The sequence below is a fragment of the Micrococcus sp. UYEF5 genome (genome assembly GCF_040546065.1).
Lineage (GTDB): Bacteria > Actinomycetota > Actinomycetes > Actinomycetales > Micrococcaceae > Micrococcus > Micrococcus luteus.
On sequence record NZ_JBEPNB010000002.1, the window covers coordinates 228,776 to 286,446 of the forward strand.

Sequence of the window (57,671 nt, forward strand, 5' to 3'; positions counted from 1 at the left end):
CCTGCGCGCCAGCGGCGTCATGGACGCGATGACCGCCGGCGCGGTGACGGCGGAGGACATGCCGCAGACCTCGCTCGACGAGGCCCTGGCCACGCCGCAGGAGATTGAGCCCGACCCGTCGGCCGGCCGCACCCCCGGCACCCGCCCGGCCGGCGAGGCCGACGGGAATGCTGTGGGACACTGAATGGTTCCATCAGTGAGGACGACCCGCCGCGCCTCGATCGGCCCGCGCCCCCGCGCGGGCCTCGGCGCGGCCTGACGAGGAGGAAACGTGAGCGATCGCAGCCTGCGGGGCATGCGCCTGGGCGCGCAGTCCCTGGAGTCCGAGGCCGGCGTCGAGCCCGCCGCCCGGCAGCGGGTGGAGTACCGCACGGAGGACGGCGAGCAGGTGTTCGTGACCTTCTCCGTGGAGGCAGACGTGCCGGCCACCTGGACCTCGAAGACCGGCAAGGAGGCGTTCCTCGTCAGCGGCGAGAAGCCGGCTGAGACCGAGGGCAAGCCCGTGCGCACCCACTGGGACATGCTGCGCGAGCGCCGCAGCCTCGACGAGCTGGAGGAGACCTACAAGATCCAGCTCAACAAGCTGCGCGCCAGCCGCGGCGAGGACGTCGACGCCTGACCCGCCGCTCCCCCATGCACGACGGGGCCGGATCCGCCATGGATCCGGCCCCGTCGTCGTTCGGGGGCTGTGCGCCTCAGAGGCCGAGGCGGGCGCGCAGGCCCTCCCAGCGCGCAGCCAGGCCCCAGCGGGTCACGTTGACCACGGCCTCGCCGATGATGCCGCCGCTCATCTTGGACTCGCCGAGCTCACGCTCCACGAACGTGATCGGGACCTCGACGATCCGCTTGCCGAGCCGGGCCGTGCGGAAGGTCATGTCCACCTGGAACCCGTAGCCCTTGGACTCGATCGCGTCCAGGTCGATCGCACGGAGCGTGTCGGCCCGGTAGGCGCGGTAGCCCGCCGTGATGTCCGTCAGGTTGAGGCCGAGCATGATCCGCGGGTACAGGGAGCCGGCCCACGAGATCATCTTGCGGGAGGTCGGCCAGTTCACCATCTTGCCGCCCGGCACGCGGCGCGAGCCGATCACCAGGTCCGCGGTGCGGACGGCCTCCAGCAGGCGCGGCAGCTGCTCGGGCTGGTGCGAGCCGTCCGCGTCCATCTCGACCAGGACGTCGTAGCCGCGCTCCAGGCCCCAGCGGAACCCGGCGATGTAGGCGCCGCCCAGGCCGTCCTTGGTGGTGCGGTGCAGCACGTGCACGGAGGGGTCCTCGGCGGCGCGGGCGTCGGCCCAGTCGCCGGTGCCGTCCGGGGAGGCGTCGTCCACCACGAGAACGTCGGACTCCGGGACGGCGTCACGGAGTCGGCCGAGGGTCAGCGGCAGCGACTCGATCTCGTTGTACGTGGGGATGATGGTCAGCACGCGCATGTGCGGTTCTCGCCTTCCGGCCGGGGTCGTGGGGGCGGCCCGCCGGTCGGACGGGCCATCGCATCCGTTCGAGTATAGGAAGCGGAGGTCTCAGGCCGGCGTCGCGGCGTCGTGAGCGTCGCGGGCCACGTCCTCCGCGGCGATCCGGCCGTCCACCCAGGTGGCCCGCCAGCGGGGCAGGGCGGTCTCGGCGTCGAGGGCCGGCAGCAGCGGCGTGCCGGCCCGGGTGTCCGTGCTCCACGCCGCCACCCGGCCGTCCGGCGACTGCACAGCGACCGCGTCGGCGTCCCAGACGCCGAACACGGCCGGGGCCGACACGCTCAGGCGCGGGGCGACGGACAGGCGTGCCGCCGGAGCGTCGGGCAGCGCGCGCAGCGGGGTGCGGGTCGCGGCGGCGAAGGCGGAGCGGGCGGAGATGCGCTCGTCCGGGTCGGGGTGGGACAGCGCCGACCGGACGGCGGCCCACGGGTCCCCGGCCGGGCCGGCGCCCAGGCACACGGTGACGGCGTCGGCCAGCAGGCTCGCCACGGGGGCGTGCAGCACGCCGTCCGCGTCGGGGACGACGGTGGCGCTGACCCCGGCGGCGGCCAGGAAGGCGCGGTCCTCGGCGGTGACCGGGTGGGTGACCACGAGCCGATGGCGCACGCGGCCCAGGGCGGCGGTGCCGAGTTCCTCCGCGACCGAGCGCAGGGCGGTCAGGGCCACGTCCTGGGCGGCGGGCCCGGCGTCCGCACCGCCGTCGGGGACGAGGTAGGCCTGCTCCCCCGCCTGGGTCGAGGCCGTCAGGAGGCCGGTGAGCGTGGCGGGGTCGGTGTCGGTCCCGACGGGCAGCCACACCCCGGCCGCCTCGGCGTCCACGCGGTCGGCGTGCCGGTAGACGACGGTCTGGACGTCCTCGTCGGCGGGCGCGGCGCCCGTGTCCTCGGGCCCGGCCAGGACCGTCACGACGGCGGTGCCGCGGCTCAGCGCGTCCCGCGCGTCCGCGGGCCGGGCCAGCGGCTCGACGAACACGGGCACGACGACGGCGCCGTCGAGGTCCCGCCGTTCGTCACCCGGGTCGGCCACGCGGTCCGCGGAGTCGTCCGCGCCGAGCCAGGCGATCATCCCGTCCCGGACCAGCAGCGCCTGTGCGTACGGGTCCGTCGTCGAGTGGATGATGCCGCGGGTCAACAGGTGTGCGCTCACCCGCCCACCCTAGCCCGTGTCAGTCCTCGTCCGCGCGCGGCGCCGAGGCCGCCGGCAGCGAGGTGGCCACGACGCCGCGGGAGACGAGGTCCGCGGCCCGGCGGCAGGCACGGCTGCGACGGGTGTCCCCGGGGACGTTGGCCAGCTGGCCCAGCACGTCGATGACCTGCCGCGCCCAGCGGACGAAGTCGCCCGCGGCGAGGTCCGCGCCGTCAAGGGTGCGGCGCAGGGTGGCGCCCCGCACCCAGCGGTGCATGGGTGCCACCAGCCCGGGGTCCGTCCGGGGCGTCGGCTCGAGCCGGGCCTGGGCCTCGTCCGTGCGCAGGCGCTCCTCGATGCGCTCGGCGGCCTCCGCGACGCGCGCGAGCCGGGGGGTCGGCATCGGGACCAGTCCGGGCTCGGTCTCCCCCTTGCCCTGGTACACGAGCAGCGCGGCGACGGCGGCCCACTCCTCCGGCGTCAGGCCGTCCATGGCCGGATCCTGCAGCACCAGCGAGGTGAACAGGTCCCGCTCGCCGTAGATCCGGCGCAGGGCCCCGCCGCGCTCCGTGAGCGCCGCACGGGGTGAGGGCGCGTCCTCCTGCACGTAGCCGTAGGCGCGCAGCAGACCGACCACGCGGTCGAACGTGCGGGCGATGGTGTTGGTGCGGCCCGCGATGCGCTCCCTCAGGACGGAGACCTCCCGCCGCATGGCCCACCAGCGGTCGCCCCAGCGGGCGTGCTCCTCGCGGTCCTGGCAGCCGTGGCACGGGTGGCGGCGCAGCGCCCGGCGCAGCTCCTCGACCCGGGGCGCGGCCGGGTCCTCCCGGAGGCGGAAGCCCGCCGTGCTGCGGCCTCCGGCGGGCGGGCGGCCCGTGCGCACGGCCTCGCGCATGAGCGCGGCGACGTCCTTGCGCTGCGCGGGCGTCTTCACCTGCACCACCTGGGGCAGGGCGGCGCCTGCCACCGGCTCGACCGGCCCGGCGACGTCGTCCACCGTGATGCGGCGCAGCTGCGCCTTGTCCGTGACGACGCCGACGCGCGGATTCTGGGGGTTGCCGGCGGGGAACACGACGACGGCCCGGCCGAGTGAGCGGCCGGCATCGAGCTCGACGACGTCCCCGACCGCGAGGTTCGCGAGCGAGTCCTTCACGGCGGCCAGGTGGGCTCGACGGCGTCCCTGCGAGCCGGACTTCTCCGCGGCCGCGAGCTCCTTGCGCAGGGTGAGGTACTCGGCGAAGTCGCCGAGGTGACACTGCATGGCCTCCTCGTACTTCTCGAGGCTGGCCTGCTTCGAACGGAGCTCGCGGGCCAGGCCCACCACGGAGCGGTCCGCCTGGAACTGGGCGAACGAGGACTCGAGGATGCCCCGCGCCTGCTCCGCGCCGACCTGCGCCAGCAGATTAGCGGACATGTTGTAGGTGGGCCGGAACGAGGAGCGCAGCGGGTACGTGCGGCGCGAGGCCAGGCGCGCGACGGCGGCCGGGTCCAGCCCGGGACGCCACATCACCACGGCGTGGCCCTCGACGTCGATGCCGCGGCGGCCCGCCCGGCCCGTCAGCTGGGTGTACTCCCCCGGCGTGATGTCGACGTGGTTCTCGCCGTTGAACTTGACCAGCTTCTCGATCACCACGGAGCGGGCCGGCATGTTGATGCCGAGGGCGAGGGTCTCCGTGGCGAACACGGCCTTGAGCGCGCCGGCGGTGAACAGGTCCTCGACGGCCTCCTTGAACGGGGGCAGCATGCCGGCGTGGTGGGCCGCGAAGCCCCGGGACAGGCCGTCCCGCCACGCCCAGAACCCGAGGATCTCCAGGTCCTCGACGGGCAGCAGGCGCGCCGCCTCCTCGACCCGCTCGGCCACGAGCGCCTTCTCCCGCGCCGTGGTGAGGTCGAGCCCGGCCCGCAGGCACTGCTCCACGGCGGCGTCGCAGCCGGTCCGGGAGAAGATGAAGGTGATGCATGGCAGCAGCCCGTCGCGGTCGAGGACCCGGATCATCTCCGGACGCGACGTGGACAGCCGCGGTCCGCGCCGCGGGCCGCCGTCGTGACCGCCCGGCCGACCGGAGACCGGCCGCTCCCGGTCCAGTGCGGACGAGCCGGTCCGGCCCCGGCCGCCGTCGCGACCCGTGTGCCGGCCGCCCCTGGCCCGCCCCTTCGTGCCGCCCCCGCGCCCGTCGCGGTGCTGCTGCCGCCCGGGGCGCCCCCAGTCGGCGCGCTGGAACCGGCGCTCGGCCTCCTCCCCCAGGCGCTTGAGCTCGGGGTTGAGCAGGGCCTCCCCGTCCCGGTCCGCGGCGTCCTCGAAGGCGATGTCCTCGGCGAACAGGTCGTAGAGCCGGCCCCCGGCCATGATGTGCTGCCACAGCGGCACCGGCCGGTGTTCCGAGACGATCACGGTGGTGGCGCCCCGGACCGTGTCGAGCCAGGCGCCGAACTCCTCGGCGTTGGACACCGTGGCGGACAGGGAGATCAGCTGCACGTGCTCGGGCAGGTGGATGATGACCTCCTCCCACACCGGTCCCCGGAACCGGTCGGCGAGGTAGTGGACCTCGTCCATGACGACGAAGCCGAGGTCGATGAGGGTGTCCGACTGCGCGTACAGCATGTTGCGCAGCACCTCGGTGGTCATCACGACGACGGGCGCGTCCGGATTGACGGAGGTGTCCCCCGTGAGCAGGCCGACGTTCTCCGCGCCGTGCACGCGGGCGAGGTCCGCGTGCTTCTGGTTGCTGAGGGCCTTGATGGGGGTGGTGTAGAACGCCTTCGTGCCGCGGGCCAGGGCCAGGTGGACGGCGAACTCGCCGACCACCGTCTTGCCGGCACCGGTGGGCGCCGCGACGAGGACGCCGTGGCCGTCCTCGACCTCGGCGCACGCGCGGCGCTGGAAGTCGTCGAGGGGGAAGCCCACGCGTGCGGCGAACCGGCCGAGCTCGGAGCCGGCATGGTGCCGGGCCGCCCGGGCACGGGCGTAGCGCCCCGCCGGGCTCAGCTCGGGTTCGTCGTGCGGGGTCGCGGACGCGGGATGGTGGGCCATGGCCCCACCCTACTGGCGGGTCCGGACGCCGTCGTGGTCGTGCGTCCGGGCGGGAGGGCCGCCGCGTACGACGCTCAGATCTGATCGAGCGGCTTCGGGCCTTCGGCGAGCTCCGCCTCGACGTCCACCTCGCGCTGCCCCGAGCGGCGGTCACGACGACGGTCCCCCCACAGGCACAGGACGATGGCCACGCCGAAGAGGACGACGAGCGGGATCGCCATGTAGAACATGGAGATGGCGTCCGCACCGGGGGCGGCGATCGCGGCGATCAGCATGATCACGAAGACGGTGATGCGCCAGTGGTGGACGATCGTGCGGCCCGGCAGGATGCCGAGCATGTTCAGTCCCACCAGCAGCACCGGCAGGACCATGGCCACGCCGAACGCGAGGTAGAGACGCGTGACGAAGCTGATGTACACCGACGCCGTCGGGAGGTTCGCGCCGCCCTCGGGAGTGAAGCCCACGAAGAACTGGACGGCCTGCGGCATCACGAGCCACCCCAGCGCGATGCCGAAGATGAACAGGGGCACGGCCGCGGCGATGAAGCCCAGGGCGTACTTCTTCTCGGCCTTCTTCAGACCCGGCACGATGAATGCCCAGATCTGGTAGAGCCAGACCGGGCTGGACAGGATGAGCCCGATGAACATGCTGACCTTGAGCATGAGGTCGAACGGCGAGGCCACCGTGTCATAGGCGACGGCCGCCGTGTGTCCCTGGCTGGCGATCTCCTTGACCGGGCGGAACAGCTCCGCCATGACCGGCTGGTAGACGAGGAAGCCGATCACCATGCCGACCGCGACGGCGAGCGCCGACTTCAGCAGTCGGTTGCGCAGCTCCGTGAGGTGCTCGCGCAGCGGCATCTCGCCGGTGGGGTTGTCCCGCCGCTTCCGGCGGCGCCGGGTGCGGCGGGCGACCTCGTCGACCTCGGTCATCGGGTGGGGGTCCTTCCGGCTCAGCGCGGGTCGCGCGGGTCGGTCTCGTCACGCTCGACGACGCGGCCCTCGACCGGCTCGTCCGCGGCGGTGGAACCGGCGCCGGAGCGCTCGTCCGTGGTGCCCTTGCCCTCGGTGCGCATCTGCTTCACCTCGGAGGAGAAGATGCGCATCGACTGGCCGAGGTTGCGGGCCATCGCGGGCAGCTTCGGCGCCGCGAAGAGCAGGATCGCGAGCAGGATGATGATGACGAGCTGCCAGCCCTGGAGTCCAGCCATGATGAAGGGTCCTTTCGATGGGGTTCCGGGGTCCAGGCTACCGCGCCGGCAGGGCCGCGAGGGCATCGCCCAGCGCGTCCGCCACGGACGTCCGGAGGTCGGCGGGGGCCAGCACCTCGACGGCGCCGCCGTGGCGTCCGACCAGCGCGGCCGCCACGGCGGCGTCGGTCAGATGCACCCGGGTGAGCCGGTCGCCGTCGGGCAGGTCGGCCTGGGCGTCCGGGCGGTAGCCGGCGGCCGCGTCGCGGACGGGATGGGCCCAGCGCAGCAGCACCGGCACCCCCGCGGCGTCGTCGGGATGGACCCGCCAGCGCGCGGGCCGAGCCCGGGGCGCGAACGTCTCCCCCGTGGGTGCGGGCGCGCTGATCCGGTCCACCCGGAACACCCGGTGGTCCTCGGCGCGACGGCACCACGCCTGCAGGTAGAGGCGCGCCCCGTCCTGCACCAGGGCCAGCGGCTCCACGTCCCGCTCGGTGAGGGCATCGGCATGCACGGAGCGGTAGGTCAGGTGCACGACGGCCCGCTCCGCCACGGCGGCCAGCAGGGTGCGCACCGTCGCGGGGTCCACGGCCACGTCCCAGTGGGCGGCGACGGCGACCGGGGGCTCGCCGGCGGTGTGCGCCTCGGCCTCCCGGAGGGCGGCGTCGTCCGCGTCGTCCGCATCCGGGGCCCCCGCGTCCAGGACCGCGGCGCGGATCCGGCGCTGGGCGGAGCGAGCGGCCTCGCGGTCGGCCTCGTCCAGCACCGGCAGGTCCGCGACCGTCTGCAGGGCGGCCACGAGGCTGTGCGCCTCGGGGCGCGTCAGCCGCACGGGACCGGCCAGGTCGGCGGCGCGCTCCACGTGGACGCGGCCGGCCACCTCCGCCACCTCGAACTGGAAGCCGGGGAAGTCGCGCTCGGGCATGCCGCAGTAGCGCAGCGTCTCGAGGTCGGCGTCGAGGCGCTCGTCGGTGACCCCGAGACGCGCGCGCAGCTCCGCCCGGTCCACCCCACCGGCCCGGTTGGCCAGCCCCACGATGTCCAGCAGGCGGCCCACGAGGTCCTCGCTCGAGTCGCGGGCGCGGCGCCGGACGGGCGCGGCGAGCGCCACCTCGAGCAGGGCCGGGTCGGCGGGACCGGCGTGGGTCTCCGCCGCGGCGGCCAGGCCCGCGCGGACGCGGTCGGTCAGGTCCGGGTGCGCGGCCGAGGGCACGGCCCGGCCCAGCAGGCCGCCGATCTCCGCGGCGAGGCCGTCCTCGCGCGGTCCGGCGGGGGCCTCCCAGAGCTCCCAGTCGGGCCCCGGTGCGGCGCCGTCCTCGACCCGGGGCTCGGCCGGCTCACCGACCGCGCGGACGCCCTGACCCCGGCCGGGCGCGAGCCACACCCGGACCCGCTCGGCGTCGGCCTGCCCGGCCAGGCGCGCCACGAGGCCGGCGTGGTCGTGGTCCTCGGGACGGCCGGGGGCGTCCGTCGCCCGCTCGACGCGGCGCGGCTCCCCCTCCATCCGGGTGAGCCGGAAGCTGCGCTCGGCGCCGCGGTCGAGGTCCCAGCCGGTGAGGTACCAGCGGCCGCGCACGAGGGTGAGGAACCAGGCCCGCACGGTGCGCCGGGTGGCCCGCCCCCGCGCGTCGCGGTAGGGGAAGCGCAGCACGGCCTCGTCGGCCACGGCCTGGGTGAGGGCCTCGAGCCGGGGGTCGGCCCGGGGCATGAGGGTGTGGTACCCGGCCAGCTCGTCGTCGCCCGTGAGGTCGGTGGCCGGCTGGAACAGCAGGCCCACGGCGCGGACGACGTCGGCGCGCAGCGGCGAGTCGCCCCACAGGCGCCGCGCCCGCACGAGGGCGCGGCGCTCGTCCACGGTCAGGTCGAGGTCGCGCAGCAGCAGCGCATCGCGGACGACGCGGTGCCGCACCCCCGCCTCGCCCTCGTCGAAGCCCGCGGGTTCGAGCGTCTCCAGCGGGACCCCCACGGCGCGCAGCACGCGGCGGTCCCGCTGGAAGAGCTTCTCGAAGGCGGCGTCCGTGAGCCCCTCATAGCCGACGACCTGCCGTCGGATCCGGTCACGCTCGAGACCGTGCGGTGCCGAGAGCAGCAGCCACAGCAGCGAGATGATGCGCTCGGCGGCCTCGTCGCCGGCGCGCCGCGGGGCGGGTGGGGTCACGGGGCCCGGGGTCAGTCGACCGAGACGAGGTCGCAGACGAAGATGAGCGTCTCGTTCGGCCCGATCGCGGAGCCGGCGCCGCGGGCGCCGTAGCCCAGGTGCGGCGGGATCTCGAGGCGGCGGCGGCCGCCGACCTTCATGCCGAGCAGGCCCTGGTCCCAGCCGGCGATGACCTGGCCGACGCCGACGGTCAGGGGCAGCGGGGTGCCGCGGTTCCACGAGGCGTCGAACTCCTCGCCGGTGGACCAGGCCACGCCCACGTAGTGGACCTGCACGCGGGAGCCGGCCTCGACGGCCGGGCCGGAGCCCTCGATCAGGTCCTCCACCACGAGCTCGGTGGGCGGGGTCTCGCCCGGGAAGTCGATCTCGGGCTTGGTGCGGTCGTAGTCGCGCTGTCCGAAGGACACGGTGCTCTCCTCTTGGGTTCTCGTGGACGGGGTCAGTTCGCCGACGGGGTGGCGGACGCCTGGGCGTCCAGGATGTCCACCACGAACAGCAGGGGCTCGTTCTCGCCGATGTCCGGCGGGCTGCCCTGCTCACCGTAGGCCTTCTCGGCCGGGATCGACAGGAGGACGCGCGAGCCCACCTTCTGGCCGGCCAGACCCTCCTTCCAGCCCTCGATGACCTGGTTGAGGGAGAACGTGATGGCCTGACCCGTCTCCCAGGACGAGTCGAAGACCTCACCGTCGGACCACGTCACGCCCTCATACTGCACGGTCACGGTGTCGTCCGCGCCGACCTCGCGGCCCTCGCCCTCGATCAGGGGCTGGACCACCAGCTCCTGGGGCGCCTCGCCGTCGGGCTTCGCGATGCTCGGCCGGCCGCTCTCCTCGTCCACGGTGACGTCGGGCAGGCGCTCGTCCCGCTCGGTCACCTCTTCGCCCTCGGCCTGCTTCGGCAGGATGGCGTCGATCTTGTAGACGAACAGCTGGGCGGGCTGCGTCTGGGTGGAGGGGGAGGCGCTCGGCGACGCGCTCTCGGTCTGCGGGACGGAGACGTCGTACTCGGGGCTGTACGCGGCGACGATCGTGCCGGCGCCGTTGCCCACCAGCATCTCGTGGATCTCCGGGTTCATGGACTTGAGCTGGTCGTCCACGGGCACGGCTTCCGGTTCGCCGCTGAAGTTCTCGGCGACCACCTCGCCGCTGGCCGGATCGACGACGGCGATCGACATCTTCAGGACGTCGCCCTCCTGCACCTGCTCCCCCTCGCCGGCGGTCAGCACGCGCGTGGTGGGCTGGTCGGTGTCGATCTCCCCGTCGATCTCGACCGTCGGCGCCCCGCCGTCGCCCTCCGTGAAGGTGACACCCGTCAGGGCGTCCGGCTCCCCCTGGCCCTCGCCGACGGCCGCCCGCTCGGGGGCGGCCGACGTGGAGGCCGACGCGGTGTCACTGTGGGGCTGGTCCGCGCCGTCGTCGCCGGTGGCGCAGGCGGTGGCCAGCATCAGGCCTGCGGCGCCGAGGGACAGCAGCGGCAGCAGGCGGCGACGGCGGCGGGCCGTCGGGGGCTGGGGGGTCTCGAACGAACTCATGCGGGTCACCCTAACGGCGCGTCCTGGACGCGCGCTGTCAGGCGATCCGCTCGAACAGCCGGTCGACGGCGGCCGACGACGTGTCGAACGGGTCCTTCGTCACGATCGCGTGCAGCGGATGGTCGGTGAGCTTCAGGGTCGTCCAGTCGACGGCGTAGTCCAGGCCGCGCTCCCGGGCGCGGGCCACGAAGTCCGCGCGCACGCGGGCCCGGGTGGTGGGCGGGGCGGTCTCCACGGCGGACCGGGCGGCGTCCTCGGGCAGCAGGCGCGCGACGGCGCCGCGCCGCAGCAGCAGGCGGAACAGCCCCCGGTCGGGGTCGATGTCGTGGAAGGCCAGGTCCAGCTGGGCGAGGCGGGGCGCGTCCCAACCCAGGTCGTGGCGGGCCCGGTAGTCCTCCAGCAGGCGCAGCTTGATCGCCCAGTCGATGCGGTCCTCGATGCGGGACCGGTCACCGGTGCGGACGGCGTCGAGCACCTCGCCCCACAGGGTGAGGACCTCCCCCACCCGGTCGTGGTGGGCACCCTCCGCGGCGACGAAGGCGCGGGCCCGCTCGAGGTAGTGCTCCTGCAGCTCGAGGGCGGAGGCCTCCCCCTCCCGGAGCGCGATGCGGGCCGTGCCGGTGAGGTCGTGGGAGATCTGCCGCACCGCGCGGGTGGGGTGGGCGACGACGCGGTCCCCGAGCGGGAAGCCCGCCTCGATCATCCGCAGCAGCAGGTCGGTGGCGCCGAAGCGCAGCAGGTGGGTGTGCTCGGAGAGGTTCGTGTCCCCCACGATCACGTGGAGGCGCCGGTACTCGGAGGCGTCCGCGTGCGGCTCGTCCCGCGTGTTGATGATCGGCCGGGACCGCGTGGTGGAGGAGGACACGCCGTCCTGCACGAAGTCGGCGCGCTGGGAGAACGCGAAGTGGGCCGGGCCCTCGCCCTCGGGCCACGTGCCGGCGGGCACGACGCGGCCCGCGCCCACGAGGATCTGCCGGGAGACGAGGAACGGGACGAGCGCCTCGGTGAGCCGCCGGTACTCGGTGCGCCGGCGCAGCAGGTAGTTCTCGTGGGAGCCGTAGGAGCTGCCCGAGGAGTCGGCGTTGTTGCGGTAGAGGTGGATCCGGCCGCCGACCCCGTCCGCGGCCATGCGCTCCTCGGCCTGGACCACGAGGTCGTGCAGCAGCAGGTCCCCCGCCCCGTCCGAGGCGATGAGCTCGTCGAGCGTCGAGCACTCGGCGGTCGCGTACTCGGGGTGGGAGCCGACGTCGAGATAGAGCCGGGAGCCGTTGGCCACGAACACGTTCGAGGACCTCCCCCACTCGACGACGGGCCGGAAGAGGTAGCGGACGACCTCTTCGGGACTGAGCGGGCGCCCCTGCGGGTTCCAATGCTGGACGCCGTACTCCGTCTCCAGCCCGAGGATCCGGCGGGCGCGGTCCGCGTCGGTCACTGGCCGCCCTTCTGGACGAAGCCCTTGACGAACTCCTCGGCGTTGGACACCAGCACCGAGTCGATCTCGTCCAGCAGGCTGTCCAGGCCCTGGTCCTGGGCCGCGGGCTTCACGTGCGCCTGGCCCGCCGCGGCGCCGGTCTCGTCGTCGCCGCCGGACGGGCGTGGGCGGATCTGCTCCTGGGACATGGTGGCCTCCTCGTGCGTCGACGCGGGTCGGTGTGCTCCGTCCGCGTCCACCCATCCTGCCCCACGCGCGGGCCACGTTTCAGCCCCACGTCCCCGGGTTGCCCCACGCTGGCAGGATGGGGGCATGCGCCTGTGGACCCTTCATCCCCGCCACCTCGACCGCCAGGGCCTGACGGGCGCCTGGCGCGAGGCCCTGCTCGCGCAGGCCGTCCTGGCCGGCCGCACGCGCGGATATCGGGACCACCCGCAGCTGCTGAGGTTCCGGGAGCACCCGGACCCGTCCGGCGCCGTCGGTGCGTTCCTCTCCGGCCTCGAGGCCGAGGCCACGGCGCGCGGCTATCGCTTCGATCACTCCCGGATCGACCGGCCGTGCCCCGCCCCCGACGGCGCCGTGCGCATCCCGCCCGCCGGTCTCGCACCGATCCCGGCCACCACGGGCCAGCGCGACCTGGAGTGGCGTCACCTGTGCGCCAAGCTGGCCGCGCGCAGCCCCGCCTGGCTCGAACAGTGGTCGGACACGCCCGTCCCCGACGTGCACCCGCTGTTCACGATCGTCCCGGGGCCGGTCGCGTCCTGGGAGCGCGCCTGAGGGCGGGCCGCGGTCGGGCCCGGTCTGGCACCGTGGGGGCATGATCCGCGACGAGAGCATCGAGAGCTATCTGGGCCGCCTCGCCTCCGGCGAGCCCACCCCCGGTGGCGGCGCGACGGGCGCGCTGGCGGTCGCCGAGGGCGCCGGACTGCTGGCCATGGCGGCCCGGTTCAGCGCAGCCGAGGAGGACGCCCGGGCATCGGAGGGCCTGATCGCGGCGTGCCTCGGCCTCGCCGACGGCGACGAGCGGGGCTTCGGCGCCGTGGCCGAGGCGTTCGGGCTGCCCCGCGACACCCCGGAGGACCGGGCCCGGCGCTCGGCCGCGATCCAGGCCGCCCTGGCCGAGGCCGTCCGGCCACCCCGCGGGATCGTCGATGCCGCCGCGCGTGCACTGGACCTGGCCGAGCGTGTGCTGGACGCGGCGAACCCGAACGTGCTCTCCGACGTCGGTGCGGCGCTCGGCTGCGTCCGGGGCGGCCTCACCGCCGCCGCGGTGACCCTCGAGACCAACCTGGGCCCCCTCCGCGACGAGGGCCTGGAGGGCGTCCTGCGCACCGACGTCGACCGGGCGGACCGTCTCGTCGCGCGGGCGGACGCCCTGCTGGGCCGCGTGCGCGCGGCCGTCACGGGCTGAGCGCCCGCCCCCGCCTCAGGCCCGTGCGCCGAACAGCGGCGCCAGCGTGGCCACGAGCGCCTCGTCGTCGGGCCGGGGCGCGGCGGCGTCCTCCCACCAGCCGGGCAGGTCCACGGCGGCGCCGACCAGCGGCTCGGCCAGGTGCAGCCGGTGCACCCGCTCCCCCGCCCCGCGCAGCAGCAGCGTCTCCCACGCGGCGCCGGCCACGCGGTCACCGTGGCGGCCCACGAGGTTGCCGCGGGTCCACGCGCGGGTGGCCCGCGGCGGCGTGGCGACGGCGGCACGGATCTCCGCCTCATCGGCGAGCGTCCGGAGGGCGCCGGCGGCCACGAGGCGGCGGTGCAGGGAGCGGGCCGGGCGGAGGTCGGCGTACTGCAGGTCCACCATCGCGAGGCGGGGGTCGGTCCAGTCCGCGCCCGTGCGGGCCCGCAGGCCCTCGAGGACGCGCAGCTTGGCCGCCCAGTCGGCGCGGTCGCTCAGGGACAGCGGATCCGCGGTGGCGTCGTCGAGGTCGACGGCCCAGGCGTCCAGCACTTCGCGCGTCTGCGGATCCGCCGCCCCGAAGGCGGCGCAGTGGGCGCGGGCCGCGTCCAGGTAGGACCGCAGGATCTGCAGCCCGGTCCAGTGCCGGCGCACGGGGCCGTCCGCGGTGCGTTCGAGCAGGGGCACCGTGGCCCGCAGGCCCGGGTCGTGGCTGATCGTCTGCAACGCGGCCACCGGGTCGTCCAGGGTGAGCCGGGGCGCCGTCCCGGCCTCGGCCATCGCGAGGACGAGCGCGGTCATGCCCATCCGCAGCCACGTGGCGTGCTGGCTCAGCGTCGCGTCGCCGATGATCACGTGGAGCCGGCGGTAGGCCTCGGGGCGGGCGTGCGGCTCGTCCCGCGTGTTGACGATCGGCCGGTGGATCGTGGTCTCCAGGCCCACGGGCTCCTCGAAGTAGTCGGCCCGCTGGGACAGCTGGAAGCCCGGCCGCTCCCCCGCCGGGCCGAGTCCCACGCGGCCCGCGCCCACGAGCACCTGCCGCGCCGCGAAGAACGGCAGCAGGACGGCGGTGAGCTCCTCGAAGTCGAGGGACCGGGCCACGAGGTAGTTCTCGTGCGCGCCGTAGGACTGGCCCTTGCCGTCCACGTTGTTCTTGTAGACCAGCACCTCCGGGGCGCCCTCGGCCTGGCCGATGTGCTCGGCCGCCGCCTGGGCGACCAGGTCCCCGGCGGCGTCCCACACCATGGCGTCCCGCGGGGTGGTCGTCTCCGGCGACGAGTACTCCGGGTGGGCGTGGTCCACGTACCAGCGCGCGCCGTTGGCCAGCACGGTGGACAGCAGCAGGTGCACGGGCTCCCCGTCCGGGCCCACGAGCGCCTCGTCGGTCAGCTGCGAGGGGTGCGCCGCCGAACGCGGCAGCCGCCAGCCGCGGGCGTCCACGAGCGGCGACTCCCCCGTGTAGTCCCACTCCGTGCCGGCCACCGCCGAGCCGGACCGGGTCGCCAGGTCCGCGTACGCGTTCACGAGCTCGACCGAGAGCACGCTGTGGTGCGCCCCCGGGTTGGCCGGCGCGTGGATGCCGAACTCGGTCTCCGTGCCCATCACCCGGTGCACGCCCCAGCCGGCGGCGTCCCGCCCGTTCGGGGGAACGGCCGCGCCGTGGAAAAGCCGGCGCTGGCCCTCGAAGGCGGGGGTCGGGCCGACGTCGACGGCCCGGGCGAAGCCGTCCGCGGCCCCGCGGCCGAACGCGCTCATGCCTCGACCCCCCGGACCATGCGCAGCGAGCGCAGCCGAGGACCGCGCCAGCCGGAGGTGCGCGCCCACTCGGCGGGCGCGACCGTGGCCAGGAGGTCCGTCTGGTCCTCCAGCACCGCGGCCACGGCCTCGCGCAGGTGGCCCTCGCGGACGCCGAGCGCGGCCGGGGCCTGGCCGGCGGCCAGGTAGTCGCGCACCGCGTGCCGCTTGGCGCGGTCCACGACGTCGGCCACCACGGCGCCCGAGACGAGGTCGGCCAGGTGCAGGGCGTGGGTCGTGCCGGACACGTCCGTCAGCTCCGCCAGCGCGGTGTCCGCGCCGCGGTCGTAGAGGGCGGCGACCGTCCGGGCGATGAGCGTCGCGCGGGCCGCGTCCGCGGAGCCGGCCGCGACGACGTCGTCGGCGTGCAGGGGCACGTCCGCGGTGAGGTGTTTGGCCATGATCTCCGCGGCGCCGGCGGCGTCGGGACGGTCCACGCGGATCTTCACGTCCAGTCGGCCGGGGCGGAGCACGGCCGGGTCGATCATGTCCTCGCGGTTGGAGGCGCCGATGACGATCACGTTCTCGAGGGCCTCGACGCCGTCGATCTCGGTGAGCAGCTGCGGGACGATCGTGGTCTCCACGTCCGAGGAGACGCCGGAGCCGCGCGTGCGGAACAGCGACTCCATCTCGTCGAAGAAGATGACCACGGGGAAGCCGGCGTCGGCCTTCTCGCGGGCCCGGTCGAAGATGACGCGGATCTGCCGCTCGGTCTCGCCCACGTACTTGTTCAGCAGCTCGGGTCCCTTGACGTTGAGGAAGAACGAGCGCTCGCCGTCCGCGCTGCGGGCCGAGAGGGCGTTGGCCACGGCCTTGGCGAGCATGGTCTTGCCGGTGCCGGGCGGGCCGTACAGCATGATCCCCTTGGGGGCGCGCAGGCCGTGCTCGCGGTAGACCTCGGGGTGCAGGAACGGGATCTCGACGGCCTCGCGGATCCGGTCGATCTGCGGGCCGAGGCCGCCGATGTCCTCGAACGTGACGTCCGGGACCTCTTCCAGCAGCACCTCGTCCACCTCGGACAGCTCGACCCGCCGCAGCGCCCATTCGACGCGGGCGTCCACGGTGACGGCGTCCCCGTGGCGCAGGTCGACGCCCTCCAGCGCGGGCGCGCGCCGCACCACGCGCTCCTCGTCCGCCGTGCCGGCCAGGACGAGGCCGCCGTCGGGCAGCGCCTCCTTGACGCGCAGCAGCTGACCCGACCCCGTGCCCGGGGCGACGCCGACGATCGAGCTGGACTCGTCCAGCAGCACCTGGGCGCCGGGGGTGAGGCGGGCGGCGTCGAGCAGCGGGGAGACCGTCACGCGCAGCCGCCGGCCGTTCTGCACGACGTCCGCTCCCCCGCGCACCACGGCGCCGGTCTCCACGCCCTCCTCGGGCTCGCGCGGGGCGTGGACGGCCTCGAGGGTGGCGAAGGTGAACGGCGGATGCGTGACGGCGTCCAGGTTCTCCTTGAGCGTCGTGATCTCGGCGCGCGTGGCCTCGAGCAGCTCGACCATGCGCCGGTTGTTGCGGGCGGCCGTCTGCGTCTGGGCCTCGGCGGCCCGACGGCGTTCGCTCAGGCCGGCGGCGTGCCGCTGGGCGGACTGCAGCTGGTGCCGCAGCCGTTCGGCCTCGGCCTGGGATTGCCGCAGCAGCTCCCGTGCCTCGGCGAGGCGCTGCTCGGCGTGCTCCGTGCCTGATTGCGCGTGGTGGTCCACCGGTGCTCCGTCCACTCAGTCCTGCTCCCCGGTCGGGGTCCTCCCACCGTACGCGTCCACGCCCTGCTCGGCGGCGCGTGACCGCGCGGCCATGAGGCGGGCCTCCTTCGCCGCCTTGCGCGCCTTCTTGTCTGTGATCGGCCGTTCGCCGAGGGCCTCGGGCGTCCACCGGGCCTCGTCGGCCGGCTGCCAGGCCTCGACGTCCTCGGCTCTGAACTCGGAGACCTTGGAGCGCTTCTTCAGGCGCAGCGCCTCCTCGCCCGAGGCCAGGCGGCGGGCCGTGAGGAGGAAGCCGGTGTGCGCGACCATGCGGTGGTCGGGGCGCACGGCGAGCCCGTCCAGGTGCCAGCCGCGCACGAGGGTCTCGTTGGCCTCGACCTGCGTGAAGCGGCCCGAGTCCCGGATGGCCTCGGCCACGCGGGAGAGCTGGGTGGCGGTGGCCACGTAGTTCAGCCACACACCGCCGGGGGCCAGGACCTCGGCGACGGCGTCGAGGCATTCCCAGGGGGCCAGCATGTCCAGGACCACCCGGTCCACGGAGCCCGGCTCGTGGACCTTGGGCATCTCCTCCTGCGCGTCGCCGAGGTGCACCGACCAGGCGGGGTGCTCGGCGCCGAAGAAGGCCTCCACATTGGCCCGGGCGACGTCCGCGAACTCCGGGCGGCGCTCGTAGGAGTGCAGGCGACCGTGGTCGCCCACGGCGCGCAGCAGGGACATGGACAGGGCGCCGGAGCCCACGCCGGCCTCGACCACGACGGCGCCCGGGAAGATGTCCGCCTGCTGCACGATCTGCGCCGCGTCCTTCGGGTAGACCACCGTGGCGCCGCGGGGCATGGACAGGACGAAGTCGTTCAGCAGGGGGCGCAGCACCTGGTACGGCTGGCCGGCCGAGTTCTCGACCACGACGCCCTCGAAGCCGCCGATCAGGTCGTCGTGCCGCAGCACGCCCTGGTAGCTGTGGAACTCCCCGCCGGGCAGCAGGGTGATCGTGTTGAGGCGGCCCTTCGCGTCCTTGATCTGCACGCGCTGGCCGGCCCGCAGGGGGCCGCGGCGCGCGCTCACGCCGGTGGGTTCGGTCATGGGGGGCTCCTTCGGTTCAGGGACGCCGCGTCGCGTCGACGGCGGCGAGGATCGTCTCGCGGGGCACCACGGAGCGCACGAGGCCGTGCGCGTCGGTCAGCACCCACACGGGGGTCTGGGGGTCGGCCAGGCGGGCGGCCAGGTCGGGACCGGCGGCGGGGACGTCGTCGCGGACGAGGACGGCCTCCGGAGCCAGGGCGACGGCGACCGCGGCCAGGGCGGTGGTCGTGCGGCGCGCCGGGGTCAGGCCCGCCGCGGCCGTGAGGTCCAGCACGCCGCGGGGCCGACCGGCCCCGTCCACGGCCACGACGGCGCGGCGGCCGCCGTCCGCCTGGGCCAGGGCCTCGGCGACGCTGAGGTGCTCGGGCAGGGCGATGGCGGGCGCCTCGACCTGCTCGAGCCGCAGGGTCTCCAGCCGGCGGCTCCAGCGCCCGTGGCGCACGGCGTCGTCCGCGCCCCGCCACAGCGTGAGGGCGACCCAGGCCGCCAGGACGACGACGAACAGGTCCGGCGCGCGGCCTGCGAGGGTCGGGGGGCCGAGCACCGCCGCGAGGACGCCCACCGCGACGACGCGCCCGGCCCAGCCGGCCGCCTCGACGCCGCGGGCCCGGGAGCCGGTGGCGGCCCAGACGGCGGACTCGACCATGCGGCCGCCGTCGAGCGGGGTGCCCGGCAGCGCGTTGAACGCGGCCAGGAGGAGGTTGGCCCACACCGTGACCTCGAGCAGCAGGGCGGGGACGGACGGGCCGGCCACGGCGCGGGCCGCCAGGTGGGCGAGGCCCGCGAGCACGAGGTTCGCGGCGGGGCCGGCCATCGCGGTGAGCACCGTGTCCAGCGGTCGGGCGGACGGGCTGCGGAACTGGGTGTGCCCGCCCCACAGGGTGAGCGCGATCTCCTCGGTGCGCTGGCCGAAGGCGCGGCCGGTGAGGGCGTGGGCGGCCTCGTGGACCAGGACGGAGAGCGCCAGGAGCACGGCGTACCCCAGGGCCACCCCGTAGGCGCCGCCGCCGATCGAGGGCAGCGCGCGCTGGATCTGCGGGCCGAACGCGAGGGTGATGACCGCGGCGATCAGAAGCCAGGACCAGGACAGGCGCACCGGCGCGCCGGCGATCGTGCCCAGCCGGACGGAGGCGGGCCCGCTCATCCGGCCCCGTCCGCCCCGGGCCCGCGCGCGGCGGCGATCCGACGGACCGCGGCGAGGTCGGCCGGCGTGCGGCCGGCAAGCGTCGTCCACTCGACGGTCGCGAGCCCCGCCGGCAGCGGCAGCACGCTGGGCACGCCGACCGTCGGCAGGCCCGCGGCCATGGCCGCGCCGACGCCCACCGGGGAGTCCTCGACCGCCACACAGTCGGCGGCCGTCAGCCCCGGTGTCCGCTCGGCCAGCAGCTGCAGGCCCAGCCGGTACGCCTCCGGGTCGGGCTTGCCCCGGGAGACCATGTCCCCCGAGACGACGACGTCCAGCGTGCCCGCCGGCGCCCGCTCGGCCAGCGCGCGGGCCAGCGGGGCATGAGACATCGTCACGAGGGCGCCCGGCACGCCGGCCTCGGCGAGCGCCACGAGCAGCTCCCGGGCGCCCGGCCGCCACGGCACCCCGCCGACGACCCCCTGGACGACCTCGTCCATCGTCAGGTCGATGATCCGCTGCACGGGCAGGTCCAGCCCGGCCTCCTGCAGGCGGCGCGCTCCCTCGTCGAGGGGGCGTCCCACGAGGGAGGCGGCCAGGTCCTCCGACCAGGTGCCGCCGTGCTCGACCACCAGCCGACGCTGGACGGCGTTCCACAGGGGCTCCGTGTCCACGAGGGTGCCGTCCATGTCCCACAGGACGGCGCGCGGCAGGCGGCGGGCACGGTCGTCCGGGGCGGGCGCGGGGTGGCGGGACATGGAGTGCATCCTATCGAGCGCCGCCGCCGGGGTGTGCCGGGCGGGTCGCGGGCCGTGACCCCGTCGTCGGGCCGTGTCTAGGCTGGCCGCCATGACCGACGCTACCTCCGAGGACCAGCCGGACGACGTCCTGGGCCCGCTGCGGACCCACCTGACGGCGACCGTGGACGCGCTCGAGGCCGGGCGGCGGGCCCCCACGGTCATGCTGCTGGCCTTCGAGGGGTGGAACGACGCCGGGGAGGCCGCGACCGGGGCCCTGGGCGCGCTGCGGGAGCAGTGGGACGCGGCGGACGCGGGACGGGTGTGCGACGGCGAGTTCTACGACTACCAGGTCACCCGGCCGCTGGTCCGGCGCGACGCCGACGGGCTGGGGACGCTGGACTGGCCGGCGGTCACCCTGCACGAAGCGCTCCTGGACCGGGAGGGCCGGCCCGTCGCGGGCGAGGCCGCCCCGCCGGACGGGGTGCGTGTGCTCCTCGCCGTCGGCGTGGAGCCGAACGTGCGGTGGCGCGCGTTCCTCGAGGAGCTGTTCACGGCGGCCGACGCGCGCGACGTGGACGCCGTCGTGACACTGGGTGCGCTGCTGGCGGACGTGCCCCACACCCGGCCCCTGCGCGCCCGCCCGACCTCGCCGCTCGTGGACGTGCGGGTGGCCGTCGGCGCGGACCGTCCGGTCTACGAGGGGCCCACCGGGATCATCGGCGTCATCGCGGACGAGGCCGCGCGCCGCGGCCTGCCGAGCCTCTCACTGTGGGGGACGGTGCCCCACTACGTGGCCCAGGCGCCCTCCCCCAAGACGCTGCTCGGGCTGGTCGAGGCGGTCGAGGACCTGCTGCACGTGAGCGTGTCCACGCGCGGGCTGGAGGACGACGCGAGGGCATGGCAGCGCGGCGTGGACGAGCTGGCCGCCGAGGACCCCGACGTCGCCGCCTACGTCCGGCAGCTCGAGGAGGCCCAGGACACCCAGCAGCTGCCGGAGGCCTCGGGCGAGTCGATCGCGCGGGAGTTCGAGCGCTACCTGCGCGGGCGCGGCGGACGCTGACGCCCGGCCGCGTCCGGCGGGGTCAGCGCAGGCGCAGACCCAGCAGCGCCGCCACGACGTCGACCACCGACACCGGGTCGGCGGCGGCCTCGGCCAGGCCCGGCAGGGTGCCGGCCGCCCATGCGTCGATGGCCTCCAGCGCGCGGGGGGCGTCGAGGTCGTCCGAGAGCGCCGCGTGCACCGCGTCCAGCACGGCGACGCCGGCGGCGGCATGCGGCCCGTCCAGGGCGGCGCGCCAGCGGACCACGCGCGCCTGGGCGTCGGCCAGCACCTGCTCGGACCACTCCCAGTCCGACCGGTAGTGGTGCGCGAGGATCGCCGCCCGGACGGCCACCGGCTCGACGCCCCGCGCCCGCAGGCGGGAGACGAGTTCGAGGTTGCCGAGGGACTTGGACATCTTCTCCCCGTCCAGGGCCACCATGCCGGTGTGCGCGTAGGTGTGCGCGAGCGGCAGGCCGTCGACGGCGGTGGCGTGCGCGGCGGAGAACTCGTGGTGCGGGAACCGCAGGTCGGAGCCGCCGCCCTGCACCGTGAACGGCGCCGGCAGGTGGGCCCGGGAGATCACGGAGCACTCGATGTGCCAGCCGGGCCGGCCGGAGCCGAGCGACCGCCCGTCCCAGGCCGGCTCGCCCTCGCGGTGCACACGCCACAGCAGCGGGTCCAGCGGGTCGCGCTTGCCGGGGCGGTCGGGATCGCCTCCCCGCTCCGGGAACACCGCGGCCATCTCGTCCAGGCCCATCGCGGAGACCTGCCCGAGGCGCCAGTCGGTCGCGGACTGGGCCGCGCGGACGTCGAAGTAGACGTCCCCGTCGGGCTCACCGTCGCCGCCCGGCACGCGGTAGGCCCGGCCCGCCGCCAGCATCGTCTCGACGGCGTCCACCACCAGGCCCACCGCCTCGGTCGCGCCGACGTAGTGGTCCGGGGCGAGCACCTCGAGGGCGGCCATGTCCGCACGGAACAGGTCGGTCTGCTCCTCGGCGAGCGCGCGCCAGTCGACGCCGGTCGCCTCGGCCCGCTCGAGCAGGGGGTCGTCCACGTCGGTCACGTTCTGGACGTAGGCGACCTCGAGACCGGCCGCGCGCCAGTAGCGGTGCAGCAGGTCGAAGGCCACGTAGGTGCTCGCGTGGCCGAGGTGCGTCGCGTCGTACGGGGTGATCCCGCAGACGTACAGCGAGGCGCGCTGGGCGTCGTTGCCCGGATGCCGGGTCCGTCCCGTGGCGGTGTCGTGCAGCCGCAGCCGGTCGGGGCGGCTCGGCACGGCGGGCGGGGCGGGGGTGCTCCAGGACTTCACGGGACTCCTCACATCGGGGTGGTTCGGCGGTGCCGGGCCGTCATGCCCGGCGGCGGGAGCGGGCTCAGGCGTTGATGACGCCCGCGCCCAGCAGGGCGAACAGGACGCCGCCCAGGAGGATGCGGTACCAGACGAACGGCAGATACGAGTTGGTGCTGATGAAGCGCATGAGCCAGGCGATGACCGCGTAGGCCACCACGAAGGCGATCGCGGTCGCGACCAGCGTCTCCCCCATGCCGTACGGACCCTGCGTGCCGGGATCGGTGAGCGAGGTGTACAGCTTGTACAGGCCGGAGGCGAACACGGCGGGCACCGCCAGCAGGAACGCGTAGCGGGTGGCGGCGGGCCGGGTGTAGCCCATGGCCAGGCCGGCCGCGATGGTGCCGCCGGAGCGCGAGACGCCCGGGATCAGCGCGAGGGCCTGGGCCAGGCCGTAGAGGACGCCGTCCCGCACGGTGAGCTTCTCGAGCGGCTTGGTCTGACGGCCGAGCCGGTCCGCCAGGGCGAGCAGGACGCCGAACACGATGAGCATGGTCGCCGTGATCCACAGCGAGCGGAACTCCGTGTCGATCCAGTCCTCCAGCAGCAGGCCCAGGACCGCGATCGGGATCGAGCCCACGATGATCAGCCAGCCCATGCGCGCATCGGGGTCCGAGTGCGGGATCCGCCCCGTGACCGCGGCGCACCACCGGCCGATGATGCGGGTGATGTCGCGCCAGAAGTAGATGAGGACCGCCAGCTCCGTGCCGAGCTGCGTGATGGCCGTGAAGGCCGCCCCCGGGTCGGTCGCGGAGGGCAGGAACTCGCCCACGATGCGGATGTGGGCGGAGGAGGAGATGGGCAGGAACTCCGTGAGGCCCTGCACCAGGCCCAGGATGATGGCTTCGATCCACGTCACGGAGGGTCACTCTACGCGACGGCCCCGGGTGGGAACCCGGGGCCGTGCGATCCGTCACGAGCAGGACGGTCAGTCGTCGTCGTCCTCGTCGTCGAAGAGGTCGAGCGGGGTGACCTCCTCGGTGTCCGCGTACAGGGCGTCCTCGTAGGCCTCGAAGGCGTCGGCCACGGCGAAGAAGGCGGCTTCGACGGCGGGGTCGTCCTCGCCCCGCTTGTTCTGCGCGGCCACGAGGTGTTCGTTCAGGGCGGTGGTGAGGGCCTCGAGGGCCATGCGGGCGTCAGAGCTCATGGGTGAACGGTAACCCGGTGGCCGGTGACGCGGCCAGGGGTGGGCCGTACGGGACCGGCCGCCGGACCCGACGCCGTCTGCCAGGATGGGCGGGTGCGTGAACAGCTGATGTCCTCGACCCTCGACGCGATCTCCCGCGGACAGAAGTGGGAGTACCTGGTGATGACGGTCGCCGCCCACGAGTCCCTCGCCGACGCCCGACGGCGCCTCGTGGAGCACGCGGAGTACGGCCAATGGGAGCTGCAGCGCTCCGTGCACTACCGCGACGGGGCGCGCCGCTACTGGATGCGCCGCCGGGTGATGCGCGTGGCCTCGACCCTGCAGACCCTCTGAGGCGCGGGCGCGACGACGCCGCCCCGGCCGTCGTCGCCGCCCGCGGCCCGGATCAGCGCGGCTCCAGCATCCGCTCGAGCACCCGGCAGCCGAACTCGAGCGCGTCCACGGGCACCCGCTCGTCGATGCCGTGGAACAGGGACGTGAAGGCCAGGTCGGCGGGCAGGCGCATGGGCGCGAAGCCGTAGCCGGTGATGCCCAGCCGGGAGAGGGACTTGTTGTCCGTGCCCCCGCCGAGCATGAACGGCAGCACCTGGGCCTCGGGGTCCTCCGCCTGCAGCGCGGCGATCATCAGCTCCACCAGGTCCCCGGAGAAGGGGGTCTCCAGGGCGACGTCCCGGTGCTCGGGTGCGATGGTCACGTCCGGGCCGGCGAGCTCGGCGATCGTGGCGAGGGCGGACTCCTCCTCCCCGGGGATCAGGCGCACGTCCACGGTGCCGGTGGCCGAGGACGGGATGACGTTGTGCTTGTAGCCGGCGGTCAGCCCCGTCGGGTTGGACGAGGTGCGCAGGGTGCCGGCCACCCAGGACCGGGCCTGCCCGAGCGCGTCGAGCTGCGGCGTCGGGTCCGCCTCGTCGAAGTCGACGCCCATGATCTCCGCCACCTGTTCGAGCAGCGCGCGCGTGGTCTTGGTGTACACGAGCGGCCACTCGTGCCCGCCGATGCGGGTCATGGCGCCGGCCAGCCGGGTGACCGCGTTGTCCGGGTGCGGGGCCGAGCCGTGCCCGGGGGCGCCCTGTGCGGTGAGGTTCAGCCAGGCGAGCCCCTTCTCCGCGGTCTGCACGAGGTAGGCGCGCGAGCCGTGCACCTCCGTGGAGAAGCCGCCCACCTCGGAGATCGCCTCGGTGCACCCGTCGAACACCTCGGGGTGGTGGTCCACGACCCAGCGTGCGCCGTAGACGCCGCCGGCCTCCTCGTCGGCGAAGAACGCGACCGTCAGGGGGCGCCGCGGCCGGCGGCCCGTGCGGGCCAGGTGCAGCAGCACCGCGAGCACCATGGCGTCCATGCCCTTCATGTCCACGGCGCCGCGCCCCCAGATCATGCCGTCCTTGAGCTCGGCGCCGAACGGGTCCACGCTCCACTCGTCCGCCTCGGCGGGGACCACGTCCGTGTGCCCGTGGATGACGAGCCCCGGCGCCTCCGGATCCCAGCCCGGCAGATGCCCGACGACGGAGACCCGGCCCGGCGCCGACTCGAAGAAGCGGGGGGTCATCCCCGCCTCGGCCATGAGCCGGGCGCAGTACTCCGCGGCCTCGGGCTCACCGACGGAGACGTTGCCCCCGCGGTTGGTCGTGTCGATCCGGATGAGGTCGCGGCAGATCTCCACGACGCGGTCCTCGGGGCGCGAGCGGGCGGGGTTCACGATGTTCTCGACCATGGTTTTGAGCCTAGCCCGAACCCGTGCTATCTTTCTCGAGTTGCCCGGAGCGGGACGGACCGGACAGGGCCGGAACGCGGTGGGCGACGGAGCCTCTCCCAGGGTTCCACCGATGAGCGCGAGTGGCGGAATTGGTAGACGCGCAGCGTTGAGGTCGCTGTGTCCGCAAGGACGTGGGGGTTCAAGTCCCCCCTCGCGCACCGCTCGTCGAGCAGCAGGGCCCCGGTCGTCACGACCGGGGCCCTGCGCGTTCCCCCGTCCGGCGTCCCCTCTAGAGTGGTGTCCGTGCGACGGCAGGCGCCGTCGGTGGAACCGCACGACGGCATGGAGGACCCGATGGCCCTGGAAGCCCCCGCACTGCTGCATCGGCTCGCGCGAGCCCACGGGGTGCAGCCCGAGTACGTCGGGCAGGACGGCTCGGCCCAGACCGTGCCGGACGAGGCCCTCGTGAAGGTGCTCGCCGCCCTCGGGGTGTCGGTCCGACCGGACGGGGTCGCCGCTCTGGCCGAGGCGGTGGAGGAGGCGGAGACGGCCCCCTGGCGGGACGTGCTCCCGCCCACCGTGGCCGCCCGGTCCGGTCACCGCCTGTCCGTGCCGTGCCACGTGGCCGCAGGGGAGCCGGTCGCGGCCCGCGTGCACACGGAGGACGGGCAGACCCTCGACGTGAGCGTGAGCGAGCCGGTGTCCGAGGTCCGCCTGGTCGACGGCGTCGAGCGCGAGCGCGTCCACGTGCAGATCCCCGCCGACCTCGCCCCGGGCTGGCACCGGCTGGAGGTGACCAGCGGCTCCGGCTCCACCGCCTCCGCGGTCCTGGTCTGCGCCCCGACCCGGCTGAGCACGCCGCGTCCCTTCCTCGAGCGCCGCGGCTGGGGCGCGGCCGCGCAGGGCTACTCGGTGACCTCGGCGGACTCGTGGGGCATCGGAGACGCGGCGGACATGGCGTCCCTGGCCGAGATCGTCGCCCGGCACGGTGCCGACTTCCTGCTGCTGCACCCCCTGCACGCGGTCGAGCCCGGCCCCCATCCGGCGGACTCCCCCTACTCCCCCGTCTCCCGTCGGTTCCTCTCGGCGCTGATCGTGCACGTGCCCTCGATCCCCGAGTTCGCCGACCTGCCCGCCGCGGAGCAGGCGGAGCTGCGGTCGGCCGGCGCCCGCGTCCAGGCGGAGCTGGAGCGCACCGGCCGGATCGATCGGGCCGCCGTCGCCGCCGTCCTGTGGCCCGCGCTGCGCCGCGTGCACGAGGTGCCCCGCTCCCCCGAGCGCGAGGCCGCCTACGCGCGGTTCCGCGCCGAGGCCGGCCCGGGCCTGGACGACTTCGCCCTCTGGTCCGTCCTGCGCCTGGACGGCGACGGCACCGGGCCCGATCTCGCCGACCCGGCCTGGGCGCCGGGCGGGGTCGAGGCCGAGCGGGTCCGCGTCGAACGCGCGACCGACGTCGACCTGCACCGCTGGGTGCAGTGGATCGCCGCCGAGCAGCTCGCCGGCGTGCACCAGCGGGCCCGGGCGGCCGGCATGCGCATGGGCGTCATGGTGGACCTGGCGGTCGGGGCGACCCGCGAGACCGCGGACGCGTGGATGCTCGGGGACGTGCTGGTGCCGACCATGTCCGTCGGCGCACCGCCCGAGCTGTTCAACCAGCTGGGCCAGGACTGGTCACAGCACCCCTGGCATCCGCGCCGCCTGGCCGAGACCGGCTACGCCGCGTTCCGGGACATGCTGCGCACGGTGCTGCGCGGCGCGGGCGGCATCCGCATGGACCACGTCCTGGGGCTGTTCCGCCTGTGGTGGATCCCGGAGGGCGCCGGTGCCACCCAGGGCGCGTACGTCGAGTACGACCACGAGGCGATGCTCGCCGTGCTCACGCTTGAGGCCGAGCGGGCCGGCGTCGTCGTGGTGGGCGAGGACCTCGGCACGTTCGAGCCGTGGGTGCAGCGCCGCCTGGCCGAGGCCGGCGTGCTCGGCACGTCGATCCTCTGGTTCGAGCAGGAGGACGGCGAGCCCACCCCGCCGGAGCGCTACCGGCGGCTGGCCATGGCGGCGGTGAACACGCACGACCTGCCGCCCACGGCCGGCTACCTCGAGGGCGTCCAGGTGGACCTGCGCGAACGGCTGGGCCTCTACACCGTGGACGTCGCCCAGGAACGCCGCCGGTCGGCGGAGGAGGTGCGCGCGTTCCTCGCCGCCGCGGCCCGGCGCGGGCTGCTCGCCGAGGCGGACGTGGACGTCCCCGACGCCGGCCCCGAGGTGCGCGAACGCCAGATCGTGGCCCTGCACCGCCTGCTCGCGCAGGCGCCCTCGGCCCTGCACAGCGTGGCGCTCGTGGACGCCGTGGGCGAGCGGCGCATCCAGAACCAGCCCGGCACCCTCCAGGACCAGTACCCGAACTGGACCGTGCCGCTCGGCGACGGCGCCGGACGGATGGTCTCCGTCGAGGACCTGGCGGACTCGGCGTCGGCGGCCCGACTGTTCGACGCCGTGGACGCCGAACTGCGGTCGTCCGTGCCGGTGGGGATCGGGGTCAGCCTGCACACCTCCCCCCTGGCCCAGCCCGGCCGCGGCGACGCCGGCGGCATGAACGTCTACGTGCGGCAGGCCGCCGTCGCCCTGGCCCGCCGGGGCGTGCGGATGATCCTGCTGACCCGGGCGGAGGAGCCGGTGGGAGCGGACGGCGCACGGGTCCGGATGGTGGACGCCGGCGGGCAGGCCCCGCCGGTCACGGTCGTGGACCTCGCCGCCGGGCCGTCCGCTCCCGTGCCCAAGGAGGAGCTGGCGGGACTCGGCGCCGAGTTCACCCGCGCGGCCCTGGACTGGCTCGCCTCGGACGCCGTGCCGGGCGGCCCCGTCCTCGGTGGCGCGGACGCCCCGCCCGTCGCGTTCGTGCACGGCCACTACTGGCTCTCCGGGTCCACCGCCGCGGCGCTGGCGCGGGCGGCCCACGCCCCGTACCTGCAGACCATGCACACCACGGCGGCGGCGAAGATGCTCGAGGACCCCGAGCTGCGCGAGCCGGACGCCCGGGTCGAGGCCGAACGCGGAATCGTCGAGCGGGCCGACCTGCTCGTGGTCAACTCCGCCGCCGAGGTCGCCGACCTGCGCGAGCTGCTGGACGTGCCCCGCGCCCGCACCCGGGTGCTGCCCCCCGGGGCCGACCTCGAGACGTTCACGCCGGACGGCGCCGCGCAGTGGCCGGGCGCGCCGGAGGACGACGGGGCCCTGCGCGTCCTGTTCGCCGGTCGCGTGCAGCGTCACAAGGGCCCGCACCTGCTCGTGTCCGCCCTCGGGGTGCTGCGCGAGCGGGCCGGTGGCGCGGGCGTCGACCCGGGCGTGCGCCTGCATGTGAACGGGGCCGCCTCGGGGGACAACGGACTGGACCTGGCGGGACTGGCCGCGCGGGAGGGGGTCGCCGACCTGGTGACGTTCTCCGGGCCGGTGCCCGCGCCTGCCCTGGCCGCCCAGTTCCGGGCGGCGGACGTCGTGGCGATGCCGAGCGCGTCCGAGACCTACGGCCTGGTCGCCCTCGAGGCACAGGCCTGCGGCACGCCCGTGCTGGCGCACCGGGTCGGCGGACTGGTCTACGCGGTCCTCGACGGCGTGTCCGGCCGCCACGTGACGGCGGGCACCCCCGAGGCGTGGGCCGAGGCCCTGGCCGAGATCCTGGCGGATCGTGATGCCTGGGCGGCACTGGGGACCGGCGCCGTGCGCCACGCCGCCGGTCACTCGTGGGAGGCCTACGCGGACGGGCTGCTCGAGGCCGTCGCCGCCGTGCCGCGGCGGTCGCCCGGGCTGGACGCCTGACCGCCCGAACGCACCGGCCCGCCGAGACAGCGAGTCTCGGCGGGCCGGTGCGCGGGCCCGGGGGCCGTCAGGACTCGAGCGGAGTGATCTCCCCGGAGAAGTGCGGGCGCCGGCGCCGCGCATCCCAGCCGTACACGCGCGTGCCGCCGTCAGGCCCGGGCTCGTAGCGGACGGCCACGGTGGTCGGCAGCACGACGGGCGCCTCGAAGTCGATGTGCCAGCGGAACCCGGCGCCGGCCGGCTCACGGCCCTCGAGCATCCGGGCGGCCAGGAACATCCCGTGGGCGATCGCGCCCTTCATGCCGAACAGTCGAGCCGAGACGCCCGTCAGGTGGATCGGGTTCCAGTCCCCGGAGACGCCCGCGTACCGGCGTCCGGCCCCCGTCCCGAAGCGCCACTGGGCGGTCGGCGTCGGGGGCACGAAGTCCGGGCGGGCGGGCCGCTCGGGACGCAGGCCGGAGAGGTGGACGCCCTTGGCGAGGTACCGGGAGACGCCCTCCCACAGCAGTGCCTCCCCGCCGTCGTCGCCGGGCCCCTCGACGGTCACGACGACGTCCACGGCGGTACCCGCGTGGTGCGGGACGAGACCCACCGCACGCGCGGTGACGCGCAGGGCGGTCTCAGCCGGGACGGGCCGGTGGTGCAGGACGGTGTTGCTCAGGTGCACCAGCCCGGGCAGGGGCAGCGGGAACTCGGGGTCGGCCATCAGCTCCATCGCCGCGCCGAACACCTGGGTGTGCACCAGGACCGAGGGCAGGTCCGCCGGATCCGCGGACCCGACGGCCCCGCGCCACGCGGTCACGGCCTCGGCCGGGATGCGGTGGCCGGTCACGACCACCTGACGGTCCGGGAGCTCGCGGGGACGGCGCCGACGGATGACGGCGTCCGTGGCGGCCCGCCCCGCGGCGCGGAGGTAGAGCCGGCCGAGGGAGGGCGGGGCGGACAGCTGCGTGGTCTGCATCCTCACGCCCCCAGCTTCGACTGGCCGCAGACCCGCAGCGTGGCCCCGTTGGTGCCTCCGGCGGCGTCCGAGGCGAGCCAGGCCACCGTCTCGGCCACGTCCTGCGGCAGACCGCCCTGCTGCAGCGCGTTGAGCCGCCGGCCCACCTCGCGCGTGGCGAGCGGGATCTTCGCGGTCATCTCGGTCTCGATGAAGCCCGGGGCCACCGCGTTGATCGTGCCCCCGCGGGCCGCGAGGACCGGGGCGGACGCCGCCGTCAGGCCGATGACCCCGGCCTTCGAGGCCGCGTAGTTCGTCTGGCCGCGGTTGCCCGCGATGCCGGAGATGGAGGCCAGGCCCACGATGCGCAGCCCCTGACCCGCCACGTCCCGGGCGTCCTCGGCGAGGAACGCCTCGTTCATGGCCAGCTGGGCCGTGGTGTTCACGGCGAGGACGGAGTCCCAGCGCGCGGCGTCCATGTTGGCCAGCATCCGGTCCCGGGTGATCCCGGCGTTGTGCACCACCACGTCCATCCGGCCGTGCCGGGTGCGGCAGTGCTCGAGGATGCGAGCGCCCGCGTCCGGCGCCGTGATGTCCAGGGCGAGCGCCGTGCCGCCGACCTCGTTCACGACCTCGGCCAGCGCCTCGCCCGCCGCCGGGACGTCCACGCCGACGACCACGGCCCCGTCGCGGGCGAGCGTCCGCACGATGGCGGCGCCGATGCCGCGGGCGGCACCGGTGACCACGGCGACCTTGCCGGCCAGCGGGCGCGCCGCGTCGGCGGGGACAGCGCCGTCGGCGGTGGCGACGGGCACGAACTGGCCGGAGACGTACGCCGCGCGGCCGGAGAGCAGGAACGCCAGCGCACCGGCCGCACCGGGGGCGGTGAGCGGCACGCCCTCGCCCAGGACCAGGCCGTTGGCCGTGCCGCCGCGGCGCATCTCGTGCGCGATGGAGCGGGTCAGGCCCGTCACGCCCTGGCGGGCGGCGCGCAGGGTCGGGTCCGTGGCGGCCTCGGGGTCCTCGAACACCGTCACCACGCGCGAGGAGGAGCCCAGCGAGCGCAGCGCGCCGCCGATCTCCAGCGCCACCGCGCCGAGGTCCGCGGGCGTGGCGACCCCGTCGAAGCACGCGACGATCGCCGCGTGGCGGGCGCCCTCCCGGGGGGCGTCGGCGACCTCGAGGCCCCACGAGGCCAAGAGGGTGCGGGCGTCCGCGGCTGCGGGGGTCGCGCCCAAGACGAGCACGGAGCCGGGCAGCACGGGGTCGCCGGGGGTGTGCCGGCGCAGCTCGACGGGCTGAGGCAGGCCCAGGGCGCCGGTGAGGCGGCGGCCCAGGGGCGAGGCGACGAAGGTGCCGTAACGGTCGGTCATGGTCGGTCCTCTCGGGTCGGGTCGGTCGGGGCTCAGCGGCCGCGGAGCAGGGCGACGATGCCCTGGCCGCCGGCGGCACAGACGGAGATGAGGCCGAGGGAGCCCTCCCCCTTCTCATGCAGCATCTTGGCCAGCAGGGCGACGATGCGGCCGCCGGTGGCGGCGAAGGGGTGACCGGCCGCCAACGAGGAGCCGTGCACGTTGAGCCGGGCGCGGTCCACCGAGCCCAGCGCACCCGGCAGCCCGAGGCGCTCGCGGCAGTACTCCTCGTCCTCCCAGGCGGCGAGCGTGGACAGGACGGTGCCGGCGAACGCCTCGTGGATCTCCACGAAGTCGAGGTCGTCGAGGGTGAGCCCGTGCCGGGCCAGCAGGCGCGGGACGGCGTAGGCGGGGGCCATGAGCAGGCCCTCGTGTCCGTCGACGAAGTCCACGGCGGCGTTCTCCATGTCCACGAACTCGGCGAGCACGGGCAGTCCGCGCTCGGCGGCCCACTCCTCGGAGGAGAGCAGCACCGCGGAGGCGCCGTCGGTGAGCGGGGTGGAGTTGCCGGCCGTCATGGTCGCCTCGTCCCCCAGCTGGCGGCCGAACGCGGGCTTCAGGCCGGCCAGCTTCTCCGGCGTGGAGTCGGGGCGGAGGTTGTTGTCGCGGGCCAGGCCGTGGAACGGGGTCACCAGATCGTCCATGTACCCGGCGGCGTAGGCGGCGCCGAGGTTCCGGTGGGAGGCCGCGGCGAGCTCGTCCTGGGCCTGACGGGTGATGCCCCACTTGTGGGTGGTCAGGGCCTGGTGCTCGCCCATGGACATGCCGGTGCGCGGCTCGCCCGCGCCGGCCGGCTCGGGCACGAGCTGCCCGGGGCGCAGCTGGGCGAGGGCGCGCAGGCGGTCCTTCGTGGTCTTGGCGGTGTTGAGCTGCAGCAGCACGCGGCGCGCGCCGTCCGAGAGCGAGACGGGCGCGTCCGAGATCGAGTCCACGCCGCCGCCGATGGCGGAGTCGAGCTGGCCGAGCCGGATCTTGTTGGCGAGGGTGCCCAGGGCCTCCATGCCGGTGGCGCAGGCCACCTGGACGTCGGCGGCCGGGGTGGCGGCGGAGAGCGCGGAGCCCAGGACGGCCTCGCGGGTGAGGTTGAAGTTGCGCGGGTGCTTGAGGACGGCGCCGGCGGTGACCTGGCCGATGCGCTCGCCCTGGAGCCCGAACCGCGCGACGAGGCCGTCGAGCGTGGCCGTGAGCATCTCCTGGTTCCCGGCCTCGGCGTAGGCGGTGTTGGCACGGGCGAAGGGGATGCGGTTGCCGCCCAGGATGACGGCGGGGCGCAGCGCTCCACCGGCGACGGCGGGGCGGGAGGCGGTCTCGGACGCGGGGGTCTCGTGGTGGGTCATGACGGTCCTCTCGACGGCGGGCCCACCGCCGACGCGGCGGGGGCGTTTCCACCCCGGACGATACGGACATCGGCGGGGTGGGTGACTGTGACCCACAGTACCTGATACGCTCGGTTTCGTGAACCCCGTTACGTCCACCGCCCGGGACGGTCGCAGCGTCCGCTGGGACCGGCACCGCGCCGAGCGCCGTCTGGAACTGGTCCGGGCCGCCCGGTCGGCCGTGCACGCCCTGGGCGCACACGCCTCGATGGAGGAGATCGCGTCCCACGCGGGCACCTCCAAGACCGTCTACTACCGCTATTTCGGCGACCGCGAGGGCCTGCGCCTGGCGGTGTCCGAGCGGGTCACCGCCCACATGGAGCGCCGCCTGCTCGAGGTCGCGGACGAACCGGTCTCCGAACCCGAGGCGCTGCGTCGCATGGTCGAGGTGTACCTCACGGTCGCGGCGACGTCGCCCGAGGTGTACGCGTTCGCCGTCGCCCCGCCCCCCGCCGCGGCCGAGGCCCCTGTGCTGGGCCCGTTCCTCGAGCGCGTCTACGCCGTGCTCGAGTCGGGCCTGGCGCGCGGGATGGCCGCGCGGGGCCACGCCCCGGCGCCGGCGGACCCGCTCGCCCTGTGGCCGCGCGCCGCCGTCGGCCTCGTCCGGGCCGCCGCCGAGACCTGGCTGCGGACCCCGGCCGCCGGTCGCATCCCGGTCGAGGCGATGGCCCGCGCCATCGCCGACTGGCTGCTCACCGGCCTCATCGGCGCCGCGCCCGGCGCCTCCCTCGAACCCGCGGCGGCGGACGCCGACCGCGCCCGCCCCCACTCACGAACAGGAGCATCGTCATGACCGTCCACGAGAAGCTCGCCCCCCAGTCCTCGACGCCCAGCACCGAGGTTCCCTCCGACGTCGCCGAGATCGCGCCCGAGCGGCCGACGCCCGGCTCCCTCGACGCCGCGGCCCTCGAGGAGGCCCTCCTCGGCCGTTGGGCCGCGGAGCGCCGCGAATCCCGCGAACTCGCCAAGGACCCCGCCCTGTGGCGCGACCCGCTGCTCGGCATGGACGAGCACCGCGCCCGCGTCCTGCGGCAGCTGGGCGTCCTCGTGGAGCGCAACGCGGTCCACCGCGCCTTCCCGCGCGAGTTCGGCGGCGAGGACAACCACGGCGGCAACCTCGCCGCCTTCGGTGACCTCGTGCTCGCCGACCCCTCCCTGCAGATCAAGGCCGGTGTGCAGTGGGGCCTGTTCAGCTCGGCGATCCTGCACCTGGGCACCGCGGAGCACCACCGTCGGTGGCTGCCGGGCGCGATGGACCTGAGCGTCCCGGGCGCCTTCGCCATGACCGAGATCGGGCACGGCTCGGACGTCGCCTCGATCGCCACGACCGCCACGTACGACGAGGCGACCCAGGAGTTCGTCATCCACACCCCGTTCAAGGGCGCCTGGAAGGACTACCTCGGCAACGCCGCGCTGCACGGCAGGGCGGCCACGGTCTTCGCGCAGCTGATCACCCGGGGCGTCAACCACGGCGTGCACTGCTTCTACGTCCCCATCCGGGACGAGGAGGGTGCCTTCCTGCCCGGCGTGGGTGGCGAGGACGACGGCCTCAAGGGCGGACTGAACGGCATCGACAACGGCCGTCTGCACTTCACCCAGGTCCGCATCCCGCGCACCAACCTCCTCAACCGCTACGGCGACGTGGCCGAGGACGGTACCTACTCCTCGCCCATCGCCTCCCCCGGGCGTCGCTTCTTCACGATGCTCGGCACGCTCGTCCAGGGCCGCGTCTCCCTGTCCCTCGCCGCCACCACGGCCTCCTTCCTCGGCCTGCACGGTGCGCTGGCCTACGCGGAGCAGCGCCGCCAGTTCAACGCCTCCGACCCGCAGCGGGAGGAGGTGCTGCTGGACTACCAGAACCACCAGCGCCGCCTCATCGACCGCCTGGCCCGCGCCTACGCGGACGCCTTCGCCTCGAACGAGCTCGTCGAGAAGTTCGACGACGTCTTCTCCGGCCGCTCCGACACGGACGTGGACCGGCAGGAGCTCGAGACGCTCGCCGCGGCCGTCAAGCCGCTGACCACGTGGCACGCCCTGGACACCCTGCAGGAGGCCCGCGAGGCGTGCGGCGGCGCCGGATTCCTCGCCGAGAACCGGGTGGCCCAGATGCGTGCCGACCTGGACGTGTACGTCACGTTCGAGGGCGACAACACGGTGCTCCTGCAGCTGGTGGGCAAGCGTCTGCTGACCGACTACTCGAAGGAGTTCGGACGTCTCAGTGTGGGCGCCGTCTCCCGCTACGTGGTCCATCAGGCCTCGGACGCCCTCCACCGTGCGGGCCTGCACAAGGCCGTCCAGTCCGTGGCCGACGGCGGGTCCGAGCGCCGCTCCGCGAACTGGTTCAAGGACCCCGCCGTGCAGCATGAGCTGCTCACCGAGCGCGTCCGCGCCAAGACCGCCGACGTCGCCGGCACCCTCTCGGGGGCCCGGGGCAAGGGCCAGGCGGCGCAGGCGGAGGCGTTCAACACGCGCCAGCACGAGCTCATCGAGGCCGCCCGCAACCACGGCGAGCTGCTGCAGTGGGAGGCCTTCACCCGCGCCCTGGAGGGCATCACGGATGAGACCACGAAGACCGTCCTGACGTGGTTGCGCGACCTCTTCGCGCTGCGCCTCATCGAGGACGACCTCGGCTGGTTCGTGGCCCACGGCCGCGTCTCGAGCCAGCGCGCCCGGGCCCTGCGCGGCTACGTCAACCGGCTGGCCGAGCGGCTGCGCCCCTTCGCCCTCGAGCTCGTCGAGGCGTTCGGCCTCGAGCCCGAGCACCTGCGCATGGCGGTGGCCACGGACGCCGAGACCCAGCGCCAGGAGGAGGCCCACGCCTGGTTCACGGCCCGCCGGGCCGCCGGCGAGGAGCCGGAGGACGAGAAGGCCGTGCGCGCCCGCGAGAAGGCGGCGCGGGGTCGCCGCGGCTGACCGCGTCCGTCCCCGGACGCACCGGGCCCCCGTCACCTCGCGGTGGCGGGGGCCCGTCTGCGTGGTCGGCCGGGCGGGCTCAGCGCAGCACGGCCTCGTAGACCTCGATCGTGCGCTCCGCGATGGTCTCCCACGAGAAGTGCTCGATCGCGCGGGCCCGGCCGGCCTCACCCATCGCGCGGGCGCGCTCCGGGTCCTCCACGACGCGGGTGAGCGCGGCCGCGAAGTCGGCGGCGAACCCCTCCTCGTCCACGGGCGCCCCCGTGCCGTCGTCGACCTGCTCGAAGGGGACGAGCAGGCCGGTCTCGCCGTCCTGCACGACCTCCGGGATGCCGCCCACGGCGGAGGCGACGACGGCGGTGCCGCACGCCATCGCCTCGAGGTTGACGATGCCCAGCGGCTCGTAGACCGAGGGGCAGGCGAACACGGTGGCGGCCGTGAGGATCTCCATCACCTCGTGGCGCGGGATCATCCCCTCGATCACGACGACGCCCTGGCGGGTGCGCCGCAGCTCGGCGATCAACCCGTTCACCTCGTGCGCCAGCTCCGCGGTGTCCGGGGCGCCCACGCACAGCACGAGCTGGACGTCCTCCGGCAGCCGCAGGGCCGCACGGAGCAGGTGGGGCACGCCCTTCTGGCGCGTGATGCGGCCGACGAACGCGACGGAGGGCTTGTCCGGGTCGATTCCGTACTTCTCCAGTGCGGCGGTGCCGGTCTGCGGGGTCCAGACCTGTGTGTCGATGCCGTTGTGGACCGTGTGCACCTTTGCCGGGTCCACGTCCGGGTAGCAGGCCAGGATGTCCCGACGCATGCCGTCCGAGACCGCGATGACCGCGTCCGCCCCGAGGTAGGCCGTGCGCTCGGCCCAGCTGGACAGGGCGTAGCCGCCGCCGAGCTGCTCCGCCTTCCAGGGGCGCAGCGGCTCGAGGGAGTGCGCGGAGAGGACGTGGGGGGCCTCGTGCAGGAGCTTGCCGAGGTGGCCGGCCAGGTTGGCGTACCAGGTGTGGGAGTGGATGACGTCGGCGCCCTCGAGGTCCCCGAGGATCGTGAGGTCGGTGGCCAGGGTCTGCACGGCCCCGTTGGCGGCGTCGAACCCGGGCGGGTTCGGGTACGTCAGGACGCGGGCCCCGTGGTAGTCCGGGTCGCGCGGCTCGCCGAAGGCATGGACGCGGACGTCGACGCGGGAGGCGAGGACGCGGGTCAGCTCGGCGACGTGGACGCCGGCACCGCCGTAGATGGACGGGGGGAACTCTTTGCTCACGATGTCGATGCGCACGCCCCCAACCTAGTTCAGCCCGGCGGGGGTCGATAGTCTGGCGGCACGGATGCCCCGCACGCCCAGAGCACGCGTGCGGGTCGCGACGACCCGGCTCATGAGGAGTGACGCAGATGGTGCAGAAGAAGGTCCTCTCGGTCGTGCTGGCGGGCGGTGAGGGCAAGCGTCTGATGCCGCTGACGGCCGACCGTGCCAAGCCGGCCGTCCCGTTCGGCGGCACGTACCGCCTCATCGACTTCGCGCTGTCCAACCTGGTCAACAGCCGGTACCGCGAGATCGTCGTGCTGACGCAGTACAAGTCGCACTCGCTGGACCGCCACATCTCCGAGACGTGGCGGATGTCCACGCTGCTGAACAACTACGTGGCCTCCGTGCCGGCGCAGCAGCGCCGGGGCAAGGACTGGTTCACGGGCAGCGCGAACGCCATCTACCAGTCCATGAACCTGATCCACGACGCACGGCCGGACATCGTCGTCGTCATCGGCGCGGACCACGTCTACCACATGGACTTCCAGCAGATGGTGGACCAGCACATCGCCTCGGGCGCCAAGGCGACCGTGGCCGCGGTGCGCCAGCCCCTCGAGCTGGCCTCCTCGTTCGGGGTGATCGAGACGGACCCGCAGGACAGGACGCGGATCTCGGCGTTCGTGGAGAAGCCGAAGACGACCCCCGGCCTGCCGGACGACCCCACGCAGTTCCTGGCCTCGATGGGCAACTACGTGTTCGACACGGACGCCCTCGTGGCGGCGCTGAACCAGGACGAGGAGAACCCCGAGTCGAACAACGACATGGGCGGGGACATCATCCCGCTGTTCGTGGAGCGCGGCGAGGCCGGGGTGTACGACTTCACCTCCAACGAGGTGCCCGGCGGCACGGCCGGCAAGCACTACTGGCGGGACGTCGGCACCCTGGACTCCTACTACGACGCGCACATGGACCTGGTGCAGCCGTGGCCGGAGTTCAACCTCTACAACCGCGAGTGGCCGCTCTACACCCGCCAGTCCGTCTCCCCGCCCGCCAAGCTCGTGCGCTCGTCCACCCGCCGCCCCGGCTCGGCGAACGACTCGATCCTCTCCCAGGGCGTGGTCATCTCCGGCGGCACCGTGGCCCAGTCCGTGCTCTCCACGGACGTGCGCGTGCACAACGAGGCGTGGGTGGAGCAGTCGGTGCTGCTGGACTCCGTCGTGATCGGCGAGGGGGCCCACGTGCGCAACGCGATCCTGGACAAGAACGTGGTCGTGCCCCCGGGCGCGCGCATCGGCTTCGACCGGGCGGAGGACGAGGCGAACGGCTACACCGTGACAGAATCCGGCCTGACGGTGCTCTCCAAGGGCCAGCCCGTCCCGAAGCCGCACTGACGCGGCCCCGGGCCGCCGGTCCCGGACCACCGCCGACGCGCGGGCACGCCCCGGTGTGTCCGCGCGTCGCCGTCCCCGCTGGATCCCCGACCGGAGGCTCGCCTTGACCGACACCACCCCCGACCTCGACGCCACCAACGTCACCCGCGCTGAGGCCGCGGAACGCTCCCGCCTGCTCACGGTGCAGGACTACGCCGTGGACGTGGACCTCTCCGACGCCCGGGACGCCGCGACCGACACCTATCCGGTCCGCACCGTGATCCGCTTCGCGTGCGCCGAGCCGGGCGCGCAGACCCACCTGGACTGGATCCACGGGGGCGTGGAGTCGGTGACCCTCAACGGCACGGCGCTGGACGTGGCCGAGGTCGTGGGCGGGGCCCGGGTGCTGCTGCCCGATCTGGCGGCGCAGAACGTGGTCGAGCTGGTCGGCCGGTCCGTGTACTCCCGGTCGGGCGAGGGCCTGCACCGCTTCACGGACCCCGCCGACGGCGAGGTCTACCTCTACACCCAGTACGAGCCCGCCGACGCGCGCCGCGTGTTCCCGGACTTCGAGCAGCCGGACCTCAAGGCCGCCTTCACCTTCTCCCTCACCGGACCCGAGGACTGGGTGCTGGCCTCGAACCGGCCCGAGGTGTCCCGGACGCGGGCCGGGGACGGCGTCGTCCGGGCGGAGTTCGCCCCGACGCTCCCCCAGTCCACCTACATCACGACGCTGCTCGCCGGCCCCTATGCGCAGTGGGAGGACGCCTGGGACGGTCACCCGGCCAGCGGTGCGCAGGCCGTGCCGCTGCGGCTGTTCACCCGGCGCACGATGGCCGACGCGTTCGACCCCGAGGCCGTGTTCGACGTGACGAAGCGGGGGCTGACGTTCTTCCACGACCTCTTCGGCGTCGCGTACCCGTGGGGCAAGTACGACCAGGCGTTCGTGCCCGAGTACAACCTCGGCGCCATGGAGAACCCGGGCCTCGTGACCTTCACCGAGGACTTCGTGTTCACCTCGCGGGCCACCGCGGTCCAGTACGAGGGCCGGGCCAACGTGATCCTGCACGAGATGGCGCACATGTGGTTCGGCGACCTCGTGACGATGCACTGGTGGGACGACCTGTGGCTCAAGGAGTCGTTCGCGGACTACATGGGCGCCCTCGGCGTGGACGAGGCCACCGACTTCCGGACCGCGTGGGTGACCTTCGCGTCCCGCCGCAAGGCCTGGGCGTACGTGCAGGACCAGATGCCGACGACGCACCCCATCGTCGCGGACATCGTCGACCTCGAGGCCGCCCGTCAGAACTTCGACGGCATCACCTACGCCAAGGGCGCCTCCGTGCTCAAGCAGCTGGCCGCCTACGTGGGCCGGGACGCGTTCCTCGACGCCGCGCACCGCTACTTCGCCGCCCACGCGTGGGGCAACGCCTCCCTCGCCGACTTCATGGCCGCGCTCGAGGCCGCCTCGGGGCGGGACATGCGCGCGTGGGCGGACGCGTGGCTGCACACCTCCGGCGTGCCCCGGCTGCGGGTCGACGTCGACGGCGACGCCCCGGTGCTGCGCCAGGAGGGCACGGACCCGGTCACGGGCGGGCCGATCCTCCGCCCGCACGTGCTGAAGGTCGGCCTCTTCACGCCCGGGCAGGACGGCGTCCTGCGCCGCACCGCCCAGGTCACCGCCGACGTGCCGGGCGGGGCGGAGGGCGCGGCCGTGCCCCTGCCGGACCTCGAGGTCCCCGGGGGCGTCCGCCTCGTGCTGCCCAACGACGAGGACCTCACCTACGCCGCCGTCGCGCTCGACGCGGGCTCGCTGCGCGCGGCCCTGACGCACCCCATCGCGGACCCGCTCGCGGAGGCCACCGTGTGGGCCGCCCTGTGGTCGATGACCCGCGACGGCGAGCTGCCGGTCGCCCGGTTCCTGGACGCGGTGGCGACGCTGTCCGCGCGGATCGCGACCGTGGGCGTGCACGCGCAGGTGCTGACGCAGGCCGCCGCGGCCGTGGGCCAGTACGCCCGCGCCGAGGACCGGGACGCGCTGCGGGCCCGGCTGGGCGAGGTCCTGGCCGAGCAGACCCGCACGCTCGAGGCCGGCTCCGACCGCCAGCGCACCGCGGCCCGCACGTGGGCGACGCTGGCGCGCGCCGACGTCGGGATGGCCGCGGCCCTCGAGGCCGCCCTGCTCGGCGAGGACGCGGCGACGTCGGCGCCGGGCCTGGCGATCGACGCGGAGCTGCGCTGGCTCGTGCTCCAGGCCCTCGCCGCGACCGGCCGGGCCGGCCAGGACCGCCTGGACGCGGAGCTCGAGGCCGGCCGCACCGCCCAGACGGTCACGTGGCACCGCCTCGCCGCGGCCGCCCGCCCCGAGGCCGAGGTCAAGGCCGCGGCGTGGGAGGCGGTCATGTCCGGCCGCACGGCCACCGGCACGGAGCTGTCCAACGACCTGCTCTCGGCCACGGCGGCCGGCTTCGCGGCGGGCGAGGTCGAGCTCCTCGCCCCCTACGAGTCCGGCTTCTGGCCGCGCCTGACCTCGGTGTGGGCCTCGCGGTCCAACGGGCTGGCCTCGCGCGCGATCGGCGGGCTGTTCCCGGGCCGCCAGGACGCGGTGGCCGGCGGCGCCGACGCGCAGGAGTCGCACCCGACGCTGGCCGCGGCCCAGCGCTGGCTGGACGAGCACCCCGACGCCCCGGGGGCCCTGCGGCGCCTGGTCGTGGAGCACACGGACGCCCTGCGGCGGTCCCTGCGCGTGCAGGCGGTGCAGCCGGCGGGCTGAGCGGTAAGCCCTCCCGCGCAGAGTGGTCACGACACGCCGCCTCCCCTCGGGCGAGGCGGCGTGTCGTGACCATTCCAGCTCAGGGCGCGGCGACGCGGAGCACGCGTTCCCGGCCCACCCGGCGCAGGCCCACGGCGTCGGCGGCGCGCTGGGCGTCCCGGTCGCGCATCCCCACCCGCTCGACGACGACGGGCCGCGTCTCCAGCACGGCCGTCAGTTCGGCGTGGCGCGCCACGTGCGCGGCCCCGCCGTCCGGGTCGAGGGACAGCGCCTGCCGGTCGGCCGCGTGGAGCCAGGCCGCCGACACGTCCTCCACCGGGCGGCGCAGGTGGGCGCCGAGGGAGGCGTCGTCGAGCAGGTCGGAGACGTCGGCGTCCGCGAGGCGGGCCACGAGTGCGGGTGGCCCGGCGACCACCGCGGTCGTGTGCAGCAGGACCACGTGCAGCAGCTCCGGGTCCGGCGTCCGCGGCGGGCGCGAGCACGACGCCCGGGTCCTCCCACGCCGTCGGCGCGACGCCGAGTCCCGCGGCCAGTCCGGTCCGCAGCGCGGCGGTCGCGTCGGCGCCCAGCACGTCGGCCGGCGCGAGCGTGCCGAGGGCCAGCGGGTGGACGCCGAGCAGCCGGTTCAGGGCGCGGGCCTCGCGGTGCGCCCGGTCCACGAGGGCGGCCAGCTCGGGCGAGGTCTCCCCCACCAGCGGCAGCTCGCGCAACGTTGCGGCCCCCACCGGCACCCCGGCCTCGGCCGCGACCGCTGCCAGCGCGTCCCAGTGTCGCGTCTCCTCCTGGGCAGGCGTGCGGCCGCCGCCCGGCTCGTCCGGCCCGGTCACCGTGGCGGCGGCCTCGTCGAGGTCGCGGACCGTGACGAGGTCCCACGTGCCGTCCGCGCTCCAGCCGCGGTCCGTGAGCAGAGGCACGCGGCGGCCGGAGGCGAGCTCCAGCTCGAGGGCGCAGTGGACGTCCACGGTCGACCGTGGGCGCCGCGGGGCGTCGGAGCGGGCGATCAGGCGGACGGGGGCGTCGTCGGGGGTCATGGTCCGATCCTGACAGAGCCGCCCCGCCACACCTCGACGCGTCGGGGGCGGTTTCGGGCGGTATTCACGTCGAATACCACCGCAAACCGCCCCCGGACGGAAGCGTGCCGGACGGTGCCGGGACGCCGTCAGGTGGCTCAGGGCACCCGCGCCGTCCACTCCGGGGTCGTGAACTTGGTGCGGGCCAGCTGCTCGGCCTCCTCGCGGGTGGCCTCGTCCAGCTCGACGCGGCGTGCGCCGTAGCGCTCCTGGAAGGTGGTCATCATGGTCTCCCAGATCTCGGCGCGCGAGACGCCGGTCTGGCGGCGGAGCGGATCCACCCGCTTCTTCGCCGAGGCCACGCCCTTGCCGCGCAGCTTCTCCCGGCCGATGCGCAGCACCTCGAGCATCTTGTCCGCGTCGATGTCGTAGCTCATCGTCACGTGGTGCAGCAGCCCGGCCGTGCCCACCCGCTTCTGCGCGGCGCCGCCGATCTTCCCCTGGTCCGTGGCGATGTCGTTGAGCGGCTGGTAGAACGCCTGCACGCCGAGTCGGGCGAGCGCGTCCATGGTCCACTCGTCCAGGAACGGGTAGGTCTCCGCCGTCTCCAGCCCGTCGACCAGCGACGACGGCACGTGCATCGAGTACGTGACGCAGTTGTCCGCCTCCATGAACATCGCGCCGCCGCCGGAGATCCGCCGCACCACGTTGATGCCGTGCCGCCGCGCCCCCTCGGGGTCCACCTCGTTGGCCAGCGACTGGAAGGCGCCGATCACCACGGCCGGCTCGTTCCACTGCCACAGGCGCATGGTCGGCTTGCGACGTCCCTCGGCCACCTGTCGGGTGAGCACCTCGTCCAGGGCCAAGGTCAGCGCGATCGGCATCGGCTCCGGCCCGATGACCTCCCACTCGTGGTCCTCCCACGTGGTCGCCTTGCCGAGGGCGCGACGCACGGCCGAGGCGACCGCGAAGGCGTCCACGCCGAACAGCTCGGCCTCGGGTCGCAGACCCCGCTCGACGGCCTCCCGGATGACGCGATGCTCGGCGTCCGCGGACAGCCCGGTCACCGCCGCGTTGAGGTCCTCGAGCGCCTCGTCCGGCTCGAGGAAGAAGTCACCGTTGATGCTGGCGGTCGCGATCCGGCCGTCCGCGAGGCTCAGGTCCGCCGCGACCAGCTTGCCGCCGATCACCTTGTATTCACCGTGGAGAGTCGTCATGCCCGCCAGCCTACGGGCGACGCGACGGGCCCCGCACCGCCCGGATCGCTCCGGGGGCGCGGGGCCCGTCGTCGTGGTGGGCGCGCGGCTCAGGCCGCCGCGGTCACTTCTTGCCGCCGAAGCCCTTGAAGCGGGCGTTGAAGCGCTCGACGCGGCCGGCGGTGTCCATGATGCGCTGCTTGCCCGTGTAGAACGGGTGCGAGGCGGCCGAGATCTCGACGTCGATCACCGGGTAGGTGTTGCCATCGGTCCACTCCGCGGTCTTCTCGGAGTTCGCGGTGCTGCGGGTGAGGATCTTCTCACCGGAGGCGAGGTCGTTGAAGATGACGTAGCGGTAATCCGGGTGGATCTCAGACTTCATGGTGCATCCTTCGTTTCAGCCGCCTGATTGGGACCAGGGGCGCGAGAGGTGTGGTCAGGGGGTCCGCCGGACGGCGGGCCAGCCGCCCACTCTACCGCACCCGGGCCGGTCAGCGTGCGCGCAGCTCCCACAGCGCGACCGCCGCGGCCGCGGCCACGTTCAGTGAGTCGACGCCGTCGGGCATGGGGATGACGACGTCGGCGTCGGTCTGGGCGAGGGTCTCGGGCCGGACCCCCGGCCCCTCCTGGCCGAGGACGAGGGCCAGGCGCTCGGCGGTCCGCAGCGGCTCGATCTCCGGCGAGTCCAGGCCCACGGCGCGGTCCGTCACCTCGAGGGCGGCCACCGCGAACCCGGCCGCCCGCAGCGCGGGCAGCGACGCGGCGACCGGGCCGGGCAGGCGCGCCCACGGCAGGCGGAACACCGTGCCCATCGAGACGCGGATGGCGCGCCGGTACAGCGGGTCGGCGGCCTGCGGGGTGAGCAGCAGCGCGTCCCAGCCGAGGGCGACGGCGGAGCGCACCACGGCGCCCAGGTTGAAAGCGGTCACGACGCGTTCTGAAGCATCTCGGACCCGTGAACTCGGTTCCTTCCGGTCGACACACCGATGAACTGAGCATTGCGTTTCCGCAGGTCAGAAGGCAAATACGGCCGCTCGGTCGTCATCGTGGGCCGGCTAGGAGTGTTCAATAAACCCTATGCCCCCACACACTGCCATGCTGGGACTGCGCAGCGGCGACCTGAGCCTGGGCTGATGGCGCTCATCGGACTCATTCGGGTCGGGACAGACCCTCAGGACGCGAGGTTGCAACGGCAAGCACTCAAGCCGATCTGCTCACGTCTCGTCGAGGAGACAGCATCGCGTCGACGCCTGATCAAGAACCGCCCCGGGCTCCTCGCTGCTGTGGCGGAGGTGGGCGACGGCGATGCGCTCACCGTGACCCACGCACGAAGCCTGAGCACGAGCATGGTCGACGGGCTCGAGACACTGCTGGACCTCGTTGACCGAGGAGTTGCCGTGAAAGTCCTCAAGGGCCTCGCCGCGGGAGAGCACACCGGAGACTCGGAGTTCCTCGATGACGTCCGCGAGCTCACCCGGCGCCGCCGAGAGCTCCAAAGCTCCCGCGTCCGGGCCGGCATCCAAGCAGCGCGGGAACACGGAGTCAGCCACGGTCGACCACGCACCATTAGTGACGAGACGCAGCGCGAGATTAGGATGCGGAGAGATCAAGGCGAGACGTTGCGCAGCATCGCCGGAGGTGCTGGCGTGTCGATCGGAACCGCCCACCGCGTGCTGGCGCGACACGCGCCCCGTCAGGGCACGTTGTCCCCTCGGCGGAAAGCTGAGTCGGCAGCGCCTTGTCGCGTGGCGGAGCAATAGCTAGGAGACGGATGACCGAGGATGAGGCACGCGCGGCAGCGCGTGCATTGCGGCCCCACGGCGGGAGCGATCGGCTGACGCTGGCGGAGCTTGAGCAGTACCTTGCCGCCGCGGCTGACCTGCTGCGCGGCAGCATCGACCAGGCCGACTTCAAGGCATACATCTTCCCGCTGATGTTCTTCAAGCGGATCAGCGACGTCTACCTCGAGGAGTACGCCCAAGCGCTGGACGAGTCCGGAGGCGACCACGAGTTCGCCCTGTTTGCGGAGAACCACCGCTTCGTGATCCCCGAGGGCAGCCTGTGGGGTGACGTGCGCAGCCACACCGAGAACATCGGCACTGCGCTGCAGACCGCGTTCCGCGAGATCGAAAAGGCCAACCCAGAGACCCTCTACGGCATCTTCGGCAGCGCCAGCTGGACCAACAAGGACAAGCTGCCCGACCGCAAGCTCGCCGATCTCATCGAGCACTTCTCGAGTAAGGCTCTGACCAACGCCGCTGTGCCGCCCGACGTGTTCGGCAACGCGTACGAGTACCTCATCAAGAGGTTCGCCGACCAGTCGAACAAGAAGGCCGGTGAGTACTACACGCCGCGCTCGGTGGTCGGCCTGCTCGTCAACATCCTCGATCCCACCGAGGGTGAGACGGTCTACGACCCGGCTTGCGGCACCGGCGGGATGCTGATCGAGGTCATCGAGCACGTGAAAGATGCCGGCGGCAGCCCCAAGACCCTGTGGGGCAAGCTCTACGGCCAGGAGAAGGTGCTCGCCACCTCCGCGATCGCACGGATGAACCTGCTGCTACACGGCGTCGAGGACTTCAAGATCGTCCGCGAGGACACGTTGCGCAGCCCCGCCTTCTACACGGGCAACAACCTCGCGCAGTTTGACTGCGTCGTGGCCAACCCGCCGTTCTCGCTCAAGAATTGGGGCGAGCCCGAGTGGGCGTCCGACAAGTGGGGCCGGAATGCGCTCGGTGGTGTTCCGCCGAAGGGATACGCCGACTGGGCGTGGGTCCAGCACATGATCACCTCCGCGAAGCCGAAGACCGGCCGGGTCGCCGTCGTCCTGCCCCAAGGGGCACTCTTCCGGCAGGGAGCTGAGGCGCGGATCCGCACCCACGTGCTCAAGTCAGACCTCGTCGACGCGGTCATCGGGTTGGCCCCCAACCTGTTCTACGGCACTGGCCTCGCCGCCTGCGTGCTGATCCTTCGAACGGAGAAGCAACCAGACGAGTACGGCAAGGTGCTCTTCATCAACGGTGAAGACCTGTTCAAGCGCGGACGCAACCAGAACACCCTCGAACCCGAGCATGCCCAGCAGATCCTCGACGCCTATGAGCTCTACGCTGACATCGAGGGCCGCTCCCGTGTCGTCGACCTGGCCGAGATCGAGAGCAACGACTACAACCTCAACGTCCCGCTGTACGTCGCGCCTCCTGACAGCGGTGAGAAGCTCACGCTCGAGGACGCGCTCGCGAATCTCGAAACGGCGCACGCCGAGGCGACCACGACGCGTGCTGCGCTGGAGGCCGAGCTGGCGAAGTGGGGGCTGTCCGTATGAGCACCCGAATCACCCAGCGTGAGCTGGAGAACTACCTCTGGGGCGCGGCAATCGTTCTCCGTGGCCTGATTGACGCCGGCGACTACAAGCAGTACATCTTCCCGCTGGTCTTCTTGAAGCGGATCTCCGACGTCTACGACGAGGAGCACGCCGCCGCGATGGAGGTGTACGAAGACGAGGAGCTCGCCGACCTCCCAGAGAACCACCGCTTCGCCATCCCCCACGGCTGCCACTGGGACGACATCCACGGCGTCACGCAGAACATCGGCGCGGCACTCCTGCACGCCATGCGCTCCATCGAGAAGGCCAACCCCGACACACTCCCCGGCGTCTTCGGCGACGGCGACTGGGGCAACAAGGACCTGCTCCCGGACTCGACTCTGGCCGACCTCATCGAGCACTTCTCCACCAAGACGCTCTCGATCGCCAACCTGCCCGAGGACGAGCTCGGCAACGGCTACGAGTACCTGATCAAGAAATTCGCGGACGACTCCGGTCACACCGCGCAGGAGTTCTACACCAATCGCACGCTGGTGCACCTGATGACGATGATGCTGGAGCCCCAGCCGGGTGAGTCGGTGTACGACCCCACCTGCGGCACGGGCGGCATGCTCATCTCCACCGCCGCCGAGCTCAAGAGGCAGGGCAAGGAGTGGCGGAATCTGCGCCTCTACGGCCAGGAGCTCAACTACGGGACCTCTGCCATCGCGCGGATGAATCTGTTCCTGCACGGGATCACAGACGGTCACATCGCTCACGGCGACACCCTCAGCCGACCGGCATTCCTCGACGGCAAGGGCCATCTGCAGACGTTCGACGTCGTGCTGGCAAACCCGCCCTACTCCATCAAGGCCTGGAACCGTGCCGCATTCGCCAAGGACCCCTACGGCCGGAACGTCTGGGGTGTCCCGCCACAGGGACGTGCCGACTACGCGTTCTTCCAGCACATCGCCAAGAGCCTCGACCCCGATACGGGCCGCGCTGCGATCCTCTTCCCCCACGGGGTGCTCTTCCGGCGTGAAGAGGCGTCCCTCCGCAAAGCACTGGTGCAGTCAGACCTCATCGAGTGCGTCCTGGGGCTCGGCGCAGGGCTCTTCTACAACAGCCCGATGGAGGCCGTGGTCGTCACGCTCCGCGCCAACAAGCCCACCGAGCACCAGGGCGAGGTGCTGTTCATCAATGCCGTGAACGAAGTCGCCCGCGAACAGGCACAGTCCTTCCTCCGCGAGGCGCACCAACAGAAGATCCTGGCCGCCTATCGCGCCTTCGAGCCACAGGACGGGTTCGCTGCAGTTGGCACCCTCGACCAGATCGCGGAGAAGGGCCACAGCCTCGCGATTCCGTTGTACGTCGCGGGCGACTCGGCGAATGAAGGCGGCGAGCACATCGATGTCAGCGATGCAGTGGCGCAGTGGCGAACTGCCGCGCAGGTTTCGGACCAGGCGATTACTGACGTTCTCGCGCTGCTGAGAGCGGAGGTGCCCGCGTGAGCCTCAACCTCGACAAGTCGCGCTGGAAGCGGGTTGCCTTCGGCGACGTTGTTCGTAACGTCAATGAGACCATCCGTGATCTCGAAGCGGCCGGCATCAACCGCGTCATCGCGATGGAGCACATGGACCCCGGCGAGCTGAAGGTTAGCCGGTGGGGTTCAACAGAGGACGGCACCACCTTCACGCGACGCGTGAAGCCTGGACAGACGCTCTTCGGCAAACGGCGCGCGTACCAGCGCAAGGTTGCCTACGCCGAGTTCGACGCCATCTGCTCCGGCGACATCTACACGTTCGAGACCGATGGGACGCAGCTCCTTGGTGAGTTGCTCCCGTTCCTCGTGCAGTCGAACGGCTTCTTCGAGCATGCTCTCGGTACGTCGGCAGGGTCGCTGTCGCCGCGCACGAACTGGCGTGACCTGAAGGATTTCGAGTTCGATCTCCCACCCCTCGACGAGCAGAAGCGCATCGCCGACCTCCTCTGGACCGTCGAGCGGCACAGACGAGCGCTGACCAAAGTGCACGCGGAGGTAGTCCGCAGCCAGTCAGAACTTGTTGAGCAGTTCGTGCGGGCCGCGCCCGGTCGCGAGGTAAACCTTGGTGACGTTCTTAAGATTGTGCGCGGCGGCTCGCCGCGACCAATCAATGAGTACCTGACCGACAGTCCCGACGGACTGCACTGGATCAAGATCGGTGACGTACCGCCGGACGGCAAGTTCATCGACAGGACGGCGCAACGAATTAAGCCGAGTGGTCTTCCCAAGACTCGCACGGTGAAGCCGGGCGACTTCATCCTGTCGAACTCGATGAGCTTTGGCCGCCCGTACATCGTTCGGATCGACGGATGCATCCATGATGGTTGGCTTTCACTTTCGGATGTCGGTGGCCGCTGGCGAACTGACTACCTGTACTACCTTCTGCGGAGCTACGGGGTGCAGTCACAGTTCCGGCAGGGTGCCGGCGGCTCGACGGTAAAGAACCTCAACACCGACATTGTGAGCCGCGTTTCTGTTGTGCATCCGTCCCTTGAGGACCAGGATTCTTTGCTCGAGCAGATGGCCTCAGCGTCATCCGCAGTTGCCTCCGTGGCAAAAGAGTCGGATGCGGTGAAAGCGATCAAGTCAGCTCTGTCTGAGACAGTTTTCGGGGGCGACTGATGGCGCAGTTCAACGAGGCAAACTCGGTACGTGACTTCATCCGGGACCTCGTCAAGTCCATCGATGTCCAGTTCGTGCCGGGTAGCGAGTTGCCGCGTCGCGTCGACGAGGTGCTGCTGGAAGGCGTACTCAAGGGTGCGCTGATCAACCTCAACCCTGAGATCGAGGCTGATCCGGCGAAGGCCGACGAGGTCATCTACAACCTCCGCGCGATCCTGATCGCGGCGCGCAACAGCCCGCACCCGGTGGTCGCTAACGAGGAGTTCATGGCGTGGCTGACCGGGCAGAAATCGATGCCGTTCGGGCCGAACGGCGAGCACACCACAGTCCGTCTGATCGACTTCGAACATCTCGACGATGACTCCTCGAACCAGTGGATCGTCTCCACCGAGGTGACCTTCACGCAGGGCCGGCTGGAGAAGCGGTTCGATCTCGTGCTGTGGTGCAACGGTCTGCCCCTGGTGGTCGGTGAGGCGAAGACGCCGATCCGGCCGGCGTACACCTGGATCGACGGGGCCGCGCAGATCCACGATGACTACGAGCAGAGCGTCCCGCAGTTCTTCGTGCCCAACGTGTTCTCCTTCGCAACCGAGGGAAAGGACTTCCGATACGGCACCATCGGCATGCCCATCGAGCTCTGGGGCCCCTGGCGCGAGGACCCCACCGACGAGGACGCGCCGGCGAAGATCGGTCTCGTCGCGGTCCAGGAAGCCGTCGAAGGTGTCCTGACGCCACGCGCGGTGCTGGACTTCCTGCGATTCTTCACGCTCTACGCGACTGACAAGAAGCATCGCAAGATCAAGATCATCGCGCGGTTCCAGCAGTTCCAGGCGACCAATCTGATCGTTGACCGGGTCCTGCTCGGCAAGGTCAAGCAGGGCCTGATCTGGCACTTTCAGGGCTCGGGCAAGTCACTGCTCATGGTCTTCACTGCGCTCAAACTGCGCGCGATGGCCGAACTCACGAACCCAACTATCCTGATCGTGGTCGACCGCATCGACCTGGACACCCAGATCACGGGCACCTTCAACGCCTCGGACGTCCCGGGCTTGGTGTCGACGGACTCGCGCGCGCAGCTCCAGACACTGCTCAGCCAGGGCGCGCGGAAGATCATCATCACCACGATCCATAAGTTCGGCGAGGCACCCGGCGTCCTCGACGCTCGGCAGAACATCATTGCGATGGTCGACGAGGCTCACCGCTCGCAGGAGGGTGACTACGGGCAGAAGATGCGTGGGGCGCTGCCCAACGCGTACCTCTTCGGTCTGACCGGCACCCCGATCAACCGGCGCGACCGCAACACGTTCAAGTGGTTCGGTGCACCCGACGACGAGGGCGGCTACCTCTCGCGATACTCCTTCCAGGATTCCATCCGCGACGGTGCGACTCTTCCGCTGCACTTTGAGCCACGCCTCTCGGAGATCCACATCGACCAGGAGGCCATCGACACGGCGTTCGAGGAGCTGGCTGCCGACCGCGACCTCTCCGAGAGCGACAAGATCACGCTTTCGAAGAAGGCGGCCTCGATCGAAGTGCTGATCAAGACGCCCTCGCGCATCGCGAAGATCGCCGCTGACATCGCCAGCCACTTCAGGGAGAAAGTCGAGCCACAGGGGTTCAAGGCACAGGTCGTCGCGTACGACAAGTCCTCCTGCGTCGCCTACAAGAACGAGCTCGACAAGCACCTCGGGCCGGAGGCATCGACCATAGTCATGTCGAAAACCCGAGGTGACTCGCCCGACTGGGCCAAGTGGACCCCAGGTGCCGAGGAGCTGGAGCAGGTTGTCGCGCGGTTCAATGACCCGACCGACCCGCTCAAGATCATCATCGTGACGGCGAAGCTGCTGACCGGGTTCAACGCTCCGATCCTCTACTGCCAGTACCTCGACAAGCCGCTGAAGGAGCACACGCTGCTCCAGGCGATCACTCGCACCAACCGCGTGTACCCGCCGGACAAGACCCACGGCCTGATCGTCGACTACCTCGGCATCTTCGACGACGTCGCCCGATCCCTCTCCTTCGATGAGCGGGCTGTCCGGGAGGTCGTCTCCAACATCGAGGAACTGAAGGCTCAGCTCGCGCCGGCCATGGCTGCCGCGCTCGCGTTCTTCCCCGGGGTCGACCGCACGGTCGGCGGGTACGAAGGCCTCGTCCAGGCGCAATCCGCGATCGCCGACGATGTCACGAAGGACGCCTTCGGAGCCGCCTACAGCGTGGTGTCGCAACTGTGGGAGGCACTCAGTCCGGACCCCATACTGGGCAAGCATCGCGACGACTACCGCTGGCTCACGGACGTCTACGAGTCGGTCCGCCCCTCAGACATCACGGGGCGACTCGTGTGGCACGCGCTCGGAGCCAAGACAATCGACCTGATCAACGAGCACGTCGCCGTCGAGATCCCGCAGAACACCGAGACGATCGTGCTCGACGCTCAGACGATCGAAGACCTCATGACCGGTCGGCGCACCGACATCCCCACCGAAGAGATCGAGCGTCAGATCACCGCACGCATCGCCCGGCACCTGCACAACCCGGTCTTCGTCGAACTCGGCCAGCGCCTCAACGACCTGCGCGAGCGCTACGCCGACATCCAACAGTCCAGCCTCGACTTCCTCCGAGAGCTTCTCGAACTCGCCCGCGACACTGTTGCTGCCGAGAAAGCAGCCGACGAGATGCCCCGGGAAGAGAAGGGCCGGGCGGCCTTGACTGAGTTATTTGACGCTCTCAAGGGCGATCAGACCCCGATCATCGTCGAGAACGTCGTCAACCGGATCGACGAGGTCGTCCGTGGGGTCCGCTTCGAGGGGTGGCAGTCCACGATCCGCGGCGACCAGGAGGTGCGCCAAGCGCTTCGGAAGACCCTCTACGTCCAATTCAAGATTCGCGACAACGACGTCTTCGAAAAGGCCCTCGGCTACGTCCGAGAGTACTACTAAGCTCCGAACCGGCTGAATGCAAGTCAAGCCGATGATAACTGGAGGACGGATCCCGAGTATGTCTCGATATGCCCCTTGCTTAACTTCCGGGTTCATCGGTCGGGTCCGGCGCGTCGTACCACGGCATGGGGCTACCAGAGATGCGGAACGGTCTAGAGCGAACGGCACGTCAGGCCGATGGGACCGTGGCACTACACATACTTAGCTAGGAAAGACCGGCTAATTCTTTGGTTCGACACCCCACGACCATCGCGACCGTTTTCACAAGTCGACGAGCCTGAACGTAGATTCCACAACGCCCAAGCGTAATTGACTATTCTTCTGGCAGGTAGTCAATACTTGCGATTCTCACTTCGATACCGCGGGCTTCCAGCTCGTCGAATACTCTGACCAGTGAGACCTTACTAAAGCTGAAGAGGTCGTCCGCTGTAAGTGATTCGCCTATGCGTTTCGAGCGAATGGCGTACACGACCTTTCGTGGTTTCGCGCCAATCAGATCCTCATTGCCGCCGCGCTGCTGGACCCGGCTGCGCAGTTGCTTGCGTGCCTCTTCGTCGTACTGCAGTGCATGGGCAGAGTTGCCGCCTTGGGCGAAGAGGTGACTCAGCGGCGCGGAGGAGGAAGCCGACTTTACGTGCACGTACACATCGTTCGTCGTAATGAGGTCACTCGGCTCGAAGCCCCGCTTATTCTGAGTTGTCTGCACGAGCTTCCGATCCATCAACACCGCGCCGAGCGCCTGCGCAGCCTTACGATTATAAGCCTCCTCGTCATCAGGCGCATACCAAGCTGGCATGGCCACGCCAGCCTGTTTCGCAAAGATGTTCCTAACGTGGTCGTCGAGCTGCTTCGCGTAGTCAAGGTCCATCGCATACCACTGCCCGTTATGCAGGAAGTAGCGACGCCCAGACTCTTCCTTCTCAAAGGCCACCCACTTTCGAAGCGGGATATCACTACTTACGGGCTCCTCGCCCTCCGCGTCACCGAACAGCTGGATTTTAATGGTATCCATGAACGAAATTTCGCGGTCTTTCATCAAGTCGATGATCAGTGCCGCAGTAGGTAGGCCGGCGCGCAGAGCGGTGCCTCCGCCTCGTTTTACTCGGAACGCTTCGGGCGGCTTATTCTCGCTTAGGTGTTCATGGGGCCACGTAACGGCGATCTTAGATACGTCGGGGGACTTCTTTAGCTCGGCTCGAAGGTGCTCTTCCAGCTTGTCATGTAACGAGGTTTTCTTCTTAACCGGTACGAGCTGCTCAAGCACTTGCAGCTCTGCGCGAGGCTTTTGAGAGAGCAGGGCCTCGAGCACCTTAAGATCCGAAACCAGCTCTGTGGGGGTGAGTCCGAGTGGCACCGAGAGGGCGTCCGCCCCTCTCACGCGAAACGGCTTGTCGATGGTAAGACCCTTGATCTCGGCCTTTCCAACGACTCGAGTGACCAGCTCACCGAAACCACCGATGCCGAATCCAGTCAGTCCTGCACCTGCGGGAATGGACGACCGATCGATCTTTGCCCTCTCGTCAAGTACTGTCCGAGTCAGGGAGCTCAGCAGGTCCGGATCAACGGATCTCAGCGCGAGTCTCTGTCCGAACGCGCCGTCGACGTGACTCTGATCCAAAAGCAGCCAACCCATACCCCAACACAATCCCCAGGTAGGCGTATCAGCTTCATCATTCGCGCGAAGCAAGAGAACGCCTGCTGCCGTTGTGTTGGTTGTTTCCACTGTCACGCCAGTGAGTTGGTGGACGCGACTTGCCCACTTCACGGGGCCATCGGCCCCTACATGGCCATATACGAGGAGGGCGTCACGATCCGCCACCTTGCAGGGCTCGGTGACGACGGAGCGTTCATCGCGGTACTTCTTCTTGACAGCATGTTCGAGCTTGGCGGTATGCCTCAATCTGTACAGGGTCGTAGATTGAGCATTCATTTTCCGGCGGGCCATGCTGTCTCCTTCGCGCGCATCTAACAGCCACCAGACTAAGTGAGCTCCACCCGACCATGCCATAAAGGCACGCAGGACGTCGGCTGGATCGGATAGCTGAATCCTTGAACTACTTCGTCGCGTAGAACGTCACCGCTGAGCTCGCCGCAACGTTCAGCGAGTCCACGCCATGCATCATCGGAATCGTCACGCGCCGATCAAGCAGTCTGTCGGTCTGCGGCGTCAGCCCATGCCCCTCACTGCCGAATACTAGTGCGAGATTGTCGTGGTCCTCGGCGACCAACTCATCGAGCGTGATTGCGCCCTCCCCCAGTGTCATGCCCGCCACGACATATCCAGCGTCCTTAAGCACCTGGATGCTGGCAGGCCAGTCATCAACGCGAGTCCACGGCACTTGGAAGACCGTACCCATCGACACACGGACAGACCGCCGGTACAACGGATCAGCACACGTCGGCGTCACCAGGATCGCGTCGACACCCAGTGCCGCAGCTGATCTAAAACATGCCCCAACGTTCGTATGATCCACCAAGCCCTCAAGCACAGCGATCCGCGAGCGGCGCTTCGTACTCGAGACAGAACGATCGTGTCGGCCCCCTGGACTCTCGCCAGGAACTCCCGTCCTACGCCGCTCCTCACCACTGGACACGCGAGAGTTGAGCTCGAACGTATCGTCGACCTCGCTTTTTGCTACCTTGGGCTGCCAAGGTCGGCTGGTATCCGAGGAACGTTCGCCAGCCTGCGGTGGTTTGGAACACTCCACGTTCGTGTGGTCCACGACGTCCTCGGCGATGAGCACGCGCCGGGCGTCCGCGAGGACGTCGGCGAGCGGCCGGGGTGCGGGGCGGTCCATCGCGGCCAGGGCGCCGCGGTGCAGGTGGAACCCGGTGAGGGCCTCGAGCACGTCGTCGGGTCCGGTGAAGACCGGGACGTCCGGATGGGCGGCGAGCACGTCCGCGAAGGACCGGCGGTAGCGGTCCCCCAGCAGGAAGGAGCGCGGGGTGTGTCCGGCGTCCAGCGCGCGGCGGACCACTTGGGATGACTCGGCGAGGAAGACGCCGTGCTCCGCGTCGACGCGACGGCGCAGGGCCGCGTCCGTCATGGTCGTGTAGGGGGCCAGGCGGGGGTCGGCGAGGTCCTCGATCCGCTCCAGGCGCACCTCGCGGGTCCCGCCCTCACCCACCCGAGACCTGCCGCATCACCATGACCACCAGCCCGACCAGGCCCACGATCACGATGGTGACGCGCAGGGCCGTCGGTGAGATGCGCCGGCCGATCCGCGCGCCCACGAGCCCGCCCACGAGCGAGGAGAGCGCGATCAACAGGACGGCCCGCCAATCGATGCGGTCGAAGGCGAAGACCAGGTAGAACGCGGCGGCGGTGAGGTTGACCACCAGCGACAGCCACGTCTTCACCGCGTTGGCGTGCACGAGGGTGCCGCCCACCAGCAGCACGCCGAAGATCGCCATGAGCATGACGCCCTGGGCGGCCACGAAGTAGCCGCCGTAGATGCCGGTCAGGAACACGAGCGTCCACAGCGTCGGGGTCACGGGGCCCACCGGCACGGGAGAGTCCGCGCCGGGGGTCGGCCCCTGGTCCTCCGCCCGACGCCGGACCCACCGCTGGATGCGCGGCTGCAGGACGACAACCGTCAGGGCCACCACGAGCAGCACCGGCGCGACGTAGCCGAACACGGCCGGGGGCAGCGTGGTGAGCAGGGCGGCGCCGATGATCGCGCCGAGCAGGGACGCGACGGTCAGCTTCGGCAGGAGCACCCGGGACTGGGCCAGCTCGCGACGGTAGCCGTACGTGCCGGAGAAGCCCGAGGCCACCAGGCCCATCGCGTTGGAGACCTGCGCCGTCACGGGCGGGAAGCCGACCGCCACGAGCGTGGGGAAGGTGACGAGCGTGCCCGAGCCGATCACGGAGTTGATCGTGCCGGCCCAGAACCCCGCGAGCAGCACGATCAGGACCTGCCACAGCTCCATGCCCAGCAGCTGCGCGGTCAGCAGCCCCGTCACCGGGCCACGGCGGTGTACCGACCGCCGGTGCGGGTCACCTTCAGGTCCGTGCCGAATGCCGCGGAGAGGTGCTCCTCGGTGAGCGTCGACTCGATGGGCCCGGCCGCCACGACGCCGCCGGCCCGCAGCAGCAGCGCATGCGTGAAGCCCGGGGGCACCTCCTCGAGGTGGTGCGTGACGAGGACCAGCGCGGGCGCGTCCTCGTCCGTGGCGAGCGCCGTCAGCTGGCGCACGAGGTCCTCACGCCCGGCGAGGTCCAGGCCCGCGGCGGGCTCGTCCAGCAGGAGCAGCTCGGGGTCGGTCATCAGGGCGCGGGCGATGAGCACGCGCTTGCGCTCGCCCTCGGAGAGGGTGCCGAACGCGCGGTGCGCGAGGCGGGAGAGCCCCCAGGTCGCCACGAGGCCGAGCGCGCGGGCGCGATCCTCCGTCTCGTACCGCTCGCGCCACGTGCCGGTGATCCCGTAGGAGGCGGTGACGACGGCGTCCTGCACGGTCTCGTTCGCGGGCACCTGGGCGGCGAGCTGGGCGGAGGAGAGGCCGATGCGCGGGCGCAGCTCGAACACGTCGACGGCGCCGAGCACCTCGTCCAGCACGCCGACGTCGCCGGCGGTCGGGTGCAGGCGGGCCGCGGCCAGCTGGAGCAGCGTCGACTTGCCCGCGCCGTTCGGGCCCATCACGATCCACCGCTGCCCCGCGCGGACCGTCCAGTCCAGGGGGCCGAGGATGTCGGTGGTGCCGCGGCGCACGCGCACGCGGCGCATCTGCAGCACGGCGTCCTCATCCGGGAGGAACCAGTCGTCGGGAGGCGCGGGGGTGGTCATGGGGGCCAGCCTAGTCCGGCCGGCCGGTGCGTCGCCGATGCGACGCACGCCCGGCCGCGCCCACACCCCCGCCTAGGATGCCGCGCATGAGCACCCTGCGTCGCCTCGTCGTCACCGCCGACCCCGCCCTCCTCGTCACGGACGCGCCCCCGGTCGGCGTGCCGGACGACGCCGAACGGCTCATCGACGACGGCCTGCTGGGCTGGCGCTTCGCCGCGGACGAGTGGGCGGCGGCCCCGGAGCCGAGCTCCGGGTGGGACGTGCTCACGCTGCCGGCGGCGGTCGCCGCCGCGCCGGTGCCCCTCGTGGTGACGGACGTGGACTCCACGCTGATCCGGCAGGAGGTCATCGAGCTGCTCGCCGCCCACGCCGGCCGCGAGGCCGAGGTCGCCGAGGTGACGGAGCGGGCGATGCGCGGTGAGCTCGACTTCGCCGCCTCGCTGCACGCGCGCGTCGAGGCGCTCGCGGGGCTGCCCGTGGGCGTCGTGGCGGATGTGGTGCGGGCCATCCGGCCCACCGACGGAGCCCTCGCGCTGATCGAGGCCGTCACCGCGGCCGGCGGCCGGGTGTGCGCGGTCTCCGGTGGCTTCACCCAGGTGCTCGCCCCGCTGGCCGAGGCGTGGGGCGTGCACGCCTACTGCGCCAACGAGCTCGAGGTGCGGGACGGGCACTTGACCGGGAGGGTGCTCGGCGACGTCGTGGACCGCGCGGCGAAGGCCGCCATGCTGCGCGCCTGGGCCGAGGACGCAGGGCTCACCCCCGAGCAGGCCGTCGGCGTGGGCGACGGCGCCAACGACATCGACCTGCTCGAGGCGGCCGGCTGCGGCGTGGCGCTGTGCGCAAAGCCGATCCTCCGGGAGCACGCGGACGTCGTCGTCGACGTGCCCTCCTTCACCCCCCTGCGGTGGCTCCTGGGTCTCTGAGGCGCCCGCGCCCGGAGGTCACGA

Annotated in this window: 48 protein-coding genes and 1 tRNA gene (1 of these 49 cut by a window edge); 18 read left to right on the forward strand and 31 right to left on the reverse strand. The window is 72.5% G+C overall.

Annotated features, from left to right (window positions below; translation table 11 throughout):
* Positions 1-184, forward strand: the 3' portion of a protein-coding gene (locus ABIB16_RS03055; protein ID WP_036315078.1) for an SPFH domain-containing protein. The gene continues 1,007 nt to the left of window position 1, outside the view; only the last 184 of its 1,191 coding nucleotides appear in the window; its start codon lies off the left edge, out of view; the stop codon is at positions 182-184.
* Positions 185-271: 87 nt separating this feature from the next.
* A complete protein-coding gene (locus ABIB16_RS03060) occupies positions 272-619 on the forward strand; it encodes an RNA polymerase-binding protein RbpA (protein WP_080772566.1) in 348 nt (115 codons plus the stop codon).
* A gap of 76 nt (positions 620-695) precedes the next feature.
* Here the strand turns inward: ABIB16_RS03060 and ABIB16_RS03065 are convergent, their stop codons facing one another.
* From ABIB16_RS03065 to ABIB16_RS03110, 10 genes are all read right to left on the reverse strand, one after another.
* A complete protein-coding gene (locus ABIB16_RS03065; protein WP_036315073.1) occupies positions 696-1,427 on the reverse strand; it encodes a polyprenol monophosphomannose synthase in 732 nt (243 codons plus the stop codon).
* 90 nt (positions 1,428-1,517) lie between these two features.
* Positions 1,518-2,612 (reverse strand): amidohydrolase family protein, encoded by a 1,095-nt coding sequence (locus tag ABIB16_RS03070; protein WP_041103783.1) that lies wholly within the window; start codon positions 2,610-2,612, stop codon positions 1,518-1,520.
* Positions 2,613-2,631: 19 nt separating this feature from the next.
* Positions 2,632-5,622, reverse strand: a complete 2,991-nt coding sequence (locus tag ABIB16_RS03075) for a DEAD/DEAH box helicase (RefSeq protein WP_041103785.1) — start codon at positions 5,620-5,622, stop codon at positions 2,632-2,634.
* 74 nt (positions 5,623-5,696) lie between these two features.
* Positions 5,697-6,554 (reverse strand): twin-arginine translocase subunit TatC, encoded by an 858-nt coding sequence (tatC, locus tag ABIB16_RS03080; protein WP_041103787.1) that lies wholly within the window; start codon positions 6,552-6,554, stop codon positions 5,697-5,699.
* Between the two features lie 20 nt (positions 6,555-6,574).
* Entirely contained in the window at positions 6,575-6,832 is a 258-nt protein-coding gene (locus ABIB16_RS03085) for a twin-arginine translocase TatA/TatE family subunit (RefSeq protein ID WP_002855080.1), read from the reverse strand.
* A gap of 37 nt (positions 6,833-6,869) precedes the next feature.
* Positions 6,870-8,969, reverse strand: a complete 2,100-nt coding sequence (locus ABIB16_RS03090) for a helix-turn-helix transcriptional regulator (RefSeq protein ID WP_041103790.1) — start codon at positions 8,967-8,969, stop codon at positions 6,870-6,872.
* 11 nt (positions 8,970-8,980) lie between these two features.
* Positions 8,981-9,376: an FKBP-type peptidyl-prolyl cis-trans isomerase gene (locus ABIB16_RS03095; protein ID WP_010078659.1), complete on the reverse strand. Its 396-nt coding sequence runs from the start codon at positions 9,374-9,376 to the stop codon at positions 8,981-8,983.
* 32 nt (positions 9,377-9,408) lie between these two features.
* A complete protein-coding gene (locus ABIB16_RS03100) occupies positions 9,409-10,500 on the reverse strand; it encodes an FKBP-type peptidyl-prolyl cis-trans isomerase (RefSeq protein ID WP_041103792.1) in 1,092 nt (363 codons plus the stop codon).
* 37 nt (positions 10,501-10,537) lie between these two features.
* Positions 10,538-11,932, reverse strand: a complete 1,395-nt coding sequence (gene pafA / locus ABIB16_RS03105; protein ID WP_041103794.1) for a Pup--protein ligase — start codon at positions 11,930-11,932, stop codon at positions 10,538-10,540.
* Positions 11,929-12,120 carry a ubiquitin-like protein Pup gene (locus ABIB16_RS03110; protein ID WP_041103796.1) on the reverse strand — a complete coding sequence of 64 codons (192 nt, stop codon included), beginning with the start codon at positions 12,118-12,120 and terminating at the stop codon, positions 11,929-11,931. The genes pafA and ABIB16_RS03110 overlap by 4 nt, the downstream gene beginning before the upstream one ends.
* Before the next feature lie 124 nt (positions 12,121-12,244).
* Here ABIB16_RS03110 and ABIB16_RS03115 point away from each other — a divergent pair, with 124 nt between their 5' ends.
* Positions 12,245-12,709 (forward strand): pyrimidine dimer DNA glycosylase/endonuclease V, encoded by a 465-nt coding sequence (locus ABIB16_RS03115; protein ID WP_036384792.1) that lies wholly within the window; start codon positions 12,245-12,247, stop codon positions 12,707-12,709.
* 40 nt (positions 12,710-12,749) lie between these two features.
* Positions 12,750-13,343 carry a cyclodeaminase/cyclohydrolase family protein gene (locus ABIB16_RS03120; protein ID WP_041103799.1) on the forward strand — a complete coding sequence of 198 codons (594 nt, stop codon included), beginning with the start codon at positions 12,750-12,752 and terminating at the stop codon, positions 13,341-13,343.
* A gap of 15 nt (positions 13,344-13,358) precedes the next feature.
* Here the strand turns inward: ABIB16_RS03120 and dop are convergent, their stop codons facing one another.
* The 5 genes from dop to ABIB16_RS03145 are packed head-to-tail and all read right to left on the reverse strand — an operon-like array spanning position 13,359 to position 19,777.
* Entirely contained in the window at positions 13,359-15,080 is a 1,722-nt protein-coding gene (dop, locus tag ABIB16_RS03125; RefSeq protein WP_041103801.1) for a depupylase/deamidase Dop, read from the reverse strand.
* Entirely contained in the window at positions 15,077-16,831 is a 1,755-nt protein-coding gene (gene arc / locus ABIB16_RS03130) for a proteasome ATPase (protein ID WP_041103804.1), read from the reverse strand. Before arc ends, dop begins: the two co-directional genes overlap by 4 nt.
* Positions 16,832-17,896, reverse strand: coding sequence for a tRNA (adenine-N1)-methyltransferase (locus tag ABIB16_RS03135; protein WP_020627227.1), 1,065 nt, complete (start codon positions 17,894-17,896; stop codon positions 16,832-16,834). It abuts the gene before it with no gap.
* Between the two features lie 16 nt (positions 17,897-17,912).
* Complete coding sequence (locus tag ABIB16_RS03140; RefSeq protein WP_095353363.1) at positions 17,913-19,040, reverse strand: site-2 protease family protein; 1,128 nt, start codon at positions 19,038-19,040, stop codon at positions 17,913-17,915.
* On the reverse strand, positions 19,037-19,777 hold the full coding sequence (locus tag ABIB16_RS03145; RefSeq protein ID WP_052520060.1) for an HAD family hydrolase: 741 nt from the start codon (positions 19,775-19,777) through the stop codon (positions 19,037-19,039). The genes ABIB16_RS03140 and ABIB16_RS03145 overlap by 4 nt, the downstream gene beginning before the upstream one ends.
* A gap of 91 nt (positions 19,778-19,868) precedes the next feature.
* Here ABIB16_RS03145 and ABIB16_RS03150 point away from each other — a divergent pair, with 91 nt between their 5' ends.
* Positions 19,869-20,819, forward strand: a complete 951-nt coding sequence (locus tag ABIB16_RS03150) for a PAC2 family protein (protein ID WP_041103809.1) — start codon at positions 19,869-19,871, stop codon at positions 20,817-20,819.
* 22 nt (positions 20,820-20,841) lie between these two features.
* Here the strand turns inward: ABIB16_RS03150 and mshC are convergent, their stop codons facing one another.
* From mshC to ABIB16_RS03165, 3 genes are all read right to left on the reverse strand, one after another.
* The gene (gene mshC / locus ABIB16_RS03155) at positions 20,842-22,110 is read right to left on the reverse strand and encodes a cysteine--1-D-myo-inosityl 2-amino-2-deoxy-alpha-D-glucopyranoside ligase (protein ID WP_041103811.1); all 1,269 of its coding nucleotides are present in this window, start codon (positions 22,108-22,110) and stop codon (positions 20,842-20,844) included.
* Between the two features lie 64 nt (positions 22,111-22,174).
* Entirely contained in the window at positions 22,175-23,008 is an 834-nt protein-coding gene (locus ABIB16_RS03160) for an undecaprenyl-diphosphate phosphatase (protein WP_041103813.1), read from the reverse strand.
* Positions 23,009-23,077: 69 nt separating this feature from the next.
* Positions 23,078-23,296 (reverse strand): hypothetical protein, encoded by a 219-nt coding sequence (locus ABIB16_RS03165; RefSeq protein ID WP_036315190.1) that lies wholly within the window; start codon positions 23,294-23,296, stop codon positions 23,078-23,080.
* A gap of 93 nt (positions 23,297-23,389) precedes the next feature.
* Between ABIB16_RS03165 and ABIB16_RS03170 the strand changes: the two genes are divergently transcribed.
* The gene (locus ABIB16_RS03170) at positions 23,390-23,629 is read left to right on the forward strand and encodes a DUF5703 family protein (protein WP_036315193.1); all 240 of its coding nucleotides are present in this window, start codon (positions 23,390-23,392) and stop codon (positions 23,627-23,629) included.
* 52 nt (positions 23,630-23,681) lie between these two features.
* Here ABIB16_RS03170 and ABIB16_RS03175 read toward each other — a convergent pair whose 3' ends face one another.
* Positions 23,682-25,007 (reverse strand): M20/M25/M40 family metallo-hydrolase, encoded by a 1,326-nt coding sequence (locus tag ABIB16_RS03175; protein WP_041103816.1) that lies wholly within the window; start codon positions 25,005-25,007, stop codon positions 23,682-23,684.
* A gap of 116 nt (positions 25,008-25,123) precedes the next feature.
* Between ABIB16_RS03175 and ABIB16_RS03180 the strand changes: the two genes are divergently transcribed.
* Both ABIB16_RS03180 and malQ read left to right on the forward strand, forming a co-directional pair.
* Positions 25,124-25,207: transfer RNA gene (locus tag ABIB16_RS03180), tRNA-Leu, on the forward strand.
* A 106-nt stretch (positions 25,208-25,313) separates the two neighbouring features.
* The gene (malQ, locus tag ABIB16_RS03185) at positions 25,314-28,802 is read left to right on the forward strand and encodes a 4-alpha-glucanotransferase (protein ID WP_242821247.1); all 3,489 of its coding nucleotides are present in this window, start codon (positions 25,314-25,316) and stop codon (positions 28,800-28,802) included.
* Positions 28,803-28,869: 67 nt separating this feature from the next.
* On the opposite strand, the gene ABIB16_RS03190 is transcribed toward malQ, so the two are convergent.
* The 3 genes from ABIB16_RS03190 to ABIB16_RS03200 are packed head-to-tail and all read right to left on the reverse strand — an operon-like array spanning position 28,870 to position 32,491.
* Entirely contained in the window at positions 28,870-29,763 is an 894-nt protein-coding gene (locus tag ABIB16_RS03190) for a MaoC/PaaZ C-terminal domain-containing protein (RefSeq protein WP_095353364.1), read from the reverse strand.
* Positions 29,764-29,765: 2 nt separating this feature from the next.
* Positions 29,766-31,115 (reverse strand): 3-oxoacyl-ACP reductase, encoded by a 1,350-nt coding sequence (locus tag ABIB16_RS03195; RefSeq protein WP_036383386.1) that lies wholly within the window; start codon positions 31,113-31,115, stop codon positions 29,766-29,768.
* A gap of 32 nt (positions 31,116-31,147) precedes the next feature.
* On the reverse strand, positions 31,148-32,491 hold the full coding sequence (locus ABIB16_RS03200; protein WP_061867265.1) for an acetyl-CoA C-acetyltransferase: 1,344 nt from the start codon (positions 32,489-32,491) through the stop codon (positions 31,148-31,150).
* A 118-nt stretch (positions 32,492-32,609) separates the two neighbouring features.
* On the opposite strand from ABIB16_RS03200, the gene ABIB16_RS03205 reads away from it, so the two are divergent.
* Together ABIB16_RS03205 and ABIB16_RS03210 are read left to right on the forward strand one after the other, a co-directional pair.
* Positions 32,610-33,323 (forward strand): TetR/AcrR family transcriptional regulator, encoded by a 714-nt coding sequence (locus ABIB16_RS03205; protein WP_036383382.1) that lies wholly within the window; start codon positions 32,610-32,612, stop codon positions 33,321-33,323.
* Positions 33,320-35,443 (forward strand): acyl-CoA dehydrogenase family protein, encoded by a 2,124-nt coding sequence (locus tag ABIB16_RS03210; protein WP_134416990.1) that lies wholly within the window; start codon positions 33,320-33,322, stop codon positions 35,441-35,443. The genes ABIB16_RS03205 and ABIB16_RS03210 overlap by 4 nt, the downstream gene beginning before the upstream one ends.
* A 79-nt stretch (positions 35,444-35,522) precedes the next feature.
* On the opposite strand, the gene glgA is transcribed toward ABIB16_RS03210, so the two are convergent.
* On the reverse strand, positions 35,523-36,719 hold the full coding sequence (gene glgA / locus ABIB16_RS03215) for a glycogen synthase (RefSeq protein ID WP_002855046.1): 1,197 nt from the start codon (positions 36,717-36,719) through the stop codon (positions 35,523-35,525).
* A 113-nt stretch (positions 36,720-36,832) separates the two neighbouring features.
* On the opposite strand from glgA, the gene glgC reads away from it, so the two are divergent.
* On the forward strand, positions 36,833-38,077 hold the full coding sequence (glgC, locus tag ABIB16_RS03220; RefSeq protein ID WP_061867262.1) for a glucose-1-phosphate adenylyltransferase: 1,245 nt from the start codon (positions 36,833-36,835) through the stop codon (positions 38,075-38,077).
* Positions 38,078-38,180: 103 nt separating this feature from the next.
* Entirely contained in the window at positions 38,181-40,829 is a 2,649-nt protein-coding gene (gene pepN, locus ABIB16_RS03225) for an aminopeptidase N (protein ID WP_061867261.1), read from the forward strand.
* A 79-nt stretch (positions 40,830-40,908) separates the two neighbouring features.
* Here the strand turns inward: pepN and ABIB16_RS03230 are convergent, their stop codons facing one another.
* The 4 genes from ABIB16_RS03230 to ABIB16_RS03245 all read right to left on the reverse strand — a co-directional run bounded on the left by ABIB16_RS03230 (position 40,909) and on the right by ABIB16_RS03245 (position 43,964).
* The gene (locus tag ABIB16_RS03230; protein WP_230260220.1) at positions 40,909-41,268 is read right to left on the reverse strand and encodes a hypothetical protein; all 360 of its coding nucleotides are present in this window, start codon (positions 41,266-41,268) and stop codon (positions 40,909-40,911) included.
* A gap of 729 nt (positions 41,269-41,997) precedes the next feature.
* Entirely contained in the window at positions 41,998-43,056 is a 1,059-nt protein-coding gene (gene lplAB / locus ABIB16_RS03235; protein WP_061867260.1) for a lipoate-protein ligase LplAB, read from the reverse strand.
* A 103-nt stretch (positions 43,057-43,159) separates the two neighbouring features.
* The gene (locus ABIB16_RS03240; RefSeq protein WP_036336843.1) at positions 43,160-43,417 is read right to left on the reverse strand and encodes a type B 50S ribosomal protein L31; all 258 of its coding nucleotides are present in this window, start codon (positions 43,415-43,417) and stop codon (positions 43,160-43,162) included.
* Positions 43,418-43,526: 109 nt separating this feature from the next.
* Positions 43,527-43,964, reverse strand: a complete 438-nt coding sequence (locus tag ABIB16_RS03245; protein ID WP_255354991.1) for a TrmH family RNA methyltransferase — start codon at positions 43,962-43,964, stop codon at positions 43,527-43,529.
* 204 nt (positions 43,965-44,168) lie between these two features.
* On the opposite strand from ABIB16_RS03245, the gene ABIB16_RS03250 reads away from it, so the two are divergent.
* Genes ABIB16_RS03250 through ABIB16_RS03270 form a run of 5 tightly spaced genes read left to right on the forward strand, consistent with a single transcriptional unit; the run spans position 44,169 to position 51,937 of the window.
* Positions 44,169-44,795 carry a recombinase family protein gene (locus tag ABIB16_RS03250; RefSeq protein WP_084776553.1) on the forward strand — a complete coding sequence of 209 codons (627 nt, stop codon included), beginning with the start codon at positions 44,169-44,171 and terminating at the stop codon, positions 44,793-44,795.
* A gap of 11 nt (positions 44,796-44,806) precedes the next feature.
* The gene (locus tag ABIB16_RS03255) at positions 44,807-46,357 is read left to right on the forward strand and encodes a type I restriction-modification system subunit M (protein WP_061873146.1); all 1,551 of its coding nucleotides are present in this window, start codon (positions 44,807-44,809) and stop codon (positions 46,355-46,357) included.
* Complete coding sequence (locus tag ABIB16_RS03260) at positions 46,354-47,847, forward strand: type I restriction-modification system subunit M (protein WP_061867257.1); 1,494 nt, start codon at positions 46,354-46,356, stop codon at positions 47,845-47,847. The genes ABIB16_RS03255 and ABIB16_RS03260 overlap by 4 nt, the downstream gene beginning before the upstream one ends.
* Positions 47,844-49,001: a restriction endonuclease subunit S gene (locus ABIB16_RS03265; RefSeq protein ID WP_061867256.1), complete on the forward strand. Its 1,158-nt coding sequence runs from the start codon at positions 47,844-47,846 to the stop codon at positions 48,999-49,001. Before ABIB16_RS03260 ends, ABIB16_RS03265 begins: the two co-directional genes overlap by 4 nt.
* Entirely contained in the window at positions 49,001-51,937 is a 2,937-nt protein-coding gene (locus ABIB16_RS03270) for a type I restriction endonuclease subunit R (protein ID WP_061867255.1), read from the forward strand. Before ABIB16_RS03265 ends, ABIB16_RS03270 begins: the two co-directional genes overlap by 1 nt.
* A 313-nt stretch (positions 51,938-52,250) precedes the next feature.
* Here ABIB16_RS03270 and ABIB16_RS03275 read toward each other — a convergent pair whose 3' ends face one another.
* From ABIB16_RS03275 to ABIB16_RS03290, 4 genes are all read right to left on the reverse strand, one after another.
* A complete protein-coding gene (locus ABIB16_RS03275; protein ID WP_158530791.1) occupies positions 52,251-53,882 on the reverse strand; it encodes a DUF6119 family protein in 1,632 nt (543 codons plus the stop codon).
* 109 nt (positions 53,883-53,991) lie between these two features.
* On the reverse strand, positions 53,992-55,041 hold the full coding sequence (locus ABIB16_RS03280; protein ID WP_233263273.1) for a TrmH family RNA methyltransferase: 1,050 nt from the start codon (positions 55,039-55,041) through the stop codon (positions 53,992-53,994).
* A 16-nt stretch (positions 55,042-55,057) separates the two neighbouring features.
* Positions 55,058-55,903: a sulfite exporter TauE/SafE family protein gene (locus tag ABIB16_RS03285; protein WP_095347720.1), complete on the reverse strand. Its 846-nt coding sequence runs from the start codon at positions 55,901-55,903 to the stop codon at positions 55,058-55,060.
* Positions 55,900-56,724, reverse strand: a complete 825-nt coding sequence (locus ABIB16_RS03290) for an ABC transporter ATP-binding protein (protein ID WP_095347721.1) — start codon at positions 56,722-56,724, stop codon at positions 55,900-55,902. Before ABIB16_RS03290 ends, ABIB16_RS03285 begins: the two co-directional genes overlap by 4 nt.
* 86 nt (positions 56,725-56,810) lie before the next feature.
* On the opposite strand from ABIB16_RS03290, the gene serB reads away from it, so the two are divergent.
* Positions 56,811-57,647: a phosphoserine phosphatase SerB gene (serB, locus tag ABIB16_RS03295; protein WP_061867251.1), complete on the forward strand. Its 837-nt coding sequence runs from the start codon at positions 56,811-56,813 to the stop codon at positions 57,645-57,647.
* The last annotated feature ends 24 nt before the right edge of the window (positions 57,648-57,671 follow it).

Coding starts and splice junctions, on each gene's coding strand:
- ABIB16_RS03065 (WP_036315073.1), bottom strand. CDS start 1,427: ATGCGCGTGCTGACCATCATCCCCACGTACAACGAGATCGAGTCGCTG.
- ABIB16_RS03075 (WP_041103785.1), bottom strand. CDS start 5,622: ATGGCCCACCATCCCGCGTCCGCGACCCCGCACGACGAACCCGAGCTG.
- tatC (WP_041103787.1), bottom strand. CDS start 6,554: ATGACCGAGGTCGACGAGGTCGCCCGCCGCACCCGGCGCCGCCGGAAG.
- ABIB16_RS03085 (WP_002855080.1), bottom strand. CDS start 6,832: ATGGCTGGACTCCAGGGCTGGCAGCTCGTCATCATCATCCTGCTCGCG.
- ABIB16_RS03100 (WP_041103792.1), bottom strand. CDS start 10,500: ATGAGTTCGTTCGAGACCCCCCAGCCCCCGACGGCCCGCCGCCGTCGC.
- ABIB16_RS03110 (WP_041103796.1), bottom strand. CDS start 12,120: ATGTCCCAGGAGCAGATCCGCCCACGCCCGTCCGGCGGCGACGACGAG.
- ABIB16_RS03115 (WP_036384792.1), top strand. CDS start 12,245: ATGCGCCTGTGGACCCTTCATCCCCGCCACCTCGACCGCCAGGGCCTG.
- ABIB16_RS03120 (WP_041103799.1), top strand. CDS start 12,750: ATGATCCGCGACGAGAGCATCGAGAGCTATCTGGGCCGCCTCGCCTCC.
- dop (WP_041103801.1), bottom strand. CDS start 15,080: ATGAGCGCGTTCGGCCGCGGGGCCGCGGACGGCTTCGCCCGGGCCGTC.
- ABIB16_RS03135 (WP_020627227.1), bottom strand. CDS start 17,896: ATGACCGAACCCACCGGCGTGAGCGCGCGCCGCGGCCCCCTGCGGGCC.
- ABIB16_RS03140 (WP_095353363.1), bottom strand. CDS start 19,040: ATGAGCGGGCCCGCCTCCGTCCGGCTGGGCACGATCGCCGGCGCGCCG.
- ABIB16_RS03145 (WP_052520060.1), bottom strand. CDS start 19,777: ATGTCCCGCCACCCCGCGCCCGCCCCGGACGACCGTGCCCGCCGCCTG.
- ABIB16_RS03150 (WP_041103809.1), top strand. CDS start 19,869: ATGACCGACGCTACCTCCGAGGACCAGCCGGACGACGTCCTGGGCCCG.
- ABIB16_RS03165 (WP_036315190.1), bottom strand. CDS start 23,296: ATGAGCTCTGACGCCCGCATGGCCCTCGAGGCCCTCACCACCGCCCTG.
- ABIB16_RS03175 (WP_041103816.1), bottom strand. CDS start 25,007: ATGGTCGAGAACATCGTGAACCCCGCCCGCTCGCGCCCCGAGGACCGC.
- ABIB16_RS03190 (WP_095353364.1), bottom strand. CDS start 29,763: ATGCAGACCACGCAGCTGTCCGCCCCGCCCTCCCTCGGCCGGCTCTAC.
- ABIB16_RS03195 (WP_036383386.1), bottom strand. CDS start 31,115: ATGACCGACCGTTACGGCACCTTCGTCGCCTCGCCCCTGGGCCGCCGC.
- ABIB16_RS03200 (WP_061867265.1), bottom strand. CDS start 32,491: ATGACCCACCACGAGACCCCCGCGTCCGAGACCGCCTCCCGCCCCGCC.
- ABIB16_RS03210 (WP_134416990.1), top strand. CDS start 33,320: ATGACCGTCCACGAGAAGCTCGCCCCCCAGTCCTCGACGCCCAGCACC.
- glgC (WP_061867262.1), top strand. CDS start 36,833: ATGGTGCAGAAGAAGGTCCTCTCGGTCGTGCTGGCGGGCGGTGAGGGC.
- lplAB (WP_061867260.1), bottom strand. CDS start 43,056: ATGACGACTCTCCACGGTGAATACAAGGTGATCGGCGGCAAGCTGGTC.
- ABIB16_RS03240 (WP_036336843.1), bottom strand. CDS start 43,417: ATGAAGTCTGAGATCCACCCGGATTACCGCTACGTCATCTTCAACGAC.
- ABIB16_RS03250 (WP_084776553.1), top strand. CDS start 44,169: ATGGCGCTCATCGGACTCATTCGGGTCGGGACAGACCCTCAGGACGCG.
- ABIB16_RS03255 (WP_061873146.1), top strand. CDS start 44,807: ATGACCGAGGATGAGGCACGCGCGGCAGCGCGTGCATTGCGGCCCCAC.
- ABIB16_RS03260 (WP_061867257.1), top strand. CDS start 46,354: ATGAGCACCCGAATCACCCAGCGTGAGCTGGAGAACTACCTCTGGGGC.
- ABIB16_RS03270 (WP_061867255.1), top strand. CDS start 49,001: ATGGCGCAGTTCAACGAGGCAAACTCGGTACGTGACTTCATCCGGGAC.
- ABIB16_RS03275 (WP_158530791.1), bottom strand. CDS start 53,882: ATGGCCCGCCGGAAAATGAATGCTCAATCTACGACCCTGTACAGATTG.
- ABIB16_RS03290 (WP_095347721.1), bottom strand. CDS start 56,724: ATGACCACCCCCGCGCCTCCCGACGACTGGTTCCTCCCGGATGAGGAC.
- serB (WP_061867251.1), top strand. CDS start 56,811: ATGAGCACCCTGCGTCGCCTCGTCGTCACCGCCGACCCCGCCCTCCTC.